General features: G+C 39.5%; 41 protein-coding genes and 1 other annotated feature (1 of these 42 cut by a window edge). Of the genes, 35 read left to right on the forward strand and 6 right to left on the reverse strand.

Features of this window, described 5'->3' with window-relative positions:
- The 19 genes from prsA to HT724_RS07075 all read left to right on the forward strand — a co-directional run.
- Positions 1 to 606 carry the 3' portion of a peptidylprolyl isomerase PrsA gene (prsA, locus tag HT724_RS06985; protein ID WP_050252885.1) on the forward strand. It extends 336 nt beyond the left edge of the window, so only the last 606 of its 942 coding nucleotides appear in the window; its start codon lies off the left edge, out of view; the stop codon is at positions 604 to 606.
- A gap of 202 nt (positions 607 to 808) precedes the next feature.
- A complete protein-coding gene (locus HT724_RS06990; protein ID WP_061439109.1) occupies positions 809 to 2,032 on the forward strand; it encodes an FtsW/RodA/SpoVE family cell cycle protein in 1,224 nt (407 codons plus the stop codon).
- A 24-nt stretch (positions 2,033 to 2,056) separates the two neighbouring features.
- Positions 2,057 to 4,753 (forward strand): phosphoenolpyruvate carboxylase, encoded by a 2,697-nt coding sequence (ppc, locus tag HT724_RS06995; protein WP_173275777.1) that lies wholly within the window; start codon positions 2,057 to 2,059, stop codon positions 4,751 to 4,753.
- 69 nt (positions 4,754 to 4,822) lie between these two features.
- Positions 4,823 to 5,040, forward strand: a binding site (T-box leader).
- 221 nt (positions 5,041 to 5,261) lie between these two features.
- Positions 5,262 to 6,266: a tryptophan ABC transporter substrate-binding protein gene (trpX, locus tag HT724_RS07000; RefSeq protein ID WP_173275780.1), complete on the forward strand. Its 1,005-nt coding sequence runs from the start codon at positions 5,262 to 5,264 to the stop codon at positions 6,264 to 6,266.
- Between the two features lie 68 nt (positions 6,267 to 6,334).
- Entirely contained in the window at positions 6,335 to 7,201 is an 867-nt protein-coding gene (locus HT724_RS07005) for an ABC transporter permease (protein ID WP_173275783.1), read from the forward strand.
- Complete coding sequence (locus HT724_RS07010; RefSeq protein ID WP_173275786.1) at positions 7,198 to 7,956, forward strand: ABC transporter ATP-binding protein; 759 nt, start codon at positions 7,198 to 7,200, stop codon at positions 7,954 to 7,956. The genes HT724_RS07005 and HT724_RS07010 overlap by 4 nt, the downstream gene beginning before the upstream one ends.
- Positions 7,957 to 8,045: 89 nt before the next feature.
- Entirely contained in the window at positions 8,046 to 9,806 is a 1,761-nt protein-coding gene (gene dnaG, locus HT724_RS07015) for a DNA primase (protein WP_173275789.1), read from the forward strand.
- Positions 9,807 to 9,808: 2 nt separating this feature from the next.
- Complete coding sequence (gene rpoD, locus HT724_RS07020) at positions 9,809 to 10,918, forward strand: RNA polymerase sigma factor RpoD (protein ID WP_000201903.1); 1,110 nt, start codon at positions 9,809 to 9,811, stop codon at positions 10,916 to 10,918.
- 14 nt (positions 10,919 to 10,932) lie between these two features.
- Positions 10,933 to 11,262 carry a metal-sulfur cluster assembly factor gene (locus tag HT724_RS07025; protein WP_000331929.1) on the forward strand — a complete coding sequence of 110 codons (330 nt, stop codon included), beginning with the start codon at positions 10,933 to 10,935 and terminating at the stop codon, positions 11,260 to 11,262.
- A gap of 114 nt (positions 11,263 to 11,376) precedes the next feature.
- Positions 11,377 to 12,420, forward strand: coding sequence for an alpha-galactosylglucosyldiacylglycerol synthase (gene cpoA / locus HT724_RS07030; RefSeq protein ID WP_173275793.1), 1,044 nt, complete (start codon positions 11,377 to 11,379; stop codon positions 12,418 to 12,420).
- A gap of 15 nt (positions 12,421 to 12,435) precedes the next feature.
- Positions 12,436 to 13,761: a glycosyltransferase family 4 protein gene (locus HT724_RS07035; RefSeq protein ID WP_173275796.1), complete on the forward strand. Its 1,326-nt coding sequence runs from the start codon at positions 12,436 to 12,438 to the stop codon at positions 13,759 to 13,761.
- 29 nt (positions 13,762 to 13,790) lie between these two features.
- Positions 13,791 to 13,967 (forward strand): PspC domain-containing protein, encoded by a 177-nt coding sequence (locus HT724_RS07040; RefSeq protein ID WP_173218387.1) that lies wholly within the window; start codon positions 13,791 to 13,793, stop codon positions 13,965 to 13,967.
- 58 nt (positions 13,968 to 14,025) lie between these two features.
- Positions 14,026 to 14,160, forward strand: coding sequence for a DUF4044 domain-containing protein (locus HT724_RS07045; RefSeq protein ID WP_000863859.1), 135 nt, complete (start codon positions 14,026 to 14,028; stop codon positions 14,158 to 14,160).
- 63 nt (positions 14,161 to 14,223) lie between these two features.
- Positions 14,224 to 15,534 carry a GTPase ObgE gene (gene obgE, locus HT724_RS07050; RefSeq protein WP_173275799.1) on the forward strand — a complete coding sequence of 437 codons (1,311 nt, stop codon included), beginning with the start codon at positions 14,224 to 14,226 and terminating at the stop codon, positions 15,532 to 15,534.
- Positions 15,535 to 15,543: 9 nt separating this feature from the next.
- Entirely contained in the window at positions 15,544 to 15,699 is a 156-nt protein-coding gene (locus HT724_RS07055; RefSeq protein WP_173226458.1) for a hypothetical protein, read from the forward strand.
- A gap of 302 nt (positions 15,700 to 16,001) precedes the next feature.
- Complete coding sequence (locus tag HT724_RS07060) at positions 16,002 to 16,643, forward strand: amino acid ABC transporter permease (protein WP_173275802.1); 642 nt, start codon at positions 16,002 to 16,004, stop codon at positions 16,641 to 16,643.
- Between the two features lie 9 nt (positions 16,644 to 16,652).
- Positions 16,653 to 17,282: an amino acid ABC transporter ATP-binding protein gene (locus tag HT724_RS07065; protein WP_173275805.1), complete on the forward strand. Its 630-nt coding sequence runs from the start codon at positions 16,653 to 16,655 to the stop codon at positions 17,280 to 17,282.
- A 9-nt stretch (positions 17,283 to 17,291) separates the two neighbouring features.
- Positions 17,292 to 18,131 carry an amino acid ABC transporter substrate-binding protein gene (locus HT724_RS07070; protein WP_173275808.1) on the forward strand — a complete coding sequence of 280 codons (840 nt, stop codon included), beginning with the start codon at positions 17,292 to 17,294 and terminating at the stop codon, positions 18,129 to 18,131.
- Positions 18,132 to 18,589: 458 nt separating this feature from the next.
- The gene (locus HT724_RS07075) at positions 18,590 to 25,831 is read left to right on the forward strand and encodes a Rib/alpha-like domain-containing protein (RefSeq protein ID WP_173275824.1); all 7,242 of its coding nucleotides are present in this window, start codon (positions 18,590 to 18,592) and stop codon (positions 25,829 to 25,831) included.
- A gap of 215 nt (positions 25,832 to 26,046) precedes the next feature.
- On the opposite strand, the gene lysS is transcribed toward HT724_RS07075, so the two are convergent.
- The 5 genes from lysS to HT724_RS07100 all read right to left on the reverse strand — a co-directional run bounded on the left by lysS (position 26,047) and on the right by HT724_RS07100 (position 30,511).
- A complete protein-coding gene (gene lysS / locus HT724_RS07080; RefSeq protein ID WP_173275827.1) occupies positions 26,047 to 27,537 on the reverse strand; it encodes a lysine--tRNA ligase in 1,491 nt (496 codons plus the stop codon).
- Positions 27,538 to 27,674: 137 nt separating this feature from the next.
- Positions 27,675 to 28,292, reverse strand: a complete 618-nt coding sequence (locus HT724_RS07085) for a histidine phosphatase family protein (RefSeq protein ID WP_173275830.1) — start codon at positions 28,290 to 28,292, stop codon at positions 27,675 to 27,677.
- Positions 28,292 to 28,774: an aminoacyl-tRNA deacylase gene (locus HT724_RS07090; RefSeq protein WP_173275833.1), complete on the reverse strand. Its 483-nt coding sequence runs from the start codon at positions 28,772 to 28,774 to the stop codon at positions 28,292 to 28,294. The genes HT724_RS07085 and HT724_RS07090 overlap by 1 nt, the downstream gene beginning before the upstream one ends.
- Complete coding sequence (locus HT724_RS07095) at positions 28,774 to 29,616, reverse strand: DUF368 domain-containing protein (protein WP_173275836.1); 843 nt, start codon at positions 29,614 to 29,616, stop codon at positions 28,774 to 28,776. Before HT724_RS07095 ends, HT724_RS07090 begins: the two co-directional genes overlap by 1 nt.
- A 94-nt stretch (positions 29,617 to 29,710) precedes the next feature.
- A complete protein-coding gene (locus tag HT724_RS07100; RefSeq protein ID WP_173275839.1) occupies positions 29,711 to 30,511 on the reverse strand; it encodes a glycoside hydrolase family 25 protein in 801 nt (266 codons plus the stop codon).
- Between the two features lie 144 nt (positions 30,512 to 30,655).
- On the opposite strand from HT724_RS07100, the gene glmU reads away from it, so the two are divergent.
- From glmU to HT724_RS07135, 7 genes are all read left to right on the forward strand, one after another.
- Positions 30,656 to 32,035 carry a bifunctional UDP-N-acetylglucosamine diphosphorylase/glucosamine-1-phosphate N-acetyltransferase GlmU gene (gene glmU, locus HT724_RS07105; protein ID WP_173275841.1) on the forward strand — a complete coding sequence of 460 codons (1,380 nt, stop codon included), beginning with the start codon at positions 30,656 to 30,658 and terminating at the stop codon, positions 32,033 to 32,035.
- 9 nt (positions 32,036 to 32,044) lie between these two features.
- Positions 32,045 to 32,590, forward strand: coding sequence for an NUDIX hydrolase (locus HT724_RS07110; RefSeq protein WP_033681927.1), 546 nt, complete (start codon positions 32,045 to 32,047; stop codon positions 32,588 to 32,590).
- Positions 32,591 to 32,601: 11 nt separating this feature from the next.
- A complete protein-coding gene (gene macP / locus HT724_RS07115; protein ID WP_173275844.1) occupies positions 32,602 to 32,913 on the forward strand; it encodes a cell wall synthase accessory phosphoprotein MacP in 312 nt (103 codons plus the stop codon).
- A 16-nt stretch (positions 32,914 to 32,929) separates the two neighbouring features.
- Complete coding sequence (locus HT724_RS07120; RefSeq protein ID WP_173275847.1) at positions 32,930 to 33,622, forward strand: 5'-methylthioadenosine/adenosylhomocysteine nucleosidase; 693 nt, start codon at positions 32,930 to 32,932, stop codon at positions 33,620 to 33,622.
- Between the two features lie 76 nt (positions 33,623 to 33,698).
- Positions 33,699 to 34,190 carry a chromosome segregation protein RocS gene (rocS, locus tag HT724_RS07125; RefSeq protein ID WP_000021242.1) on the forward strand — a complete coding sequence of 164 codons (492 nt, stop codon included), beginning with the start codon at positions 33,699 to 33,701 and terminating at the stop codon, positions 34,188 to 34,190.
- 97 nt (positions 34,191 to 34,287) lie between these two features.
- A complete protein-coding gene (locus tag HT724_RS07130; protein WP_173275850.1) occupies positions 34,288 to 34,878 on the forward strand; it encodes a 3'-5' exonuclease in 591 nt (196 codons plus the stop codon).
- An 8-nt stretch (positions 34,879 to 34,886) separates the two neighbouring features.
- The gene (locus HT724_RS07135; protein ID WP_173275854.1) at positions 34,887 to 36,650 is read left to right on the forward strand and encodes a glycerophosphodiester phosphodiesterase; all 1,764 of its coding nucleotides are present in this window, start codon (positions 34,887 to 34,889) and stop codon (positions 36,648 to 36,650) included.
- 132 nt (positions 36,651 to 36,782) lie between these two features.
- On the opposite strand, the gene HT724_RS07140 is transcribed toward HT724_RS07135, so the two are convergent.
- Positions 36,783 to 37,214, reverse strand: a complete 432-nt coding sequence (locus tag HT724_RS07140; protein ID WP_173275856.1) for a DUF6556 family protein — start codon at positions 37,212 to 37,214, stop codon at positions 36,783 to 36,785.
- A gap of 138 nt (positions 37,215 to 37,352) precedes the next feature.
- Between HT724_RS07140 and HT724_RS07145 the strand changes: the two genes are divergently transcribed.
- The 9 genes from HT724_RS07145 to HT724_RS07185 all read left to right on the forward strand — a co-directional run bounded on the left by HT724_RS07145 (position 37,353) and on the right by HT724_RS07185 (position 46,338).
- Positions 37,353 to 38,495 (forward strand): cysteine desulfurase family protein, encoded by a 1,143-nt coding sequence (locus HT724_RS07145; RefSeq protein WP_173275860.1) that lies wholly within the window; start codon positions 37,353 to 37,355, stop codon positions 38,493 to 38,495.
- 8 nt (positions 38,496 to 38,503) lie between these two features.
- Positions 38,504 to 39,718: a tRNA uracil 4-sulfurtransferase ThiI gene (gene thiI / locus HT724_RS07150; protein ID WP_173275863.1), complete on the forward strand. Its 1,215-nt coding sequence runs from the start codon at positions 38,504 to 38,506 to the stop codon at positions 39,716 to 39,718.
- Positions 39,719 to 39,854: 136 nt separating this feature from the next.
- Positions 39,855 to 40,679 (forward strand): alpha/beta hydrolase, encoded by an 825-nt coding sequence (locus tag HT724_RS07155; protein WP_173275866.1) that lies wholly within the window; start codon positions 39,855 to 39,857, stop codon positions 40,677 to 40,679.
- A 21-nt stretch (positions 40,680 to 40,700) separates the two neighbouring features.
- Positions 40,701 to 41,441, forward strand: coding sequence for an esterase family protein (locus HT724_RS07160; RefSeq protein ID WP_173275869.1), 741 nt, complete (start codon positions 40,701 to 40,703; stop codon positions 41,439 to 41,441).
- A 12-nt stretch (positions 41,442 to 41,453) separates the two neighbouring features.
- Complete coding sequence (locus tag HT724_RS07165; protein WP_173275873.1) at positions 41,454 to 42,620, forward strand: ATP-grasp domain-containing protein; 1,167 nt, start codon at positions 41,454 to 41,456, stop codon at positions 42,618 to 42,620.
- A gap of 159 nt (positions 42,621 to 42,779) precedes the next feature.
- The gene (gla, locus tag HT724_RS07170) at positions 42,780 to 43,649 is read left to right on the forward strand and encodes an aquaglyceroporin Gla (protein ID WP_173275876.1); all 870 of its coding nucleotides are present in this window, start codon (positions 42,780 to 42,782) and stop codon (positions 43,647 to 43,649) included.
- A 126-nt stretch (positions 43,650 to 43,775) separates the two neighbouring features.
- Positions 43,776 to 44,501: a CppA N-terminal domain-containing protein gene (locus HT724_RS07175; RefSeq protein ID WP_173275879.1), complete on the forward strand. Its 726-nt coding sequence runs from the start codon at positions 43,776 to 43,778 to the stop codon at positions 44,499 to 44,501.
- Positions 44,498 to 45,433, forward strand: a complete 936-nt coding sequence (locus HT724_RS07180; protein WP_173275882.1) for a serine hydrolase domain-containing protein — start codon at positions 44,498 to 44,500, stop codon at positions 45,431 to 45,433. The genes HT724_RS07175 and HT724_RS07180 overlap by 4 nt, the downstream gene beginning before the upstream one ends.
- Positions 45,434 to 45,441: 8 nt before the next feature.
- Complete coding sequence (locus tag HT724_RS07185; RefSeq protein ID WP_173275885.1) at positions 45,442 to 46,338, forward strand: DMT family transporter; 897 nt, start codon at positions 45,442 to 45,444, stop codon at positions 46,336 to 46,338.
- Positions 46,339 to 46,414: the final 76 nt, after the last annotated feature.

A 46,414-nucleotide genomic window follows, 5' to 3' on the forward strand; every position in this document is an offset into this window, starting at 1 on the left:
CGTACAAGTAAATTGGTTGAGTTGGCAGTTAAGAAAGCAGCAGAAGCTGAATTGACAGATGATGCTTACAAGAAGGCCTTTGACGAATACACTCCAGACGTAACGGCTCAAATCATCCGTCTTGATAATGAAGATAAGGCCAAAGAAGTTCTCGAAAAAGCCAAGGCAGAAGGTGCTGACTTTGCTCAATTAGCTAAAGATAACTCAACTGATGAGAAAACTAAAGCGAATGGTGGAGAAATCACCTTTGATTCTGCTTCAACGGAAGTACCTGAGCAAGTCAAGAAAGCTGCTTTTGCTTTAGATGTAAATGGCATTTCTGATGTGATTACAGCAACTGGCACACAAGCCTACAGTAGCCAATATTACATTGTAAAACTCATTAAGAAAACAGAAAAATCATCTAATATCGATGACTACAAAGAAAAATTAAAAACTGTTATCTTGACTCAAAAACAAAATGATTCAACATTTGTTCAAAGCATTATCGGAAAAGAATTGCAAGCAGCCAATATCAAGGTTAAGGATCAAGCCTTCCAAAATATCTTTACCCAATATATCGGTGGTGGAGATTCAAGCTCAAGCAGTAGTACATCAAACGAATAGTCCAAATCAATACAAATCTCTTTTGAGGTTTGTATTTTTTGAACTTGAGTCTGGAAATAATTCTGTAAAAACAGTAAAATTCGAAGGATTGTAAGGTAAGAGTTTTTTTCTTTCTGAAAAAATGGTATAATAGCAATCAAAACTAGAAAATAAAACGGAATTTGGAACAGATTTGTCTGTATCCTAGTAGAGTGGTGATACTATGAAGATTAGTAAGAGGCACTTATTAAATTATTCCATCTTGATTCCTTACTTGCTTTTATCTATTTTGGGCTTGATTGTGGTCTATTCGACCACCAGCGCTATTTTAATTGAAGAAGGCAAGAGCGCCTTGCAATTGGTTCGAAATCAAGGAATCTTTTGGATTGTTAGTTTGATACTGATTGCCTTAATTTATAAATTGAGACTAGATTTTTTGAGAAATGAGCGACTAATCATTTTAGTTATATTGATAGAAATGGTTTTATTGTTTTTGGCTCGTTTTATTGGTATTTCCGTGAACGGGGCATACGGTTGGATTTCGGTTGCAGGAGTAACTATTCAGCCAGCTGAGTACTTAAAAATCATTATTATTTGGTATTTGGCTCACCGATTCTCCAAACAGCAAGAAGAAATAGCTATTTATGATTTTCAAGTTTTGACTCAAAATCAATGGCTTCCCCGTGCTTTTAATGATTGGCGATTCGTTCTCCTGGTTCTGATTGGAAGTTTGGGAATTTTCCCTGATTTAGGAAATGCGACTATTTTAGTATTGGTTTCTTTGATTATGTATACAGTTAGTGGAATCGCTTATCGTTGGTTTTCAACCATTCTGGCGCTCGTATCTGCCGCTTCTGTCTTTGTCTTGACCACTATCAGCCTAATCGGTGTTGAGACCTTTTCAAAAATTCCAGTATTTGGCTATGTGGCCAAGCGCTTTAGTGCCTTTTTTAATCCTTTTGCCGATCGTGCGGATGCGGGTCACCAGTTATCTAATTCTTATTTTGCCATGGTCAATGGCGGTTGGTTTGGTCTAGGTCTTGGGAATTCGATTGAAAAACGAGGTTATTTACCAGAAGCTCATACAGACTTTGTCTTTTCTATCGTGATTGAAGAATTTGGCTTTGTTGGTGCTAGTCTTATTTTAGCTCTCTTGTTTTTCATGATTTTGCGGATTATCTTGGTCGGTATCCGAGCGGAGAATCCTTTCAATGCCATGGTTGCACTCGGTGTCGGAGGGATGATGTTGGTTCAGGTATTTGTCAATATCGGAGGGATTTCGGGCTTGATTCCATCTACAGGAGTAACCTTTCCCTTCTTATCCCAGGGTGGAAACAGTCTTCTAGTCTTGTCAGTGGCAGTGGCCTTTGTCTTAAATATTGATGCCAGTGAAAAACGCGCTAAGTTGTACCGAGAATTGGAAAATCAACCAATGAACCTTCTGTGAAGTAGAATAAAGAAAGGATAGTCTATGTCTCTTCAAAAATTAGAAAATTATAGTAATAAAAGTGTTGTGCAAGAAGAAGTATTGATTCTAACAGAATTGCTGGAAGATATTACTAAAAATATGCTTGCACCAGAGACCTTTGAAAAAATCATGCAGTTGAAAGAATTATCAACGCAGGAAGATTATCAAGGTCTAAACCGTCTAGTGACTAGCTTATCAAATGATGAAATGGTCTATATTTCACGCTATTTTTCAATCTTACCTCTTTTGATTAATATTTCAGAGGATGTGGATTTAGCTTATGAAATCAATCATCAAAATAATATTGATCAGGACTATTTAGGTAAATTATCTACAACGATCAAAATGGTTGCTGAAAAAGAAAATGCCGTTGAAATTCTTGAACACTTGAATGTTGTCCCTGTTTTGACAGCCCATCCAACACAAGTGCAACGAAAAAGTATGTTGGATTTAACAAATCACATTCATAGTCTTTTGCGTAAATACCGTGATGTTAAGTTGGGGTTGATCAATAAAGAAAAATGGCACAATGATTTGCGCCGTTATATCGAAATTATCATGCAGACAGACATGATTCGTGAGAAAAAATTAAAAGTGACTAACGAAATCACGAATGCTATGGAATATTACAACAGCTCCTTTTTGAAAGCTGTACCTCACTTGACGACGGAGTATAAGCGCTTAGCGCAAGCACATGGGTTGAATTTAAAACAGGCTAAGCCAATCACCATGGGTATGTGGATTGGTGGAGACCGTGATGGTAATCCCTTTGTTACAGCAGATACCTTGAAACAGTCTGCACTCACTCAGTGTGAAGTCATCATGAACTATTATGATGAAAAGATTTACCAACTTTATCGTGAATTTTCTCTTTCAACTAGCATTGTCAATGTAAGTAAGCAAGTCAGAGAAATGGCTCGTCAGTCCAAGGATAACTCGATTTACCGCGAAAAAGAGCTTTACCGTCGTGCCTTGTTTGATATTCAATCAAAAATCCAAGCAACAAAAACCTATCTGATTGATGATAAAGAAGTTGGAACTCGTTATGAAACCGCCAATGATTTTTACAAGGATTTGATTGCCATTCGAGATTCTCTACTAGAAAATAAGGGCGAGTCCTTGATTTCAGGTGATTTTGTTGAATTACTGCAGGCAGTAGAGATATTTGGTTTTTACCTAGCATCAATTGATATGCGACAAGACTCTAGCGTCTATGAAGCCTGTGTGGCAGAACTCTTGAAATCAGCAGGAATTCATTCTCGCTATAGTGAGTTGAGTGAAGAAGAAAAATGTGACCTTCTCTTGAAAGAATTAGAAGAAGATCCCCGAATTCTTTCTGCGACTCACGCAGAAAAATCAGAATTATTAGCAAAAGAACTAGCTATTTTTAAGACGGCTCGTGTTTTGAAAGATAAGTTGGGAGATGATGTCATCCGCCAAACCATCATTTCGCATGCTACCAGCCTTTCTGATATGCTAGAATTAGCTGTCCTATTAAAAGAAGTAGGACTGGTGGATACGGAAAGGGCGCGTGTTCAGATTGTTCCTCTTTTTGAAACAATTGAAGACTTGGATCATTCAGAGGAAACAATGAGAAAATATCTTTCTCTTAGCCTTGCCAAAAAATGGATTGCCTCACGAAATAACTACCAAGAAATCATGCTTGGCTACTCTGACAGTAATAAAGATGGCGGTTACTTGTCATCATGTTGGACCCTTTACAAGGCTCAACAACAATTGACTGCTATTGGAGATGAATTTGGCGTTAAGGTTACTTTCTTCCATGGTCGTGGTGGTACTGTCGGTCGTGGTGGTGGGCCAACCTATGAAGCCATCACATCTCAACCGCTCAAGTCTATCAAGGATCGTATCCGCTTGACGGAGCAGGGTGAAGTAATTGGGAATAAATACGGTAACAAAGACGCCGCTTACTATAATCTTGAAATGCTAGTATCGGCAGCTATTAACCGTATGATTACTCAGAAGAAGAGCGATACCAATACCTCAAATCGTTATGAAGCCATTATGGATCAAGTAGTGGACCGTAGTTACGATATCTACCGTGATTTGGTCTTTGGTAATGAGCATTTCTATGATTATTTCTTCGAGTCAAGTCCAATCAAGGCTATTTCAAGTTTTAATATTGGTTCTCGTCCAGCCGCTCGTAAGACGATTACTGAAATCGGTGGTTTGCGTGCCATCCCTTGGGTATTCTCATGGTCACAAAGTCGTGTTATGTTCCCTGGATGGTATGGGGTTGGTTCAAGTTTCAAGGAATTTATCGATAAAAATCCAGAGAATATTGCTATTTTACGAGATATGTACCAAAATTGGCCTTTCTTCCAATCGCTTCTTTCAAATGTTGATATGGTTTTGTCAAAATCAAATATGAATATTGCTTTTGAATATGCTAAACTTTGTGAAGACGAGCAAGTTAAGGCCATCTATGAGACTATTTTAAATGAATGGCAAGTTACTAAGAACGTTATCTTGGCTATTGAAGGACATGACGAACTCTTAGCTGACAATCCATATCTAAAAGCTAGTCTGGATTACCGTATGCCTTACTTTAATATTCTCAACTATATTCAGTTAGAGTTGATTAAACGCCAACGTCGTGGAGAATTGTCCAGTGATCAAGAACGATTGATTCATATCACCATCAACGGAATTGCGACAGGCTTGCGTAATTCAGGCTAATCATTTTCAAAAGTGAAGATGAAAAAAATTCTAATAGACTATTGACAAGTAGTTTAAAAATGATATAATTTAACCATTCAGAAAAGTAATCATACAAACTTTTTAGAGAGTCTGTGGTAGCTGAAAACAGATAAGTGGTGATGATGAAAATTGGGCTGAATGTTATTTAGAATTTGAAATCATAAAAATTCGGTGAGCACACCTTACAGTGCCTCTCGTTATTGCGAGACAGAGCGATAGGGAAATTTCCTATAATTGAGGTGGTACCGCGCATCGACGTCCTCACACAAGTTTTTTGTGTGAGGATTTTTTTGATGGAGGTTAGTATGGAAAGAAAACGATGGCGTCGCTTGTTTATACTCGATGAAAATCAAAGTACAAACTAGGAAGCTAGCCGCAGGCTNNAGTAACATCTATACGGCAAGGTGAAGCTGACGTGGTTTGAAGAGATTTTCGAAGAGTATTAGATAAGTGAAGTATTTTAAAGGAATTAAAAAGGAGAAATAGAATGAAAAATAAACGTTTAATTGGAATTATTGCTGCATTAGCAGTCTTAGTAGCAGGAAGCTTGATTTATTCTTCAATGAATAAATCAGAAGCTCAGAATAATAAGGATGAGAAGAAAATAACCAAAATTGGTGTGCTTCAATTTGTGAGCCATCCATCTCTTGACTTGATTTATAAAGGGATTCAAGCTGGACTTGCAGAAGAAGGATATAAAGATGACCAGTTGAAGATCGACTTTATGAACTCAGAAGGTGACCAAAGTAAGGTTGCGACAATGAGTAAACAATTGGTTGCAAATGGGAATGACCTTGTGGTTGGTATCGCAACACCAGCTGCTCAAGGATTGGCTAGCGCAACAAAAGACCTACCGGTTATCATGGCCGCTATTACAGACCCACTTGGTGCTAACTTGGTCAAAGATTTGAAAAAACCAGGTGGCAACGTTACAGGGGTATCTGACCACAATCCAGCTCAACAACAAGTTGAACTCATCAAGGCTCTGACACCGAATGTGAAAACAATCGGAGCTCTTTACTCAAGTAGCGAAGACAATTCAAAAACACAGGTCGAAGAATTTAAGGCTTATGCTGAAAAAGCAGGTCTGACAGTGGAAACATTTGCAGTTCCTTCAACAAATGAAATTGCCTCAACTGTCACTGTTATGACTAGCAAGGTAGATGCTATTTGGGTTCCAATTGATAACACCATTGCATCAGGATTTCCAACGGTTGTCTCTAGCAATCAAAGTTCTAAGAAACCAATTTATCCAAGTGCGACAGCTATGGTAGAAGTAGGTGGTTTGGCATCAGTTGTAGTTGACCAACATGACCTTGGTGTGGCAACTGGAAAAATGATTGCGCAAGTCTTGAAAGGTGCAAAACCAGCCGATACCCCAGTCAATGTCTTTTCAACTGGTAAGTCAGTCATCAATAAAAAAATGGCTCAAGAACTAGGTATTACTATTCCTGAGTCTGTTTTCAAAGAAGCAGGACAAGTCATCGAATAAATAAGGTAGGGAGGAGGAGACTCTTCCCATTTTTTAAAAAGATGAATATAGAAAGGATTAAATAAAATATGATTGTTTCCATTATTTCTCAAGGATTTGTCTGGGCTATTCTAGGTCTGGGAATCTTTATGACATTTAGGATTTTGAACTTTCCAGATATGACGACAGAAGGTTCATTCCCTCTTGGGGGAGCTGTTGCTGTCACTCTGATAACCAAAGGCGTGAACCCTTTTTTAGCGACACTGCTTGCTATAGGAGCCGGTTGTTTAGCTGGAATGGTAGCAGGACTTCTTTATACAAAAGGGAAGATTCCAACCTTGCTCTCAGGGATTTTGGTGATGACTTCCTGTCACTCTATCATGCTCTTGATTATGGGACGTGCAAATTTAGGCTTGCTTGGAACCAAGCAAATTCAGGATGCCTTGCCTTTTGATTCGGATTTGAATCAACTTTTGACAGGTCTTATCTTTGTGAGTCTTGTCATTGCTCTCATGCTCTTTTTCTTGGACACCAAACTCGGACAAGCCTATATTGCTACAGGTGACAATCCTGATATGGCTAGAAGTTTCGGGATTCATACTGGACGCATGGAGCTTATGGGCTTGGTCTTATCAAATGGTGTGATTGCCCTTGCAGGAGCTCTCATTGCCCAGCAAGAAGGCTATGCTGATGTATCTCGAGGAATCGGAGTTATCGTTGTGGGGCTTGCAAGTTTGATTATTGGAGAAGTTATCTTCAAGAGTTTGAGCTTGGCGGAACGTCTGGTTACCATCGTTGTCGGTTCTATCGCCTATCAATTCTTAGTGTGGGCAGTTATTGCGCTTGGCTTTAATACAAGTTACCTTCGTTTGTACAGCGCTGTGATTTTAGCAGTCTGTCTCATGATTCCAACATTTAAGCAAACAATCTTGAAAGGAGCCAAATTAAGCAAATGACAGCAATTGTAGAATTAAAAAATGCAACCAAAGTCGTTAAAAATGGCTTTGATGAAGAAAAGATTATTTTAAATGATGTTTCCTTAGAAATTTTTGAACAGGATTTCATCACGATTTTAGGTGGAAATGGTGCTGGGAAATCAACTCTCTTTAACACTATTGCAGGAACCTTGTCATTAACCAGTGGAACCATCCGTATTTTGGGTGAAGATGTTACTAAGTTTTCACCAGAGAAGCGGGCTAAGTATCTGTCTCGAGTCTTCCAAGATCCCAAGATGGGGACAGCTCCCCGTATGACGGTGGCTGAAAATCTTTTGATTGCCAAGTTTCGTGGTGAAAAGCGTGGACTGCTACTACGACGCTTGACTAGTTATAAGGATGAATTTCAGGCGACCATTGAAAAAGTAGGAAATGGTCTTGAGAAACACTTGAATACACCGATTGAGTTCTTATCAGGTGGGCAAAGACAGGCTTTGAGTCTCTTGATGGCAACCTTGAAGCGTCCTGAATTACTCTTGTTAGACGAGCATACTGCAGCCCTGGATCCAAAGACAAGTGTTGCCCTCATGGAATTGACGGATGAATTTGTCAAGAAGGATCAATTGACAGCGCTTATGATTACCCATCATATGGAAGATGCTCTCAAATATGGCAATCGCTTAATTGTCATGAAAGAAGGACGAATTATCCAAGATTTGAACCAAGAAGAAAAAGCAAAAATGAAAATCTCTGATTATTATCAACTCTTTGAATAAAGTAGGGAAAATGAGTGAAATGGTTTACTTTTTTTCTGAAATAAAGTATACTATATAAAGTAAACTATGATAGCATGGAGGTATTGTGTATGGTTGACAAACAAGTCATTGAAGAAATCAAAAACAATGCCAACATTGTGGAAGTCATAGGGGATGTGATTTCTTTACAAAAGGCAGGACGGAACTATCTAGGGCTCTGTCCTTTTCATGGTGAAAAAACACCTTCTTTCAACGTTGTAGAGGACAAGCAGTTTTACCACTGTTTCGGTTGTGGTCGCTCTGGTGATGTCTTTAAGTTCATCGAGGAGTACCAAGGGGTTCCCTTTATGGAGGCTGTCCAAATCTTAGGTCAGCGTGTTGGGATAGAGGTGGAAAAACCGCTTTATAGTGAGCAGAAGCCAGCTTCACCCCACCAAGCTCTTTATGATATGCATGAAGATGCTGCCAAATTTTATCATGCTATTCTCATGACAACGACCATGGGGGAAGAGGCCAGAAACTACCTTTATCAGCGTGGTTTGACAGATGAAGTGCTCAAGCATTTTCGGATTGGTTTAGCACCTCCAGAACGAAACTATCTCTATCAACGTTTGTCTGGTCAGTATCGTGATGAGGATTTCCTAGATTCAGGGCTATTTTACCTCTCGGATGCAAATCAATTTGTAGACACCTTTCACAATCGCATCATGTTTCCCCTGACCAATGATCAGGGAAAGGTTATTGCCTTCTCAGGTCGTATCTGGCAGAAAACGGATTCACAAACTTCTAAGTATAAAAATAGCCGATCGACTGCAATTTTTAACAAAAGTTACGAATTATATCATATGGATAGGGCAAAAAAATCTTCTGGAAAAGCCAGTGAGATTTACCTGATGGAAGGGTTCATGGATGTCATCGCAGCCTATCGGGCTGGAATCGAAAACGCTGTCGCATCTATGGGAACGGCCTTAAGTCGTGAGCATGTTGAGCATCTGAAAAGGTTAACCAAGAAGTTGGTTCTTGTTTACGATGGAGATAAGGCTGGTCAAGCTGCGACTTTGAAAGCGCTGGACGAAATTGGTGATATACCTGTGCAAATCGTCAGCATGCCTGATAACTTGGATCCGGATGAGTATCTACAAAAAAATGGTCCAGAAGACTTGGCCTATCTATTAACAAAAACTCGTATTAGTCCTATTGAGTTCTACATTCATCAGTACAAACCTGAAAATAGTGAAAATCTGCAGGCTCAGATTGAGTTTATTGAAAAAATAGCTCCCTTGATTGTTCAAGAAAAGTCTATCACTGCTCAAAACAGCTATATTCATATTTTAGCTGACAGTCTGGCATCCTTTGATTATGCCCAGATTGAGCAGATTGTTAATGAAAGTCGTCAGGCGCAAAGGCAGAATCGCATGGAAGGGGTTTCCAGACCGACGCAAATCACCATGCCTGTCACCAAGCAGTTATCGGCTATTATGAGGGCAGAAGCTCATCTACTTTATCGGATGATGGAATCTCCTCTTGTTTTGAACGATTACCGTTTGAGAGAAGACTTTGCATTTGATACACCTGAATTTCAGGTCTTATATGACTTGCTTGGTCAGTATGGCAATCTTCCTCCAGAAGTTTTAGCAGAACAGACAGAGGAAGTTGAAAGAGCTTGCTACCAAGTCTTAGCTCAGGATTTGCCTGCTGAGATGTCACCGCAGGAACTTAGTGAAGTAGAAATGACTCGAAACAAGGCTCTCTTGAATCAGGACAATATGAGAATCAAAAAGAAGGTGCAGGAAGCTAGCCATGTAGGAGATACAGATACAGCCCTAGAAGAATTGGAACGTTTAATTTCCCAAAAGAGAAGAATGGAGTAATAATGGCAACAAAACAAAAAGAAGTAACAACATTTGATGTACAAGTAGCAGAATTTATCCGTAATCATAAGCAAAAAGGGACAGCAACAGATGATGAAATCAACGCAAGTCTGGTTATTCCTTTTACCTTGGACGCTGATGGAATTGAAGATCTCTTGCAACGGATTCAGGATGCGGGAATTTCTATCACAGATAACGAAGGAAATCCGAGTGCGCGTGTTCTTAGCACTGAAGAAGAACCAGAACTCAGCGATGAGGACTTGATTGGTTCAACTTCGGCTAAGGTCAATGACCCTGTCCGTATGTACTTGAAAGAAATCGGGGTCGTTCCTCTCTTGACCAATGAAGAGGAAAAAGAATTGGCACTAGCGGTTGAAGCTGGTGATATAGAAGCCAAACAACGTCTTGCGGAAGCCAACCTTCGTTTGGTTGTTTCTATTGCTAAACGCTATGTCGGCCGTGGTATGCAGTTTCTTGACTTGATTCAAGAAGGGAACATGGGCTTGATGAAGGCTGTTGACAAGTTTGACTATTCTAAAGGGTTCAAGTTTTCAACTTACGCAACTTGGTGGATTCGTCAGGCTATCACTCGTGCTATTGCGGATCAAGCTCGTACTATCCGTATCCCAGTTCACATGGTTGAAACTATCAATAAATTGGTTCGTGAACAGCGGAATCTCCTTCAAGAATTGGGACAAGATCCGACACCAGAACAGATTGCTGAACGAATGGATATGACCCCTGACAAGGTTCGTGAAATCTTGAAGATTGCCCAAGAACCGGTATCCCTTGAAACTCCTATTGGTGAAGAGGATGATAGCCACCTTGGGGACTTTATTGAAGATGAAGTGATTGAAAATCCAGTTGATTATACAACTCGTATCGTCTTGCGTGAGCAGTTGGATGAGGTCTTGGATACTCTTACAGACCGTGAAGAAAATGTTTTGCGTCTACGTTTTGGATTAGATGATGGAAAAATGCGCACCCTTGAAGATGTGGGTAAAGTCTTTAACGTAACCCGCGAGCGTATCCGTCAGATTGAAGCTAAAGCTTTGAGAAAATTACGCCAACCAAGTCGCAGCAAACCGCTTCGTGATTTTATTGAAGACTAAGAGTGAGGATGAATATGGCTTATACAGAAGAGCAAATTGAAAATATCAAAACACGGATTTTAACAGCCTTGGAAGAAGTCATCGACCCTGAGTTGGGAATCGATATTGTCAATCTTGGTTTGATCTACGAGATTCGTTTTGACGGTGACACAGGGCAAACAGAGATTGATATGACTTTGACAACCATGGGTTGTCCCCTAGCCGACCTTTTGACGGATCAGATTTATGATGCCATGACAGAGGTACCAGAAGTAACGGATACCGAAGTTAAATTGGTTTGGTATCCAGCCTGGACCGTTGAAAAAATGAGTCGCTATGCACGCATTGCCCTAGGCATTAAGTAAACATATAAAAGCATGTGAGAGACCCTTGGAAAGCGGAGGAAATTTCCCCTCTTTTCCTCTAGTCTCTCCTTTCTTTTGCTGATTTTATTCAAAGAAAATGATATAATAGTAGTTATGGAAAAAAAGAAATTATGCATCAATATGTTGAGTTCAAGTGAGAAAGTAGCAGGACAAGGAGTTTCAGGTGCTTACCGTGAATTAGTTCGTCTTCTTCACCGTGATGCCAAGGACCAATTGATTGTTACAGAAAATCTTCCAATAGAGGCAGATGTGACTCACTTTCATACAATTGATTTCCCCTATTATTTATCAACATTCCAAAAGAAACGCTCAGGGAGAAAAATTGGCTATGTGCATTTCTTGCCTGATACACTTGAGGGAAGTTTGAAGATTCCATTTTTCTTAAAGGGAATTGTTAAACGCTATGTATTTTCTTTTTACAACCGGATGGAGCACTTGGTTGTGGTAAATCCGATGTTTATCGAGGATTTGGTGGCAGCTGGTATTCCACGTAAAAAAGTGACCTATATTCCTAACTTTGTCAACAAGGAAAAATGGCATCCCCTTACACAAGAAGAGGTAGTCAGATTGCGAACAGAGCTAGGTCTTAGTGATAATCAGTTTATCGTAGTAGGTGCTGGTCAAGTTCAGAAACGTAAAGGGATTGATGACTTTATCCGTTTGGCTGAGGAATTGCCTCAGATTACCTTTATCTGGGCCGGTGGTTTCTCTTTTGGTGGCATGACAGATGGTTATGAACGCTACAAGAAAATGATGGAAAATCCTCCTAAAAATTTGATTTTTCCAGGAATTGTCTCACCAGAGCGTATGCGCGAATTGTATGCCCTAGCGGATCTTTTCTTGTTACCTAGTTACAATGAGCTCTTTCCTATGACTATCCTAGAAGCTGCCAGTTGTGAGGCTCCTATTATGTTACGTGATTTGGATCTCTATAAGGTGATTTTGGAGGGAAATTATCGGGCGACAGCAGATAGAGAAGAGATGAAAGAAGCTATTCTGGAATATCAAGCGAATCCTGTTGCTTTAAAAGACCTCAAAGAAAAAGCTAAGAATATTTCCAGAGAGTATTCTGAAGATCATCTGTTGCAAATCTGGTTGGACTTTTATGAGAAACAAGCCGCTTTAGGGAGAAAGTAAAAAGTGAGGTAATCTATGCGAATTGGTTTATTTACAGATACCTATTTTCCTCAGGTTTCAGGTGTTGCGACCAGTATTCGAACCTTAAAAACAGAACTTGAAAAGCAGGGACATGCTGTTTTTATCTTTACGACGACAGATAAGGATGTCAATCGTTATGAAGATTGGCAAATTATCCGCATTCCAAGTGTTCCCTTTTTTGCTTTTAAGGATCGCCGCTTTGCCTATCGAGGTTTCAGCAAGGCACTTGAAATTGCCAAGCAGTATCAGCTGGATATCATCCATACTCAGACAGAATTTTCTCTTGGCTTGTTGGGGATTTGGATTGCGCGAGAATTAAAAATTCCAGTCATCCATACCTATCACACCCAGTACGAAGACTATGTGCATTATATTGCTAAGGGGATGTTGATTCGTCCTAGCATGGTCAAGTACCTGGTCAGAGGTTTCCTGCATGATGTGGATGGGGTTATTTGCCCGAGTGAGATTGTCCGTGACTTGCTATCTGACTATAAGGTTAAGGTTGAAAAGCGGGTCATTCCAACTGGAATTGAATTAGCTAAGTTTGAGCGTCCAGAAATCAAGCAGGAAAATTTGAAAGAACTACGTAGTAAATTAGGGATTCAAGATGATGAACAGATGTTGCTGAGCCTTTCCAGAGTTTCCTATGAAAAAAATATTCAGGCAGTATTAGCAGCCTTTGCAGAAGTTCTGAGAGAGGAAGATAAGGTTAAACTGGTGGTAGCTGGGGATGGTCCTTATCTGGATGACCTTAAAGAGCAAGCCAAGAAACTAGAGATTCAAGACTCGGTCATCTTTACAGGGATGATTGCTCCCAGTGAGACGGCTCTTTACTATAAGGCAGCGGATTTCTTCATCTCGGCATCGACAAGCGAAACCCAAGGCTTGACCTACTTGGAAAGCTTAGCCAGTGGGACGCCTGTCATTGCTCATGGAAATTCTTATCTGGACAATCTGATCAGTGATAAAATGTTTGGAACCTTGTACTATGGAGAACATGATTTGGCTGGTGCTATTTTGGAAGCCCTGATTGCAACGCCAGATATGAATGAGCATACCTTATCAGAGAAATTGTATGAGATTTCAGCTGAGAACTTTGGAAAACGAGTGCATGAGTTTTATCTGGATGCCATTATTTCAAATAACTTCCAGAAAGATTTGGCTAAAGATGATACGGTTAGTCAGCGTATCTTTAAGACAGTTTTGTATCTACCGCAAAAGGTGGTCGCTGTACCGGTAAAAGGCTCTAGACGCATGCTGAAGGCTTCAAAAACACAGTTAATCAGCATAAGAGATTATTGGAAAGACCATGAAGAATAGAAAGAGGAACAGCTATGAAAAAACAATTAATGAGAAGTGGGCATGACAAAAAGATTGCGGGTGTTTGTGCCGGAGTGGCCCATTATCTTGATATGGATCCAACTATCGTTCGCGTAATATGGGGTGTTTTTGCTTGCTGTTACGGAGCGGGAATTGTAGCTTATATCATTTTATGGATTATCGCACCTGTAGCAACTGACTATTGAAAACTAGCTCAATTCATGCTAAGATAATAGAAAATAGAATGTAACGAAGGAGAAAAAAATGGCATTTGGAGATAATGGAAATCGTAAAAAAACTATGTTTGAGAAAATAACCTTGTTTATCGTGATTATCATGCTAGTAGCAAGTTTATTGGGAATTTTTGCAACTGCAATTGGTGCCCTCAGTAATCTATAAAATAGATTCAAGAAAATTTAGTGACTGGGATTTCCCAGCCCTTTTTTAAAGTGAGAAGAAAAAATGAGTATGTTTTTAGATACAGCCAAGATTAAGGTCAAGGCTGGTAATGGTGGCGATGGCATGGTTGCCTTTCGTCGTGAAAAATATGTCCCTAATGGCGGTCCTTGGGGTGGTGACGGTGGCCGTGGAGGCAATGTGGTCTTCGTTGTAGACGAAGGACTACGTACCTTGATGGATTTCCGCTACAATCGTCATTTCAAGGCTGATTCCGGTGAAAAAGGAATGACCAAAGGAATGCATGGACGTGGTGCTGAGGATCTTAGAGTTCGAGTGCCACAAGGTACGACTGTCCGTGATGCAGAGACTGGTAAGGTCTTGACAGATTTGATTGAACATGGGCAAGAATTTATTGTAGCCCACGGTGGTCGTGGTGGACGTGGGAATATCCGCTTTGCGACACCCAAAAATCCTGCACCGGAAATCTCTGAAAATGGAGAGCCAGGTCAGGAACGTGAGTTACAATTAGAACTAAAAATCTTGGCAGATGTTGGTTTGGTTGGTTTCCCATCGGTTGGGAAATCAACTCTGCTCAGTGTTATTACCTCAGCTAAACCTAAAATTGGAGCCTACCACTTTACGACAATTGTGCCAAATTTAGGTATGGTTCGCACCCAATCAGGTGAATCCTTTGCAGTAGCCGACTTGCCAGGTTTGATTGAAGGGGCTAGTCAAGGTGTTGGTTTGGGAACTCAGTTCCTCCGTCACATCGAGCGTACCCGTGTCATCCTTCATATTATTGATATGTCAGCTAGCGAAGGCCGTGATCCTTATGAGGACTACTTAGCTATCAATAAGGAGCTGGAGTCATACAATCTTCGTCTCATGGAGCGTCCACAGATCATTGTAGCCAATAAGATGGACATGCCTGAGAGTCAGGAAAATCTTGAAGTTTTCAAGAAGAAATTAGCTGAAAACTACGATGAATTTGAAGAGTTACCAGCTATTTTCCCAATATCTGGATTGACCAAGCAAGGTTTGGCAACGCTTTTGGATGCTACAGCTGAATTGTTAGACAAGACACCAGAATTCTTGCTCTACGACGAGTCAGATATGGAAGAAGAAGCTTACTATGGATTTGATGAGGAAGAAAAAGCCTTTGAAATTAGTCGTGATGACGATGCGACATGGGTACTTTCTGGTGAAAAACTCATGAAACTCTTTAATATGACCAACTTTGATCGTGACGAATCGGTCATGAAATTTGCCCGTCAGCTTCGTGGTATGGGAGTTGATGAAGCTCTTCGTGCGCGTGGTGCTAAAGATGGTGACTTGGTTCGCATTGGTAAATTTGAGTTTGAATTTGTAGACTAGGAGACTGGTATGGGAGATAAACCGATATCTTTCCGAGATGCGGATGGCAATTTCGTTTCCGCCGCAGATGTTTGGAATGAAAAGAAATTGGAAGAACTGTTTAATCGTCTCAATCCAAATCGTGCTCTGAGATTGGCACGAATTAAAAAAGACAATCCATCTTAAATACGTAAGATAAAACTCCAATTATCAGTCAAGTTAACTGTAACAAATAGAAGCTAAGATCGAGAAAGGGCAAAATTTGTCCTTTCTTTTTATTTATAAAGTATAATATATTGAAATAGAATATCAACAAATAGACTAGGGAATTCAAATCAAATTTCTAACAAGGCTTTATAAGTCGTGTTGTCCTATTCTAGCTTCAAGACACTGTATTTTTTCTATTAAAAAGAATTTTTTTACAAAAATGGTTGGTTATTTTGTTTATTCATGCTATAATAGGAACAATTACTTTTAGGAGGTGCAGTATGTCTTATTTATTTGAGATATTACCGAGTTTACTGAATGGTGCGAGCACGACTGTACAGGTCTTTGCACTGGTCTTGCTATTTTCGATTCCCTTGGGCGTTTTGATTGCCTTTGCCTTGCAAGTCCATTGGAAGCCCCTCCATTATCTGATTAACATTTACATCTGGGTTATGCGAGGAACCCCCTTACTCTTGCAACTGATTTTTATTTATTATGTGCTCCCAAGTATTGGGATTCGTTTAGATCGCCTTCCTGCTGCTATTATTGCCTTTGTTCTCAACTATGCAGCTTACTTTGCAGAAATTTTCCGTGGGGGAATTGACACTATTCAAAGAGGACAGTATGAGGCTGCCAAGGTCTTGAAGTTTAGCCCTTTTGACACAGTGCGCTATATTATCTTGCCCCAAGTGACCAAAATCGTTCTTCCTAGTGTCTTTAATGAAGTTATGAGTTTGGTCAAGGATACTTCTTTGGTCTATGCTCTCGGAATTTCAGACCTTATCTTGGCTAGTCGAACAGCTGCCAACCGTGACGCCAGTCTGGTTCCCATGTTCTTGGCAGGAGCCATTTACTTGATTTTGATTGGTATTGTGACCATTCTTGCCAAAAAAGTTGAGAAGAAGTACAGTTACTATAGATAGGAGGCTGCCATGTTAGAATTACGAAATATCAATAAGGGTTTTGGTGAAAAGCAAATTTTGTCCAATTTCAGTCTAAGCATTCCTGAAAAACAAATCCTGGCTATCGTTGGGCCTTCTGGTGGAGGTAAGACAACTCTCTTACGTATGCTTGCGGGTCTTGAAACCATTGATTCAGGGCAAATCTTTTATAATGGAGAATCATTAGAATTGGATGAACTGGAGAAGCGCAATCTACTGGGATTTGTATTCCAAGATTTTCAACTTTTCCCTCATTTATCAGTTTTAGACAATTTGACCTTATCTCCTGTGAAAACCATGGGAATGAAGCAGGATGAGGCTGAGCAGAAGGCGCGAGGTCTCTTGGAGCAATTGGGACTGGCAGGGCACACAGACGCCTATCCATTCTCATTATCAGGTGGGCAAAAGCAACGTGTGGCCTTGGCGCGTGCTATGATGATTGATCCAGAAATCATTGGCTACGATGAACCAACTTCTGCCCTAGATCCAGAATTGCGCTTGGAAGTGGAAAAATTGATCTTGCAAAATAGGGAACTTGGGATGACGCAGATTGTGGTTACCCACGATTTACAATTCGCTGAAAATATCGCAGATCAGATTCTCAAGGTTGAGTCCAAGTAGGAGGTGCCAATGACTAATAAGAAAATTGCTTTAGTGTTGGTTTCGCTTCTGACTCTCTTTTTAACAGCTTGTACTCAGAAGGCTAGCGATCCAAAGCAGGATAACTGGAATAAGTATCAAGAGCAAGGCAGTATAACCATTGGTTTTGATAATACCTTTGTACCCATGGGATTTGAGGAAAAGAATGGCCAATATACGGGCTTTGATATTGACTTAGCACAAGCAGTTTCTGAAAAATTAGGTTTTAAGGTTCAATTTCAACCAATCGACTGGGATATGAAGGAGACGGAACTGCAAAATGGGACCATTGATGCCATCTGGAATGGCTATTCTGCCACTGATGAACGCCGAGAAAAGGTTGCCTTTAGCATTCCATATATGGAAAATCAGCAGGTTTTAGTCGCGAAGAAAAGCCAGCAGATTCATTCGGTAGAGGATATGAAGGATAAGACCTTGGGAGCGCAAGCCGGTTCCTCTGGTTATTTAGATTTTGAAGCTCAGCCAGATTTGCTGAAAAGTCGTGTCAAAGACCAGAAGGCCAATCAGTACCAGAGTTTCAATGAAGCCTTGATTGACTTGAAAAATGATCGAATTGATGCCTTGTTGATTGACCGAGTGTATGCTAATTACTATCTTCAGTCTGAGGGGATATTAAATGACTACAATGTCTTTTCGGCTGGATTTGAGAGTGAATCTTTTGCAGTCGGAGTTAGGCCAGCTGATAAAAGATTATTAACAGCATTAAACCAGGCCTTAATCGAACTTTACCAAGAAGGGAAGTTCCAGAAAATCAGCCAAAAATGGTTTGGAGAAGATGTAGCAACCAAAGAAGTAAAAGAAGGAAAATAAAATCAATAGCAAGCCTAGTTTTGTTTTTAAAACTGGGTTTTGTTTTTTTATAGATTTTATTTTATAAAGCTATAGCAACTTCTAAATTTTTTAGCTATTTTGGGTAGATCTTGTGCATCTAGCTTCATTCTGTAATCCCTTATCTATAGCTAAAACTCAATGAAGACGTAATAAAAAATATCAGAAAATCTCTTTTTGAAATCAAATTATATTAACAATCAAATAATATAGAAAATCTCTAAAGTAATATAAATTTTATTTTTTGTAAGGGATTACCACAAATAAGAGTTTATGAAATTACTGTAGCGACTTTACCTGAAATTGCTTGATTTGTTGTTTTAAAAAGAGTATAATAAATTATAACCTTTTAAAATATACAAAAATATTTTAGGGGGGGCTTTTTATTTAGCTTCCTTAAGTATATTAACCGATAGTTATCGGGAAAAAGGAGTAAGAAAATGTTTAAACCCAAAGTGCGTCATGTTCGCCAATCGCAAGTGGAGAAATTCACACGTTACAGTATCCGTAAGGTTAGTTTTGGTGCGGCTAGTGTGGCTGTAGCTACTGGCTTGTTTTTCCTTGGTGGAGGAAGCGTCCAAGCAGCTGAACCAGTAACTAATCCAGAGTCTACAGAAGTTCAAAATCTAAATGGTAAGTCCCCAGACCCCTCTAAGGAAGTTGCTGGACAAGTATCTGCTACTGCTAAAGTGGCCGAGGGACAAAATAATACTTCTGTAAAAGAATCTGCTACTGACAAACAAGCCAGTGAAGTTGAAACTCCAACTGTAGTGACAGAAAAAGCTGATATTAATACCGCATCGTTAGAAGATTTAGTGGCTAAAGTTGAAAGTCGATTAAGTCAGTTAACCGAAGGTAAGAAAACAAAATCAGTCATTGATGATGCTAAAAATTTGGTTCATAAAGTAAAAGAGCTTCTAAACGATGATGAAAAAACACAGGCTAAAGTAGATGCACTTGCTACACAACTTTCAAGTAACCTTAGCATTCTAAACAGTATCAAATCAGACACAACTGAAGAAGAAAAAGTAAATAAAAACCAAGATCCACGAAACGGAAAAGAGATTCCAGGAAAAGGTGAGAGTGGGTTTAGAGATACAGGTACGGTTGCAGATGGCACTGAAAATCCTGTTGCTGTAAATACAAATGATATTACACAAAAAGCTTCTAAATTAGAGGCAGAAATCGCAAAAGTTGAAGCTTTAATCTCAGCTGAAAATGCTAAAAGAGAAGGTGAAAAAGATAAGGGATTTATAGAAATCCTAACACAGGTAAAAGAGTCTGCACAAGCTGTTAAAATTAAAGGAGATAATATCCCGACAACAGAAAAAGAAAAGCATGCTCTTTTACAAGAGTTAAAAGCAAAAGTTGATTTATTAAAACTATATCAAGCTAAAAAATTGGACTGGGGAGCACCTGCGAATAATCACTTAGCAAATTATGGGAATAATCCGACAAATGCTATAATTAGTAATTTAAATAATACTTTTGGAACTCCTGATTTTTCAGGGTCTGACTCGCATGAAAAAGTTGTTGAAAATCAAAGAAATGGATTGTCAGGGACAATTCTAGGTTCTGCAAAATATCATTGGAAAGAAAAAAATATTTCAGTTAGTGATGCTAGTGCCGGTGCATTAGATGGCTGGAAAATAGTAGATAAACCAGGGAAAAATACTGTAACACTTGTTAAACCAGAACAGCCAACTGATATTAAACGTCAAAGTGGTGTTACAGAGAAGGAATATAATCCTAACTCTGCAAAAGTATACGATAATAATGGCAAGGCAAATATAGATGGACAAGGCGCACCTAATGCTAGTGGTAAATTACTTAATACCATGATTACAACTCCAAAATTTGAAGCGCCAGAAGCGGGAAGTGGTACTGTAAATAAAGATTTTTATTTGGAATTAAGAAAACAAGGCACTACAATTTACAAAGATTTTGATGTCAACCCCAATTCACATCTATATGCACATTTATTATACGCAGGTGCATATGGGAAACTTGCTCTGGCTTCAACAGGGGAAAAAGTTAAGCTAAAAGTTGTTGATGCATACACAGGAACTCCTCTATCGGAACTAAAAAGAGAAGATAAAAAAGCACCAGATACGGAATTTCTTCTTAGTCCAGGTAGTGGTAATAGAGGTGTTAGTGCTCTTCGTAGAGTTATTCAAATTCCAAAGGGTACTACAAAGGTACGTGTCTTTATTGAAGCAGCAGATCAACCAACCGGTTCGAATTTAGGTGGCGAAGTAGAAGATGGATATATTGTTGCTGGATTAGGATTAACAACAGGACCCGCGCTATCTTTAACAACGACTATTGTATCCGGTAGAGATAAAAAAGCCTATGGATTTACAGACGATACTATTTATAAAAATGAACAAGCAGGTACTCTTGAAGTTACACTGAGTAATGGAGGTGGGTTAGATGTTTCTCGTGATACTAAGTATAAGGTAACAGTAACAGTTCCTCAAGGAGTGAAATTAGGAACTATTCAAGGTCAAGATTTAAATGAGGCTAATGGTTTTGCAGTATTTGCACCTAGTTATACTACAAATTTTAGATATGATAAGCAAACGAGAGAGTTAACTTTTGAGATTAATATTCCAAATAGAAAAATAGAACCTAAGACTGGAAAAACAGATACTGTAAAAATTCCATTTATAGTAACTCCTGATTATGTAGGTAAAGCAACTTTCAAAATTACAGGACAGAATGGTTTTGGAGGAAAAGATGCTTTAGGAAATGCTATATATCCATACGGATTTGCACCAGATGCTAATAGATATAATCTACCAGAAAATTTTAGAGCTAATAGTTTAAACACTTCCGATAATCCTGACTATAAATATAATCGTAGTATTTATATTGATTCTATGACAGGAAATAGCTCTATAACTGTTCCAGTCGGAACTAGTTTAGATAAGATCAAGGAGCTATCTAAATCAAAAGCGAAAGAAAAGATTGAATCAGAAGAATACAAGAGAAAACTGGATGAAACTAATGCTAAGGCTACTCTAGATGATCAAGGAACGTCTACGGGAGTTGTTGCTACTGACGTAGCGAAAGAGAATGCCGGTGTTATAAAAGTGCCAGTAGTTCATAGTCGAGATGGAAAAAATTATAAAAATACTGTAGATATCGAAGTTAGTGTTGTAAAATCAACTACAGATAAGTTAGTAGTATTTGAAGGTGATAAGATTACAAATGAAGAGGTTAAATCTTCAGTTAAGCCTGCTACTATTGATAATAATCTAGGGGTAGTAAATAATCCTAACGAAGCAGATGTGATTAATACAACAGGAAAAGCTGGAGAAGCAGGATTAAAAATTCCAACAACGGTAACTCATGATTCAAATGGTACAAATATTAATGAAACAGTAACAGTTCCTGTGTTGGTATTACCAAAAGCAACTGGTGAAGTACAAGTTCATAAAGGAGCTTCAGTAGATAAAGTTAAAGAAGTTGCTAAAGCAAAAGCACAAACTTTAACAAAAGCAACAGACTTCACTGGGAAATTACCAACAGGAGCAACAGTTACAGTTGGTGATATAACAGAAGCCGTAGCAGCAACTCTAACAAATGAAAAAGGTACAAACAAAGGTGTTGTAAATGTACCAGCTACTTATACAGTAGATGGAACAGAATACCCTACAACAGTACCAGTAACGATTAACGTATTAGGTTCAGAAACAAAACCAGTCTACACTGTAGAAGGAACAAAACCAGATGCAAACAAAGTAAAAGATGCTGTAACACCGGGTACTGGAGGAAAGGTAAATGAACCAAAAGCAACTGATTTACCAGAAACAACAGGTAAAGCAGGAGTAACGGATATAACTGTTCCAACTACAGTAACGTATCCAACAGGAGATGAAACTGTAAATGTCCCTGTAACAGTATTACCAAAACCAGAACCAAAAGGCATTACAGTTTTAAACGGTACACCAAACGAGAAATTAATCGATGCTATTAGAGCAAACGTTAATAAAGCAATTACTGGACTAACAAATGTTCCTGAAGGGGTAGCTCCATTCATAACAGATGACGCTATTGTAACTCCAAAAACTGATAAAAATGGACAACAAACTCCAGTGTCAGTAACTGTTAAATATAGAGATAAGGCTACTGGAAAAGTTATTGATGACATTTCAGTTGACGTCGACGTTCCTGTAAATGTAGTTGGTTCAACTCCGACATCTAAAGTTGTATTTGAAGGAGATGAAATTACAGCTAAAGATATTACAGATGCTGTTACTTCAGGGGAAAAAGGAACGAAGGGTGAGCCTACAGATTTAGCAAAAGATATTACTGCAAACCCAGGTGTGAAAGAAGTAACTGTACCAGTAACTTATACGGATCAAAATGGAGCAACTTTAACAGAACCAGTAATAGTTAAAGTAATAGTTCTTCCAAAACCAACACCGAAAGGTCTAATTGTTGCTAAAGATAGCGACAAGGAAAAAGCAAAAGAAAAAGTTCTTGCTAAGGCGAAAGAAGCTATTGCAGATGGTACATTTAAAGGAAAACTTCCAGCAAATGTTACAAATGTAAGTATTGATGAAAATGTAGAAAATCCAGATTTGTCAGATGATACTGATGTAAATGTTACTGTGAAGTACACTGTTGATGGGGAAGAAAAAACAACCGTTGTTAAAGTTCCAGTAACTGTTGTAGAGGGAGTTCCTCAAATCGTTCCAGTGGATGAAAACAATAAACAACCAAATCCAGAAAATAGTATCGACAAAACAGAATATCCAGATGGTTCAACATTTGAATATAATCCAAATACTCCGGTAGATACTACAAAACCTGGTGATTATACAGTCAATGTCATTGTAAAAGACAAAGATGGTAATCCTATTGCAGAAGTACCGGCAACTGTACGTGTGGTAGAAAGTTATCCACAATTTGTACCAGTAGACAAAGATAAGAAACAACCAAATGTGGTAGGAAGTATCGATCCTAAAGCATTCCCTAAAGATACTGAATTTAGTTATGAATCTCCTGTAGACACAACAACACCAGGAGAAAAAGATGTTGTAGTAGTAGCGAAAATTGGAGATGAAGTCATTGCGAAAATTCCTGCAAAAGTAATGGTTGTAGAACCTAAAACACAATATGTGCCAGTCGATAAATCAAACAAACAACCAGATGCATCTAAGAGTATTGACCCTGAACAATATCCAGATGGAGTAACATTCAAGTATAAAACTCCAGTCGATACAACAACACCAGGAGAAAAAGATGTTATTGTAGAAGCAAAAGATGGAGACGACACACTTGTTGAAGTACCAACAAAAGTGAAAGTTGTACAAGGTTACCCACAAATCGTTCCAGTTGATGAAGGTAAGAAACAACCATCACCTGAAGATAGTATTGATTCGAATGATTACCCAGATGATGCAACATTTGAGTACAAAGAAGAAGTAGATACATCTAAACCAGGGGACAAGAAAGTTACTGTCGTTGTGAAGCAAGGCGATAAAGTATTAGTTGAAGTACCTGCAACTGTACGTGTTGTAGAAAGCTATCCACAATTTGTCCCAGTAGACAAGGATAAAAAACAACCAGCTGTCGAAGGAAGTATTGATCCTAAAGCCTTCCCTAAAGATACAGAGTTTACTTACGAAACTCCAGTAGACACAACAACCCCAGGTGAAAAAGATGTAACAGTTGTAGCGAAGATTGGCGATGAAGTTATTGCAAAAGTCCCAGCAAAAGTGATGGTCGTTGAACCTAAGACACAATATGTGCCAGTTGATAAATCAAACAAACAACCAGATGCATCTAAGAGTATTGATCCTGAACAATATCCAGATGGAGTAACATTTAAATACAAAACTCCAGTAGATACCACAACCCCAGGCGAAAAAGATGTTGTTGTAGAAGCAAAAGACGGAGAAGATAAACTTGTTGAAGTACCTGCTAAGGTTAAAGTAGTGGAAGGTAAAGAACAATTAATTCCTGTAAATCCAACTGAAAAACCACAAGCCAGAGATAGTATTACTCCAAGTGATTATCCAGAAGGTTCAACATTTGAATACAAAGTTCCAGATGGACAAACTGAACCGTTCGATACAACAATCGCTGGAGATAAACCAGTAACAGTAGTTGTGAAAGATAAAAATGGAAATGTATTAGTTGAAGTTCCAGCAACGATTAAAGTGGTAGAAGCTAAGCCTACACCAATTGAAACACCAATAACGAAAACACCTTTAGTAAAAGAGGATATTGCTAAATATGTTAAAGTTCCAGAAGGTGGTAAGGTCACAAATGTTGAAAACATTCCAGACTTGACAACTCCAGGTAAGAAAGATCCAGTTAAGGTAACGGTTGAATTACCAAATGGTAAAACAACGACAGTAGAGGTTCCTGTGAATGTAACTCCAGTTAAAGGAATTGAAACACCAGTAACTAAGACTCCATTAACCCCAGAGGATTACACTAAGAGAATAACGATTCCAGAAGGTGGTAAGGTAACAAATGTTGAGAACATTCCAGACTTAACAACCCCAGGTAAGAAAGCTCCAGTTAAAGTTACTGTAGAATTACCAAATGGAAAAACAATTACTGTTGATGTTCCTGTGAATGTAACACCAGCTACTGGAATTGAAACACCGGTAACAGATACTCCGCTAACAAAAGAAGATATCGAGAAACACGTGAAGGTTCCAGAAGGTGGAAAAATTGTTGGAGTAGGTGAAATTCCAAAAGTAAATACTCCAGGAGATAAAGGTACTGTCAAAGTTAAAATTGAACTTCCTAATGGTAAACAAATTGAAGTTGAAGTCCCTGTCAAAGTAACTCCAATTAAAGATATTGTGAAGAAATTGGGGGATCCAATTACAAATGAAGATGTTGAAAAACATATTCAGATTCCAGAAGGTGGCAAGATTATCAGTATTGGAGATAAACCATCTACAGATATTCCAGGAGAAAGACCAAGTGTACCAGTGGTAATTGAACTACCAGGTGGTAAACGTGTAACTGTCAAAGTTCCTGTCATTGTTACTCCGAAAACAACTCCGATTGTTGTTGAAGTTGGAACACCTATTACTGAAGATGATGTGAAGAAACATGTAGATTTTCCTGAAGGATGGAAGATTACTAAAGTGGGCGAAATTCCAAAAACAAGTACACCTGGTGATAAGCCATCTGTAACGGTTGAGATTGAATTACCGGATGGACGTAAAGTGACAGTAGAAGTACCTGTGAAAGTAACACCTAAATCTAATCATGGTAATAGTCAAGGTAACAATGGTAGTTCAACTATTCATATCGTAACACGTTATCAAGATGGTGATGGTAAAGAAATTTCTCCAGAAGAAAATGGTAGTCATGGACCTAAGACTTTAGAAGGTTATGAATATATTGGTACTAAAACAGATGAAAATGGCAATGTGATTCATACCTATAAGAAAGTAACTACCCCAACTCGTTCTGAGCAACCAAGCTCTCCAGAGACTCCTATAAGTCCTGAAAAACCAGCAGCTACTCCAGTTCAGACAAGTTCTACAGATTCTAAACCAGTATCCGTTGAAACAACCGTAGCCAATGACAAGAAGGAATTGCCAAATACTGGTACAGAGGATAAGGGTGGTTTAGCTAGTCTTGGACTTCTTGGAATGTTGAGTGCATTCGGACTCGTAGCTCGCAAGAAAAAAGAAGACTAAGAAAGAAACTTCCTTTCTAAAGTTTGATAAAAAATAGACTGAGGTGAAAACTTCAGTCTATTTCTTTTGATTATAAAAAAATCCTCTGGTAAGTACCAGAGGATAAGAGCTTATACTCAATGAAAATCAAAGAGCAAACTAGGAAGCTAGCCGCAGGCTGTACTTGAGTACGGCAAGGCAACGCTGACGTGGTTTGAAGAGATTTTCTAAGAGTATTATTTCATTGTTGGGAAGAGCAATACGTCACGGATAGTAGTTGTATCAGTGAGGAGCATGCAGAGACGGTCGATACCGATTCCCAAACCACCTGTTGGTGGCATACCGTATTCAAGAGCTTCAATGTAGTCATAGTCGATTCCTGTCGCTTCGTCGTCACCAAGTTCTTTGGCTTTAGCTTGGGCTTCAAAACGGCTAAGCTGGTCGATTGGGTCGTTCAACTCAGTAAAGGCATTACCGTACTCCTTAGTCATGATGAAGAGCTCGAAACGGTCAGTAAAGCGTTCGTCTTCAGGATTCTTCTTAGCAAGTGGAGATACAGCTACTGGATGTCCATAGACAAAGGTTGGTTGGATTAAGGTTTCTTCAACAAACTCTTCAAAGAAGGCATTGATGATATGGCCAACTTCAGTGTAGTGTTTCTCAACGGGAACTTTCTTCTCAGCAGCGATAGCTTTGGCTTCCTCGAAAGTCATGTCTTGCCAGAAATCTACACCAGTAATTTCTTTGATAGCATCCACCATGTGAACACGTTTAAATGGTTCATTGATCTTGATTTCAGTACCTTGATAGTTAACTGGACCATCACCCTTAACTGATTTAGCAGCGTGTTGGATAATGCCTTCCGTCAAGTCCATGATATCTTGGAAGTCAGCATAAGCTTGGTAAACTTCGATAGAAGTGAACTCAGGGTTATGAGTAGCATCCATTCCTTCGTTACGGAAGATACGGCCGATCTCATAGACACGTTCCATACCACCAACGATAAGGCGTTTTAAGTGAAGCTCAGTCGCGATACGAAGCACCATATCAATGTTTTGGGCATTGTGGTGAGTGATAAATGGACGGGCAGCAGCTCCACCAGCTTCGTTGTGAAGAACAGGTGTTTCCACTTCAAGGAATCCTTTTTGATCAAGGTAACGACGGATTTCAGAGATGATTTTTGAACGAGTGACAAAACGCTCAAAGCTTTCACGGTTAGAAATTAAGTCAAGGTAACGTTTACGGTAAATTGTTTCAACGTCTGTTAAACCGTGAAATTTCTCTGGAAGTGGACGGAGGGCCTTAGACAAGTGTGTAATGTGGGTTGATTTGATAGAGAGTTCTCCCATATCTGTACGCATCACTTCACCTTCGACACCAAGGAAGTCACCAAGGTCTGCTTTTTTGAAGATTTCATAGTTTTCTTCACCGACAGCATCCTTACGAACGTAGATCTGGATTTGACCTTCACGGTCTTGAAGGTGGGCAAAACCTACTTTACCTTTACCACGTTTGGTTACCAAGCGTCCTGCGATAGTAGCTGTTTCGTTTTTATCATGTAATTGTTCTTTATCGAGGTCAGCATATTTGTCTTTTAATTCTTGAGAGTTAGCAGTACGTTCAAAGCGTTTTCCGAAGGGATCGATTCCTTGTTCACGGAGCGCAGCCATTTTTTCACGGCGAACGATCTGCTGGTCATTTAGTTCTTCCATATGTTCTGTTGACATGGGATCCTCCTAGTTTTACTCAAAATAGAATACGATGAGTCATTTTTTGCGATACTCCTATTTTATCATAAATAAGCAAGAAATTCACGAATAATCTTTCAAAACTAAAAAGAACTTGACGCTATAATCAAGTTCTGTTATTGATAGGAAGTATCATTCCAAGTATCGAGAGTAAATGTTTCAAAATCATGGGTTTCTAGAATTGTCAGGCTGGCATTTGCTAGACCGCCATCTTTACGAAGAAGTGGTTCTTTATAACCTAGAAGAGTACGAAGACTGGCAGTAAGATTGGCGCCGTGTCCGACAATTAGAATACGCTCAGCTGGACTATCTTTTAATGATTTGATAAATTGGATGGTCCGTTGCGTGGTGCTATAGAGGGATTCGGCTCCAAACATTTGAGTGTCAAATTGAGCAAGATTAGATCGGAAAGCTTTGATTTGTTGCGGGTAAATAGATTCCAAGGTTGCAATTTTCAAACCTTCCAACTTCCCCAGCTGCCATTCACGAATATTAGGAACACTTTCTAAAGGACAGGGCGTATGGAGTTGACTTTGGATAATTTCAGCAGATTTGACCGCTCGAGGTAAATCACTTGAATAAATCTGATTAAAAGGAATTTCCTTGAGATACTGGCCAAGTCGTTTTAGGGTGTCAATGGATTCAGGAAGAAGGGGAGAATCCCCACTAGCACCTTGAAAGCGTCCCTCTTGGTTCCAGACTGTACGACCGTGGCGGACAAAGTAGAGTTTCATTACTTGCTGTCCTCCAAGATATCTGCAAAGTCGGCCTTTACAAAGCTGGCCAAGTCTTGTGGAGCGACGATAATACTGTGACCAACTTCCCCAGCAGAGACAATCATTTGATCCAAGTCTAGGGCGATTTTATCGATAAAAATGGGGTAATTGTGTTTCTGGCGAATTCCGACAGGATTATTAGCTCCATGAATGTAACCTGTTGTTTTCTCAAGGTCCTTTTGGGGAATCATGCTGACTTTTTTATTGCCAGAAATTTTGGCTAGTTTCTTTTCCGACAAATGTTGAGTGATAGGCACAATTCCGATGATTGGTCCTGTCTTGTCTCCCAAAAGAGCCAAGGTTTTAAAAATCTGATTTCGTTCATAGCCTTGAGGAAGCTCTCCTTCCAGGGCATTGATTTGAATCCCCTGATGTGGGATACCTGCTTTGGACAGGATTTGTTCCACCAATGTTTTTTTGACTTTAACTTTTTTTGACATTATTTATACTTATCCTCCAATTGGCTCATCCAAATACCAAGCCAGATTCCCAGTGCAAAGAAGAAGGCGATGATGACATAACCGACAAGAGAAATACCGGTGTACTGGATACTTTCAGCATTTCCTGCATTTGGAATCAAGATCAAAAGGGTACTTGATAGGACGATACCGATGATGAAATGATAGACGCGTGAGTGGTAGTTGTTTAAGGCATAATTCATCAATTTTGAAAAAACGATGAGAGTTGCGCCTGCTCCGATTCCAATCGGGAAGAAGGTTCCCAAGAGGTCAAAGGTTTTAAAACCAGTCAACATCGGAGCATAGAGACCCAAAATCAAAAGTAGATTTGATGGACTGAGACCAGGAACCAATACGCCAAGAGCCAGCAGTGCACCTGCTAGGACCAAATTAAGAAAGCTGGCACTTAAGGTTCCAACGACAAAATTTAAGGCATAGAGTCCTAAACCAGAAATGATAAAGGTTGTCCAGAACCAAACTAAATCAATCTTGTCTCGGTCAGATTCTCGAGTTGATTCTTTGAGGAGGCTAGGAACTGTACCGATAATAGCTCCCGCAAAGCTCCATAAGACAAAGACCTGATAGTTTTCAAGCAGGTATTCAATCGGGTAAGAAAATAAGCCGATTCCCAGAAGCATACCAATCGCAACTGGAATAAAGTACAAAACATTTTCTTTAAAGTCTTTAAAGGGATGGGCCAGAAAGCCAATCATCCGTTCGTAAATTCCTAAGATTGCTGCTAGAACCCCTCCGGAAATTCCCGGTAAGATAAATCCAAGAGCAATCACAATCCCTTTAATAATGCGCGCTAACCATGAGAGCATATAGTTCCTCCAACTATTTCTATTTCAAAAAATCCTTACTATATTGTATCACAATCAAACACAAAAAGAAAAAGCAAATGATAAACAAATGCTTTTAAGGTTTTAAAAAGATTTTTCTAAAGGTTTCTTCTTTGTTTTTTAAGGGAGAGATGACGTTGATATCCAAATTGTGGTCAAAGCCGGCAATTTTTCCTTTAGATGTGTATTGGTGAATATCATAATCTAAATCAGTTTTAGGACTGCTCTCCAAAAATCCTGAGTCTGAGCCGTAGGACGGAATCCAAACAGAGGTAAACTTGCCTGTATCAATACTGTGTTCTTCCATGAAGTAGACACCAACGTAGATGCCGATGTTTTTAGCACCAAGTGATGCTAATTTTGCTCGAAAGGCTTCAACACCCTCGTTCATATTGGACATGGTTTTGTCTTCTACGTCTAGCCAATAGTAACTAGGGCTGTAAGGAGAGGCAGCATTGTAGAAAACTTCAGCGGCTTTTTCCATTTCTTGGACACTTTTTCCAGCTACATAAGCGTAGACCCCAACTGGGACATTCCGCTTTTGAAGTTCAGTGATATGACTCTTATAGGCCTTGTCTATTCCATTGATAAAGGAAGCATCATTTTCTTTTGTTGTTTGAGCACCACTGTGAACACGAACAATAGCGCCTGAAATATTTTGTGCGAGGGCATCGTAGTTGATTTCCTCAGGACGCTGCCAGCCAGAGAGGTCAATAATCGGTTTGTCTAAGTGTTTCAAAGCCTGTGCTTCAATCTGCGCTATGTTGGATTTTGTTTTAAACGATTGGTTGTCATTAAGTGGGCGATTGATGATTAAAATGAACATCATAATCCCAAAAAAACTAAATAAAATAAGCGGATGAATTTGTTTTCTCATATCTCATAATTTTACCCTAAAAATGAAAAAAAATCAAAAAAAATGGGTTAAAGAAGAGACTTTAGAGCATTTTTTCATTCAAGAGCGCGGAATGATTTGAAATATGGTATAATAAAAGGGAATTTCTAGAGAAAAGAGAAGATTATGTCAAATTATGCCATTATTTTAGCAGCGGGTAAAGGGACTCGCATGAAATCGGATTTGCCAAAAGTTTTGCACAAGGTTGCGGGTATTTCTATGTTGGAACATGTTTTCCGTAGCGTGGGAGCTATCCAACCTGAAAAGACAGTAACAGTTGTGGGACACAAGGCAGAATTGGTTGAGCAGGTCTTGGCTGGACAGACAGAATTTGTGACTCAATCTGAACAGTTAGGGACTGGCCATGCAGTTATGATGACAGAGCCTATCTTAGAAGGTTTGTCAGGGCACACCTTGGTCATCGCAGGAGATACTCCTTTAATCACAGGTGAAAGCTTGAAAAACTTGATTGATTTCCACATCAATCATAAAAATGTGGCCACTATCTTGACTGCTGAAACAGATAATCCTTTTGGCTATGGGCGAATTGTACGTAATGACAATGCTGAGGTTCTTCGCATTGTTGAGCAGAAGGATGCTACAGATTTTGAAAAGCAAATCAAGGAAATCAATACTGGAACATATGTCTTTGACAACGAGCGTTTGTTTGAGGCTTTGAAAAATATCAACACCAACAATGCTCAAGGAGAATATTATATTACAGATGTCATTGGGATTTTCCGTGAAGCTGGTGAAAAAGTTGGCGCTTATACTTTGAAAGATTTTGATGAGAGTCTTGGAGTAAACGACCGTGTGGCACTTGCGACTGCTGAGTCAGTTATGCGTCGTCGCATCAATCACCAACATATGGTCAATGGGGTTAGCTTTGTCAACCCAGAAGCAACTTATATTGATATTGATGTTGAGATTGCGCCTGAAGTTCAAATCGAAGCCAATGTTACCTTGAAAGGTCAAACGAAAATTGGCGCTGAGACTGTTTTGACAAATGGAACGTATGTAGTGGATAGCACTATCGGAGCAAGAGCGATTATTACCAATTCTATGATTGAAGAAAGTAGTGTTGCTGATGGAGTGACAGTCGGTCCTTATGCCCACATTCGCCCAGGTTCAAGTCTGGGTGCCCAAGTCCATATTGGTAACTTTGTTGAGGTGAAAGGTTCTTCAATCGGTGAGAATACCAAGGCTGGTCATTTGACTTATATCGGAAACTGTGAAGTGGGTAGCCATGTTAATTTTGGTGCAGGAACCATTACAGTCAACTACGATGGTAAAAACAAATACAAGACAGTCATCGGTAACAATGTCTTTGTTGGTTCAAATTCAACCATTATTGCTCCAGTAGAACTTGGTGACAATTCTCTAGTTGGTGCTGGTTCAACTATTACTAAAGACGTGCCAGCGGATGCTATTGCTATTGGTCGCGGACGTCAGGTCAACAAAGACGAATATGCAACACGTCTTCCTCATCATCCTAATAATCAGTAGGAGCCTATCATGGAATTTGAAGAAAAAACGCTTAGCCGAAAAGAAATCTATCAAGGACCAATTTTTAAACTGGTCCAAGATCAGGTTGAATTACCAGAAGGTAAGGGAACTGCCCAACGGGATTTGATTTTCCACAATGGAGCTGTCTGTGTTTTAGCGGTAACGGATGAACAAAAACTCATCTTGGTCAAGCAGTACCGTAAGGCTATCGAGGCTGTCTCTTACGAAATTCCAGCCGGAAAATTGGAAGTAGGAGAAAATACAGACCCTGTTGCAGCAGCTCTGCGTGAATTAGAGGAAGAAACGGCCTACACAGGGAAATTAGAACTCTTGTATGACTTTTATTCAGCCATTGGCTTTTGTAATGAAAAGTTAAAACTATACCTAGCTAGCGATTTGACAAAGGTGGAAAATCCGCGCTCGCAGGACGAGGACGAGACCTTGGAAGTCCTTGAAGTGAGCCTAGAAGAAGCTAAGGAATTGATCCAATCAGGTCATATCTGCGATGCCAAGACAATTATGGCTGTTCAATACTGGGAATTGCAGAAAAAATAGAGGAGGTCAATATGGGTAAACCTTTATTAACAGATGAAATAATCGAAAGAGCTAATAGAGGAGAAAATATTTCAGGTCCCCCTTTGCTAGATGATGAGGAGACTAAGATTTTACCAACATCTTCTTCCCGTTTTGGTTATGCCAATCCTAAGGATCATGGATTTAGCCAGGAAACCTTGAAGATTCAGGTCGAACCGTCTATTCATAAAAGCCGTCGCATAGAAAATACCAAGAGAAATGTCTTCAATTCTAAACTGAATAAAATCTTATTCGCAGTCATCTTTCTCTTGATTTTGCTTATCTTAGCAATGAAACTGTTGTAATAGAAAAGGAATTGAAATGAAAATAGGAATTATTGCGGCTATGCCAGAAGAACTGGCGTATCTGGTCCAGCATCTAGACAATGCCCAAGAGCAAGTTGTTTTAGGGAATACCTATCATACAGGAACCATTGCATCTCATGAAGTCGTTCTTGTAGAAAGTGGAATTGGTAAGGTCATGTCTGCTATGAGTGTGGCGATTTTGGCTGATCATTTTCAAGTGGATGCTCTAATTAATACAGGATCAGCTGGGGCAGTAGCAGAAGGTATTGCTGTTGGGGATGTCGTGATTGCTGACAAATTAGCCTATCATGATGTGGATGTCACAGCTTTTGGTTATGCCTATGGGCAAATGGCGCAACAACCGCTTTATTTCAAATCAGATAAAACCTTTGTTGCCAAAATCCAAGAGAGTTTATCTCAATTGGACCAGAACTGGCATCTTGGTTTGATTGCTACAGGAGATAGTTTTGTTGCAGGAAATGATAAGATAGAAGCGATTAAGTCCCATTTCCCAGAAGTTTTAGCAGTTGAGATGGAGGGGGCAGCTATTGCTCAGGCAGCGCATGATCTTAATCTTCCAGTCTTAGTCATCCGAGCTATGAGTGACAATGCCAACCATGAAGCAAACATCTCTTTTGATGAGTTTATTATCGAAGCTGGACGTCGCTCTGCCCAAGTTTTGTTAGCCTTTTTGAAGGCTTTAGATTAAGCGGAAATTTGACAGTTTTTCTAGCTTATGATAAGATTTAAGTAAAGAAAAGCTAGAAAACGTTTCAGAGGATATTATGAGTATTGAAATGACCGTCAGTGAGATTGCAGAGGTCTTAGGATTATCTCGCCAAGCAATCAATAACCGTGTCAAAGAATTACCAGAAGAAGACACAGATAAAAATGACAAAGGGGTAACAGTCGTTACTAGAAGTGGCTTGATTAAGCTAGAAGAAATCTATAAAAAAACGATTTTTGAAGATGAGCCTGTCAGTGAAGATGTCAAGCAACGTGAACTGATGGAGATTCTGGTTGATGAGAAGAATGCAGAAATTCTTCGTCTCTATGAACAATTAAAAGCCAAGGATCGTCAGTTATCAGAAAAAGACGAGCAAATGCGCATCAAAGACCGTCAGATTGCTGAGAAAGACAAACAACTGGATCAGCAGCAACAATTGACCCTTCAAGCCATGAAGGATCAAGAAAATCTTAAGCTAGAGCTGGACCAAGCAAAAGAAGAAGTCCAATCCACTAAGAAAGGCTTTTTTGCTCGTTTATTTGGAGGATAATCAAGGAGCTGTTTAGGTTAAATGCTAACCTGATGGCTTCTTTTGTTTCTAAATAGTATAGTTGATTAGAACAGAGACAGTATAGGAGAGGTAGAAAATGGAACGATTAGAAGATTACATTGCTTTTGACTTAGAATTTAATCAGCACGAAGGACAAACATACTTGATTCAAGTATCAGCAGTGCGTTTTAGAGATGGTCAGGAAATCGATGCCTATGATTCCTATGTTCATACCAGTGTGCCTCTAAAAAGCTTTATCAATGGTTTGACAGGGATTACAGCTGAGACCTTAAAAGATGCTCCTCCAGTGGAGAAAGTTATAAAAGAATTCCAAGAGTTTGTAGGTTCTTTACCCATGGTAGGCTACAATGCTGCTAAAAGTGATTTGCCTATTCTAGCAGAGCATGGTTTAGATTATAGCCAGCAGTACAAGGTGGATTTGTATGATGAAGCTTTTGAACGTCGGAGTTCGGATTTACATGGTATTGCCAATCTCAAATTGCAAACCGTTGCCTCGTTTCTTGGATTTCAAGGTCAATCTCATAATAGCTTAGAGGATGCTCGTATGACAGCGCGTGTTTACGAAGCTTTTTTGGAATCGGATGAAGGAAAGCTATTGATAGAAGACCAGAGTAGTTTTTCCATGAATCCTTTTGGTGGCTTGGACTTGTCTCAATTATTTGACTAGGAGTGCCTATGAAACCTGAAAAACCTAAAAAATTGGGTTTTAAACAGATTTACCTCAATCTTGATAAAATCCTCTTTCTCTTTTTCTTGATTTTTATGATGATTGAGTTTGTCTGGTTACCATCAAATTCTTGGATTGCTGGATTTTTGCTCCGTCAGACAGGATATCTCTTTCTTTCCTACAACAATATTTTTGCCATTCTAAAGGGTTCTCCCTTTACTAGTCTTGCTTTATTTATTCTGGTGATTGTTAATTTACTGGTCGCCTATTATCAGATAGGACTTTTCTTTATTGGCGCTCGCCATCTTCTCTATTATGAAAAGAGAACCCTGCTGGAGTACAGTAGCAAGGTCTTTCTCCAAAGTTTCTTGTTTATGAAGCAAGTGACAATTTCCAAAATGGCCTTTATCTTCTTTTATGTCATGATGCTCTTTCCATTGATTCGAAAGATTTTAAAGATTTATTACCTCAATAAAATTGTCATTCCAGACTTTATCGTTGATTATGTGGAAGACAAGTATTGGCTAGTAGGTATAGTGGTTACTATTCTGGCTTTACTGCTATATTACATTTCAGTACGTTTCATGTTTGCCTTACCTCAGCTTTTTTTTGAGAAGAAAACAGTCAAAGAAGCAGTCAGATACAGTCTAGAGAAGACAAGGAAGCACTCCTGGTTTTATGTTTGGAACTTGCTGTGGATTGTCGTTAAAACATATCTATTTTTCAGTTTTCTATTGATTCCAATATTAGCAAGTCAGGTACTGATGGATGGTTTGACCCATAAGGAATCTCTTGTACTGGGAATTATCAACTTTGTTTTAATTAAGAATTTCCACTATATGGCCTTGACCTATTTCCTTATTAAGTTTGTTTCCTTTTTAACAGGAGAAAAACTTGAAATGACTCCAATGAGAAAGAAAGACCACTGGATGAGATGGGGAGTGATGGGCTGTGCTTGTATCTTTTTCGCTCTTGAAGGTTATGTTTATTTAGAAGCTCCAGTTGCTAATAAACCTTTAATTATCTCTCATAGGGGAGTATCCAATAAGAATGGTGTGCAGAATACCGTCCAATCACTAGAGAGGACAGCTCAGCTATCTCCAGATTTCATTGAGACAGATGTTCAGGAAACAAAAGATGGCCAGTTTGTCATGATGCATGATGCCAATATCAAGAATCTGACAGGAGTTAATGCCAATCCACAGGATCTAACTTTGAAAGAATTAACTAAACTTGATATTTCTGAAAATGGCTATCATACCAAGGTATCTAGTTTGGATGACTACCTCAACAAAGCCAATGAATTGCATCAAAAGCTTCTTATCGAGATTAAAACTAGTCGAAAAGATAGCCCAGATATGATGAAACGATTTATGGAAAAATATGGAACTGTTCTTAAGCAGAATGGTCACCAAATGCAATCCTTAGATTACCATGTGATTGACCAGGTTTTAGCCTACGATACTCAAATTCCAGTCTATTTCATCCTACCTTATAATAGTATTTTTCCAAGAACAAAAGCCACAGGTTACACCATGGAGTATTCAACCTTGGATGAAAATTTTGTTAACAAGCTTTGGAATACGGATCAGAAATTGTACGTTTGGACTATCAATAGTTCAGAGTCCTTTGATAAATCAGTTCATTTGGGAGCTGATGGCATGATAACAGATGACTTGGAAATGATTCAAGACCAGGTTACTATTGCTCAAGAAGACCCAGAATATACTGAATTGCTTTTCAAACAGGCTATGGAATTCTTTAATTTTTAGTAAGCAAAAAGAGGTTGAGTAAAAAAGCACCTCTAAAATAGCAAAAAACGAGCATTGTATCACAATTGGAGATGCTCGTTTTCTTAGTGATTTTATTTGGAAGCTAGCTTTTGCCCAGCCTCATTTTACTGGCTATTGATTGCTTTTATTTTCCGAAGTTGGTGTATTATTGGACTGTTTTTCATTATCAGTGGCAGGTTTACTTGGAGTAGGAGTAGAAGAATCCTGAGTTGATGCTTTCTGCTCTTCCTTTTTCTCTTCCTTGACGCTAGATTTTGGTGTTTCTTCTTGTTGTGTTTTTTCTTGAGAAGTGTTATTTTCCTTATTAGGACTAGTGTTTTCCTGAGGGGATTCCTTTTGAATTTCTTTGACAATGGTTGTCGTCTGGCTTGTCGTAGGTTCTTTTTTAGTATTTTTATTATTATCCAAGGCATTCATGATAGTGATACTTGCGGTAATTAAGCCGAGGATACTACCGATAGTGGCAACAGTTTTTTGAAAGACCGTGAAGCCTTTTTTGATGTGTTCTGTTTTTGGTTTTGAAGTTCTACGATAATTAGACATATATTCTCTCCTTTAATTAAAATTTATTATACCTCATTTCTTTAAAAAAATCTTAAAAAAAGAGGAATTGCCCTTTCTTGTCGCAAGCTCCGTTTCATGATACAATAGAGGGAGTGATTTTAGAAAGCGTGAGAAAACATGATTTACTTTGATAATTCGGCGACGACCAAGCCTTATCCTGAAGCCCTTGAAACCTATATGCAGGTGGCTTCAAAAATTTTAGGAAATCCATCTAGTCTCCATCGTTTGGGAGACCAGGCAACACGAATTTTATCTGCTTCCTGCCAACAGATTGCAGATTTAATCGGTAAGAAAAGCGATGAAATCTTCTTTACTTCTGGTGGGACAGAAGGAGATAACTGGGTCATCAAGGGTGTGGCCTTTGAAAAGGCTCAGTTTGGTAAGCACATCATTGTATCAGCCATTGAACATCCGGCAGTCAAAGAGTCAGCCCTCTGGTTGAAAAGTCAAGGATTTGAAGTGGATTTTGCTCCAGTTGATAACAAAGGATTTGTGGATGTTGAAGCTCTAGCAGATTTGATAAGACCTGATACGACCCTCGTTTCCATCATGGCTGTAAACAATGAAATCGGCTCTGTTCAGCCCATTGAGGCTATTTCAAAACTATTGGCAGACAAACCAACTATTTCCTTCCACGTTGATGCGGTTCAGGCACTTGCTAAAATTCCGACTGAAAAGTATCTGACAGAACGAGTGGATTTCGCGACCTTCTCGAGTCATAAATTTCATGGTGTCCGTGGTGTTGGCTTTGTCTATATCAAATCTGGCAAGAAGATTACACCTCTTCTTACAGGTGGTGGTCAGGAGCGCGACTACCGTTCGACAACTGAAAATGTGGCAGGAATTGCAGCGACAGCCAAGGCTCTCCGTTTGTCTATGGAAAAGCTAGATATCTTTACTAGCAAGACTGGCCAGATGAAGGCAGTGATTCGCCAAGCCCTTCTGGACTATCCAGATATTTTTGTCTTTTCAGATGAGGAAGACTTTGCCCCTCATATCCTGACTTTTGGAATCAAGGGTGTTCGTGGTGAGGTCATTGTTCACGCTTTTGAAGACTATGATATTTTCATCTCAACGACCTCAGCTTGTTCGTCCAAGGCTGGGAAACCTGCAGGCACCTTGATTGCAATGGGAGTGGATAAAGATAAGGCCCAGTCAGCTGTGCGTCTTAGCCTAGACTTTGAAAATGATATGAGTCAGGTCGAGCAGTTTTTGACCAAGTTAAAATTGATTTACAATCAAACTAGAAAAGTAAGATAGGAGCATTCATGCAATATTCAGAAATTATGATTCGCTACGGTGAGCTGTCAACCAAGGGCAAAAACCGTATGCGTTTCATCAATAAACTTCGCAATAATATTTCAGACGTTTTGTCTATCTATCCCCAAGTTAAGGTAACGGCAGATCGTGACCGCGCCCACGCTTACCTCAATGGAGCAGATTACACAGCAGTTGCAGAATCGCTTAAGCAAGTCTTTGGAATTCAGAATTTTTCTCCAGTATATAAGGTTGAAAAATCTGTAGAAGTTCTGAAGTCTTCTGTTCAAGAGATTATGCAGGACATCTACAAGGAAGGCATGACCTTTAAGATCTCTAGCAAGCGTAGCGACCACAACTTTGAGTTGGATAGTCGTGAACTCAACCAAACCCTTGGAGGGGCTGTATTCGAAGCCATTCCAAACGTACAAGCTCAAATGAAAAGTCCTGACATCAATCTCCAAGTGGAGATTCGAGAAGAGGCAGCCTACCTTTCTTATGAAACCATTCGAGGGGCAGGTGGTTTACCAGTGGGAACTTCTGGTAAGGGCATGCTCATGTTGTCAGGAGGGATTGACTCACCTGTAGCAGGTTATCTAGCTCTTAAGCGTGGGGTAGATATTGAGGCAGTTCACTTTGCTAGCCCACCTTACACCAGTCCTGGTGCTCTTAAAAAAGCCCAAGATTTGACCCGTAAATTAACCAAGTTTGGTGGAAATATCCAGTTTATCGAAGTGCCTTTTACAGAGATTCAAGAGGAAATCAAAGCCAAAGCGCCAGAAGCCTATCTCATGACCTTGACGCGTCGTTTTATGATGCGGATTACTGACCGTATTCGTGCGGTACGAAATGGTTTAGTTATCATCAATGGGGAAAGTCTAGGTCAAGTAGCCAGCCAAACCCTTGAAAGTATGCAGGCTATCAATGCTGTTACAAACACTCCCATCATCCGTCCAGTTGTGACAATGGATAAGTTGGAAATCATTGACATTGCTCAGGAAATTGACACCTTTGACATTTCTATCCAGCCTTTTGAAGACTGCTGTACTATTTTTGCGCCAGATCGTCCGAAAACAAATCCTAAGATTAAGAATGCGGAGCAGTACGAAGCGCGTATGGATGTTGAAGGATTAGTAGAGCGAGCAGTGTCTGGAATTATGATTAGTGAAATCACACCTCAAGCTGAAAAAGATGAAGTCGATGACTTGATTGACAATCTGCTCTAATCAGAAAACACAAAAGAATAGCGAAAATCAGGAAAGAAAGTTAGTTTTTTATCTAAAAAATAGGTAAAAAACTAACTTTTTTTCTATTTTTATGATATAATGAGATAAAATTTTGAATATAGAGAGTTTTCTGACAATGAATCAATCCTACTTTTATCTAAAAATGAAAGAACACAAACTCAAGGTTCCTTATACAGGTAAGGAGCGCCGTGTGCGTGTTCTTCTACCTAAAGATTATGAGAAAGACACGGACCGCTCCTATCCTGTTGTATACTTTCATGACGGGCAAAATGTTTTTTATAGCAAAGAGTCTTTCATTGGACACTCATGGAAGATTATCCCAGCCATCAAACGAAATCCGGATATCAGTCGCATGATTGTCGTTGCTATTGACAATGATGGTATGGGGCGGATGAATGAGTATGCGGCTTGGAAGTTCCAAGAATCTCCTATCCCAGGGCAGCAGTTTGGCGGTAAGGGTGTGGAGTATGCCGAGTTTGTCATGGAGGTAGTCAAACCTTTTATCGATGAGACCTACCGTACCAAAGCTGATCGCCAACATACGGCTATGATTGGTTCCTCACTAGGCGGCAATATTACCCAGTTTATCGGTTTGGAATACCAAGACCAAATTGGTTGTCTAGGAGTCTTTTCATCTGCTAACTGGCTCCACCAAGAAGCCTTTAACCGCTATATCGAGCGCCAGAAACTGTCGCCTGACCAGCGTATCTTCATCTATGTAGGAACGGAAGAAGCGGATGATACAGACAAGACCTTGATGGCTGGCAATATCAAACAAGCCTATATCGACTCATCGCTTCGTTATTACCATGATTTGATAGCAGGGGGAGTACACTTGGGCAATCTTGTTTTGAAAGTTCAGTCTGGTGCCATCCATAGTGAAATCCCTTGGTCGGAGAATTTACCAGACTGTCTGAGATTTTTTGCAGAAAAATGGTAAGTTAAGAAAGGAAAAAACGAAATGCATATTGAACATCTTAGCCACTGGAGTGGCAATCTTAACCGTGAAATGTACCTTAACCGTTATGGTCATGCTGGGATTCCAGTTGTGGTCTTTGCTTCATCAGGTGGTAGTCACAATGAATACTATGATTTTGGCATGATTGATGCTTGTGCTTCCTTTATCGAGGAAGGCCGTGTTCAGTTCTTTACCCTATCCAGTGTAGACAGTGAGAGCTGGTTGGCCACTTGGAAAAACGGTCACGACCAAGCGGAGATGCATCGTGCCTATGAGCGCTATGTGATTGAGGAGGCCATTCCTTTTATCAAGCACAAGACAGGTTGGTTTGATGGAATGATGACGACAGGTTGCTCTATGGGAGCCTATCATGCACTCAATTTCTTCCTTCAGCATCCAGATGTCTTTACCAAGGTGATAGCTCTTAGTGGTGTTTACGATGCACGTTTCTTTGTCGGCGATTACTACAATGACGATGCTATTTACCAAAACTCGCCAGTAGATTATATCTGGAACCAGAACGACGGCTGGTTTATTGACCGTTATCGTCAGGCAGAGATTGTGCTTTGTACGGGTCTCGGTGCCTGGGAACAAGATGGCTTGCTATCTTTCTACAAGCTCAAAGAAGCCTTTGACCAGAAACAAATTCCAGCCTGGTTTGCTGAATGGGGACACGATGTCGCCCACGACTGGGAATGGTGGCGCAAACAAATGCCTTATTTCCTTGGAAATCTCTATTTATAAAAGGAGTTACCTATGAATTACCTTGTTATTTCTCCCTACTATCCACAAAACTTTCAACAGTTTACCATTGAACTAGCTAATAAAGGCATCACAGTCTTGGGAATTGGCCAAGAACCTTACGAGCAATTGGATGAACCTTTACGCAATAGCCTGACCGAGTATTTCCGTGTTGACAATCTTGAAAATATAGATGAAGTCAAACGTGCAGTTGCTTTTCTATTTTATAAACATGGCCCAATTGACCGTATTGAATCCCACAATGAATACTGGCTTGAGCTGGATGCAACACTCAGAGAACAATTCAATGTCTTTGGTGCCAAACCAGAGGATCTCAAAAAGACGAAATTTAAGTCTGAAATGAAGAAACTGTTCAAAAAAGCAGGTGTCCCTGTGGTACCTGGAGCTGTTATCAAGACGGAAGCAGATGTTGATCAAGCTGTGAATGAAATTGGCCTTCCAATGATTGCCAAACCTGACAATGGAGTGGGAGCGGCCGCCACCTTTAAGCTTGAGACAGAGGACGATATCAATCACTTCAAGGCTGAATGGGATCATTCAACTGTTTATTTCTTTGAGAAATTTGTCACCTCTAGCGAAATCTGCACCTTTGATGGTCTAGTGGACAAGGATGGAAAGATTGTTTTTTCAACAACTTTTGACTACGCCTATACACCGCTTGATCTCATGATTTACAAGATGGACAATTCTTATTACGTTCTCAAGGATATGGATCCTAAATTACGTAAATATGGTGAGGCAATTGTCAAGGAATTTGGTATGAAAGAACGGTTCTTTCATATTGAGTTTTTCCGTGAAGGGGATGATTACATCGCCATTGAGTACAATAACCGCCCTGCAGGTGGTTTCACTATTGATGTTTATAACTTTGCTCACTCCTTGGATCTTTATCGTGGATATGCTGCTATTGTAGCAGGAGAAGAGTTCCCAGCGTCAGACTTTGAAGCTCAATATTGTTTAGCTACATCCCGTCGTGCAAATGCTCATTATGTCTATTCTGAGGAGGACTTGCTTGCCAAATACAGCCAGCAGTTCAAGGTTAAAAAAATCATGCCAGCGGCCTTCGCAGAACTTCAAGGAGATTACCTTTATATGCTGACAACTCCTAGTCGACAAGAAATGGAGCAGATGATTAAGGACTTTGGTCAGCGTCAGGCTTAAGAGACTATCGGATTAAGGAAATTCACTCCCTTAATCCTTTTGTTTTTTATAAGAAATAAAACCGCTTTCTTATATAATCTTTCGGAAAAGTAGTTGCTAAAAGATATAAAAATTGATAGAATAAGGATTGTCTAAAAAATTTTAAGGAGAATCTATCAAATGGATTTCACATGGGCAATTAAATATGCCACTGAATTTTTGGGAACTGCTATTTTGATCATTCTTGGAAATGGTGCAGTTGCCAACGTTGAACTTAAAGGTACGAAAGGTCACCAAAGTGGCTGGATCGTTATCGCTGTTGGTTATGGTATGGGGGTTATGATCCCAGCATTAATGTTTGGTAACGTATCTGGAAACCACATCAACCCAGCCTTCACTCTTGGACTTGCAATCAGCGGTCTTTTCCCCTGGGCACAAGTTGCGCCTTATATCATTGCACAAGTTTTGGGTGCTATCTTTGGTCAAGCCTTGGTTGTGGCAACACACCGCCCATACTACTTGAAAACTGAAAATCCAAACAACATTTTGGGTACTTTCTCAACAATTTCAAGTTTGGATAATGGTACAAAAGAATCACATTTTGCAGCAACTGTTAATGGTTTTGTAAATGAGTTTGTTGGATCATTTGTTCTTTTCTTTGCAGCCCTTGGAATGACTAAAAACTTCTTTGGTTCTGAAGTGCTTCAATACATGAAACAAATGGCTAGTCAAGCAGGTCAAAATGTTGACTTTTCTGATTTAGCAATCAAAGCCCAAGTAGCACCACATACTGCTTCAGGACTTTCAGTAGCTCACTTGGCACTTGGATTCCTTGTTATGGCCTTGGTAACATCACTTGGTGGACCTACAGGACCTGCCTTGAACCCAGCCCGTGACTTGGGATCACGTCTCCTTCATGCTTTCCTTCCAAAATCAGTTCTTGGTGAGCACAAAGGCGATTCAAAATGGTGGTATTCTTGGGTACCAGTAGTAGCACCGATCGCAGCAGCAATTGCGGCAGTAGCTATCTTCAAATTCCTTTACCTATAAGAAATTGAAACCGAGGATTTCCTCGGTTTTTTTAGATGGAATTTTTACGAAAAATTGGTAAATTTGAGCATAATATCTTGTAAAAAATTCTAAAATCCTATAAAATAAAAAGTGACGGAGGAATTTATGAATGTAAATCAGATTGTACGGATTATTCCTACTTTAAAAGTTAATAATAGAAAATTAAATGAAACATTTTATATAGGAACCCTTGGCATGAAGGCTTTATTAGAAGAGTCAGCCTTTCTGTCACTAGGTGATCAAACAGGTTTAGAAAAGCTGGTTTTAGAAGAAGCTCCAAGTATGCGCACTCGTAAGGTAGAGGGAAGAAAAAAACTAGCTAGATTGATTGTCAAGGTGGAAAATCCCTTAGAAATCGAGGCCTTATTAGCTAAAACAGATTCGATTCATCGATTATATAAGGGGCAAAATGGTTACGCTTTTGAAATTTTTTCACCAGAAGATGATTTGATTTTGATTCATGCGGAAGATGATAGAGCAAGTCTAGTAGAAGTAGAAGAAAAACCTGAATTTCAAACAGATTTGGAATCAATTTCTTTAAGTAAATTTGAGATTTCTATGGAAATACATCTTCCAATTGATATCGAAAGTTTCTTGGAAGCATCTGAAATTGGGGAATCCCTTGATTTTATCCCAGCTCAGGGGCAGGATTTGACTGTGGACAATGCGATTACTTGGGACTTATCTATGCTCAAGTTATTGGTCAATGAACTAGATATAGCAAGTCTTCGCCAGAAGTTTGAGTCTACCGAATATTTTATTCCTAAGTCTGAAAAATTCTTCCTTGGTAAAGATAGAAATAATGTTGAATTGTGGTTTGAAGAAGTATGAAGCGGACCAAGATTATTAAAAAAATAGAAGAACAAATCGAGGCAGGGATTTATCCCGGAGCCTCTTTTGCATATTTTAAGGACAATCAATGGACGGAGGTCTATTTAGGCCAGAGGGACCCAGAGCATGGCTTGCAGACAGAGGCAGGACTTGTTTATGACCTAGCTAGTGTCAGCAAGGTTGTTGGGGTTGGTACTGTTTTTACCTTCTTGTGGAAAAAAGGTCAATTAGATATTGACAGACCGGTAATAGATTTTTTACCTGAGAGTGATTATCCAGACATCACTATTCGCCAGCTCTTAACCCATGCTACGGATCTTGATCCGTTTATTCTCAATCGTGATCTTTTAACAGCTTCTGAATTAAAGGAAGCGATGTTTCATCTCAATAGACGAAATCAGCCAGCCTTTCTTTATTCGGATGTCCATTTTTTGCTGTTGGGTTTTATCTTGGAAAGAATCTTTGATAAGGATTTGGATGAGATTTTACAGGAACAAGTTTGGAATCCTTGGGAAATGAAGGAAACCCAGTTTGGGCCGGTTGAGCTTGCTGTTCCAACAGTCAGAGGTGTAGAGGCAGGTCTGGTACATGATCCCAAGGCTCGCCTCCTGGGCAGACATGCAGGTAGTGCTGGTTTGTTTTCGACTGTAAAGGATTTACAAATCTTTTTAGAACACTATTTAGCAGATGATTTTGCAAGAGATTTGAGTCAAAATTTTTCTCTTTTGGATGATAAGGAACGTTCTTTGGCATGGAATTTGGAAGGAGATTGGCTAGACCATACGGGCTATACGGGTACCTTTATCATGTGGAATCGTCAGAAACAAGAAGCGGCTATTTTTCTATCGAATCGTACCTATGAAAAGGATGAGAGAGCTCAATGGATTGTAGACCGCAATCAAGTAATGGACTTGATTCGTAAAGAAGAGTAAGGAGAGACATGTCAAATAGTTTAAAAGGGACTCTATTAACAGTTGTGGCTGGGATTGCTTGGGGCTTGTCAGGAACGAGTGGCCAATACCTGATGGCACACGGAATTTCGGCACTGGTCTTGACTAACTTACGACTTTTAATCGCTGGTGGGATTCTTATGCTCTTGGCTTATGCTACTGCAAAGGATAGAATGCTGGCCTTTTTAACGGATAAGAAGAGTTTGCTGTCTCTTCTTATTTTTGCTCTAATTGGTCTTTTTCTCAACCAATTTGCCTATCTAACTGCTATTCAGGAAACCAATGCAGGAACCGCGACGGTGCTTCAGTATGTTTGCCCTGTCGGAATTTTAATTTATAGCTGTATCAAGGATAAGGTGGCGCCGACACTGGGAGAGGTTGTTTCTATCATATTAGCCATCGGAGGTACCTTCCTGATCGCCACTCATGGGCAGCTGGACCAGTTATCTATGACACCTGCAGGTCTGTTCTGGGGGCTATTTTCTGCACTAACTTATGCACTTTATATCATTTTGCCCATAGCCTTGATTAAGAAGTGGGGGAGTAGCTTGGTCATTGGTGTGGGAATGGTCATAGCAGGTTTGGTCGCCCTTCCTTTTACAGGGGTTCTACAGGCCAATATACCGACTAGTCTTGATTTTCTCCTTGCTTTTGCAGGTATTATCCTTATCGGGACTGTCTTTGCTTATACAGCCTTCTTAAAAGGAGCCAGTCTGATTGGGCCGGTCAAGTCAAGCTTGTTGGCTTCAATTGAGCCAATTTCGGCTGTTTTCTTTGCCTTCTTAATCATGAATGAACAATTTTATCCCATTGATTTTCTTGGTATGTCAATGATATTGTTTGCTGTAACTCTGATTTCTTTGAAAGATTTACTCCTAGAAAAATAAAAAGACTCTTTGTCCGTGACAGAGAGTTTTTGCGTAGTATTTTATACTCAATGAAAATCAAAGAGCAAACTAGGTA

Source organism: Streptococcus sp. k-402 (assembly GCF_013277515.1).
GTDB lineage: Bacteria > Bacillota > Bacilli > Lactobacillales > Streptococcaceae > Streptococcus.

Bases quoted from the DNA above. Each gene is read 5' to 3' on its own strand.
- HT724_RS07075 (WP_173275824.1), top strand. From the start codon at position 18,590: ATGTTTAAACCCAAAGTGCGTCATGTTCGCCAATCGCAAGTGGAGAAA.
- HT724_RS07130 (WP_173275850.1), top strand. From the start codon at position 34,288: ATGGAACGATTAGAAGATTACATTGCTTTTGACTTAGAATTTAATCAG.
- HT724_RS07065 (WP_173275805.1), top strand. From the start codon at position 16,653: ATGTTAGAATTACGAAATATCAATAAGGGTTTTGGTGAAAAGCAAATT.
- trpX (WP_173275780.1), top strand. From the start codon at position 5,262: ATGAAAAATAAACGTTTAATTGGAATTATTGCTGCATTAGCAGTCTTA.
- cpoA (WP_173275793.1), top strand. From the start codon at position 11,377: ATGGAAAAAAAGAAATTATGCATCAATATGTTGAGTTCAAGTGAGAAA.
- HT724_RS07135 (WP_173275854.1), top strand. From the start codon at position 34,887: ATGAAACCTGAAAAACCTAAAAAATTGGGTTTTAAACAGATTTACCTC.
- HT724_RS07070 (WP_173275808.1), top strand. From the start codon at position 17,292: ATGACTAATAAGAAAATTGCTTTAGTGTTGGTTTCGCTTCTGACTCTC.
- HT724_RS06990 (WP_061439109.1), top strand. From the start codon at position 809: ATGAAGATTAGTAAGAGGCACTTATTAAATTATTCCATCTTGATTCCT.
- HT724_RS07095 (WP_173275836.1), bottom strand. From the start codon at position 29,616: ATGCTCTCATGGTTAGCGCGCATTATTAAAGGGATTGTGATTGCTCTT.
- HT724_RS07110 (WP_033681927.1), top strand. From the start codon at position 32,045: ATGGAATTTGAAGAAAAAACGCTTAGCCGAAAAGAAATCTATCAAGGA.
- HT724_RS07100 (WP_173275839.1), bottom strand. From the start codon at position 30,511: ATGAGAAAACAAATTCATCCGCTTATTTTATTTAGTTTTTTTGGGATT.
- rocS (WP_000021242.1), top strand. From the start codon at position 33,699: ATGAGTATTGAAATGACCGTCAGTGAGATTGCAGAGGTCTTAGGATTA.
- HT724_RS07120 (WP_173275847.1), top strand. From the start codon at position 32,930: ATGAAAATAGGAATTATTGCGGCTATGCCAGAAGAACTGGCGTATCTG.
- HT724_RS07060 (WP_173275802.1), top strand. From the start codon at position 16,002: ATGTCTTATTTATTTGAGATATTACCGAGTTTACTGAATGGTGCGAGC.
- thiI (WP_173275863.1), top strand. From the start codon at position 38,504: ATGCAATATTCAGAAATTATGATTCGCTACGGTGAGCTGTCAACCAAG.
- ppc (WP_173275777.1), top strand. From the start codon at position 2,057: ATGTCTCTTCAAAAATTAGAAAATTATAGTAATAAAAGTGTTGTGCAA.
- lysS (WP_173275827.1), bottom strand. From the start codon at position 27,537: ATGTCAACAGAACATATGGAAGAACTAAATGACCAGCAGATCGTTCGC.
- HT724_RS07155 (WP_173275866.1), top strand. From the start codon at position 39,855: ATGAATCAATCCTACTTTTATCTAAAAATGAAAGAACACAAACTCAAG.
- HT724_RS07140 (WP_173275856.1), bottom strand. From the start codon at position 37,214: ATGTCTAATTATCGTAGAACTTCAAAACCAAAAACAGAACACATCAAA.
- HT724_RS07045 (WP_000863859.1), top strand. From the start codon at position 14,026: ATGGCATTTGGAGATAATGGAAATCGTAAAAAAACTATGTTTGAGAAA.
- gla (WP_173275876.1), top strand. From the start codon at position 42,780: ATGGATTTCACATGGGCAATTAAATATGCCACTGAATTTTTGGGAACT.
- rpoD (WP_000201903.1), top strand. From the start codon at position 9,809: ATGGCAACAAAACAAAAAGAAGTAACAACATTTGATGTACAAGTAGCA.
- HT724_RS07165 (WP_173275873.1), top strand. From the start codon at position 41,454: ATGAATTACCTTGTTATTTCTCCCTACTATCCACAAAACTTTCAACAG.
- HT724_RS07005 (WP_173275783.1), top strand. From the start codon at position 6,335: ATGATTGTTTCCATTATTTCTCAAGGATTTGTCTGGGCTATTCTAGGT.
- HT724_RS07025 (WP_000331929.1), top strand. From the start codon at position 10,933: ATGGCTTATACAGAAGAGCAAATTGAAAATATCAAAACACGGATTTTA.
- HT724_RS07010 (WP_173275786.1), top strand. From the start codon at position 7,198: ATGACAGCAATTGTAGAATTAAAAAATGCAACCAAAGTCGTTAAAAAT.
- HT724_RS07180 (WP_173275882.1), top strand. From the start codon at position 44,498: ATGAAGCGGACCAAGATTATTAAAAAAATAGAAGAACAAATCGAGGCA.
- HT724_RS07175 (WP_173275879.1), top strand. From the start codon at position 43,776: ATGAATGTAAATCAGATTGTACGGATTATTCCTACTTTAAAAGTTAAT.
- HT724_RS07085 (WP_173275830.1), bottom strand. From the start codon at position 28,292: ATGAAACTCTACTTTGTCCGCCACGGTCGTACAGTCTGGAACCAAGAG.
- glmU (WP_173275841.1), top strand. From the start codon at position 30,656: ATGTCAAATTATGCCATTATTTTAGCAGCGGGTAAAGGGACTCGCATG.
- obgE (WP_173275799.1), top strand. From the start codon at position 14,224: ATGAGTATGTTTTTAGATACAGCCAAGATTAAGGTCAAGGCTGGTAAT.
- HT724_RS07040 (WP_173218387.1), top strand. From the start codon at position 13,791: ATGAGAAGTGGGCATGACAAAAAGATTGCGGGTGTTTGTGCCGGAGTG.
- HT724_RS07055 (WP_173226458.1), top strand. From the start codon at position 15,544: ATGGGAGATAAACCGATATCTTTCCGAGATGCGGATGGCAATTTCGTT.
- HT724_RS07185 (WP_173275885.1), top strand. From the start codon at position 45,442: ATGTCAAATAGTTTAAAAGGGACTCTATTAACAGTTGTGGCTGGGATT.
- HT724_RS07160 (WP_173275869.1), top strand. From the start codon at position 40,701: ATGCATATTGAACATCTTAGCCACTGGAGTGGCAATCTTAACCGTGAA.
- dnaG (WP_173275789.1), top strand. From the start codon at position 8,046: ATGGTTGACAAACAAGTCATTGAAGAAATCAAAAACAATGCCAACATT.
- HT724_RS07035 (WP_173275796.1), top strand. From the start codon at position 12,436: ATGCGAATTGGTTTATTTACAGATACCTATTTTCCTCAGGTTTCAGGT.
- macP (WP_173275844.1), top strand. From the start codon at position 32,602: ATGGGTAAACCTTTATTAACAGATGAAATAATCGAAAGAGCTAATAGA.
- HT724_RS07090 (WP_173275833.1), bottom strand. From the start codon at position 28,774: ATGTCAAAAAAAGTTAAAGTCAAAAAAACATTGGTGGAACAAATCCTG.
- HT724_RS07145 (WP_173275860.1), top strand. From the start codon at position 37,353: ATGATTTACTTTGATAATTCGGCGACGACCAAGCCTTATCCTGAAGCC.